The organism is Rickettsia koreansis (assembly GCF_046532895.1).
Classification (GTDB): Bacteria; Pseudomonadota; Alphaproteobacteria; order Rickettsiales; family Rickettsiaceae; genus Rickettsia; species Rickettsia rickettsii.
In genome coordinates this window covers 921,138-978,808 of record NZ_WHLZ01000001.1, presented here as the reverse complement: position 1 = coordinate 978,808, position 57,671 = coordinate 921,138, and the positions used below count along the sequence as shown (strand labels likewise).

Sequence of the window (57,671 nt, the reverse complement as noted above, 5' to 3'; positions counted from 1 at the left end):
AAATAATAGGGGGTTAATAGTTTTAGCATGTTTTCTTACTTCTTTATGTCATTCTTGCAATCCTCTATGTCATTCTGTGGCTAGAAATAACAGTTCTTATCCTCTTAAAAAACTCTTTCATTAATAGCCCCGAATCTTCGGCAAGAATTCCACTATATATTTCCGGTCTATGAAAACAAGCACTACTGTTAAAATATCGCAAATTACTTTCGACTGCTCCGTGCTTGGAATCAGAAGCCCCATAAAATAAACGTTTTAACCTGCTATGAGCTATAGCTGCCGCACACATAGCACAAGGTTCTAAAGTAACGTAAATATCATAATCATTTAAATTTTTAGAAGATATAAGATTACATGCTTCATTAATAGCAATAATTTCAGCATGATAAAGAGCATTATTTTTTTCTTCCGTATTGTTATGGGTACTAGCAATAATTTTCTGATTTAACCTATCTACAATTACCGCCCCGACCGGGACTTCCTTTTTATCAAAAGCAATCTTGGCGTGTTTTAAAGCTTGCTCCATGAAAAAATTATTAAAATTAGCTTCTTTATCTAACAATATATTCACGGTAATTTACGTGTTCTTCGATTCCAAAAGGATCTTGGTGGATAATTATTTCAGCCTCCGGAAATTCCTGCAATATTTCAAAAGCAATCTCATCGCTAATTTTATGAGCATTATAAAGCGACATATTGCCGTCCATTTCCAGATGGCACTGGATAAAAGCTTTTTGACCGGCATATCTAGTTTTCATTTCGTGCATACCTTTTGCCCCTAAATGGTTATTAACTATCGAGATAATTTTTTGTCTATCTTGTTCGGGTAATTCATGATCTACTAAATTTTTAAATGCCTTTTTAAATAAAGAATAAGAAGAGTGAAATATATATAACGAAATAACTACACCAAATAATGGGTCAACAAACCAAAAATAATCACTTAAATTTATAGAGATAATTACTATAACATTAGTTAGTAAGTCTGTGAAATAATGAAGCTTATCGGCTTTTACTATTTCCGATCCTGTTTTTTTAATTACATAAGTTTGGTAAAGCACTAAAATAATTGTTAAGAATATACATACATACATTACAGTAGTACCGTCGCTAATATTCTCCGGTTTTGTTTTTTCAAATAAAGATTTAACCGAAGAAAAGCCTACAAAAAAAGCTGAAGCAAAGAAAAATATCGATTGAGAAAAAATTGTTAAATCCTGCATTTTTTCATACCCGAATCGATGATGATGATCCGGCGGTTGCAGGGCAAATCTTAAAGCTATTAGATTAATAAAGGAAGAAGTTATATCAAGCATTGAATCAATTAAAGAAGCAAGGATTGATTGCGAATCGGTAACAACCCAAGCATATAATTTTATACTTAAAATAATTAATGCCGTAGTAACCGATAAATAAGATGCCGATTTTATTAACCGATTACGGCTATTAGTATCCATGACAAATCTTTCCAATTTATTTATTTGTAGTTTAACAAAGAAAATATAAAATTCAATTATAATGAGGTTCTGTGAACAAAATTAAAAATAATATTTTAAAATACAAATAATTTAAATTTTGTTTACAGAATCTAGTTTTAGCTTTACAAAATTCTAAAAACCATATACTTATTAATTATATATTAATTTAGAGAGAATTATATGAAACTATTATCTAAAGTTATGATTATAGCTCTTGCAACTTCTATGTTACAAGCCTGTAATGGTCCGGGCGGTATGAATAAACAAGGTACAGGAACACTTCTTGGCGGTGCTGGCGGCGCATTACTTGGTTCTCAATTCGGTAAGGGCACAGGACAACTTGTGGGAGTAGGTGTAGGTGCATTACTTGGAGCAGTTCTTGGTGGACAAATCGGTGCAGGTATGGATGAGCAGGATAGAAGACTTGCAGAGCTTACCTCACAGAGAGCTTTAGAAACAGCTCCTAGTGGTAGTAACGTAGAATGGCGTAATCCGGATAACGGCAATTACGGTTACGTAACACCTAATAAAACTTATAGAAATAGCACTGGTCAATATTGCCGTGAGTACACTCAAACAGTTGTAATAGGCGGAAAACAACAAAAAGCATACGGTAATGCATGCCGCCAACCTGACGGACAATGGCAAGTTGTGAATTGATAGACAAAAAGTCATTGCGAAGAAAATTACGAAGTAATTGCCGAAGCAATCCCAGGAATTTTATTATTTCATGAGATTGCCATGCAGCTTATAGTTGCTCGCAATGACGTTATAACAAAAGGAGCAACCTATGACTTTCATAATAGTACAGCATTTAAACATAATGATCGCATTCCTGATAAATTTACTTGTACAGGACAAAATGTTTCACCGCATCTAGAATGGAGTAATGCTCCTTCAAATACTAAATCTTTTGCACTTATAATGGATGATTCGGATGCACCGGTAGAAATAGCACCGCCACACGGTATATGAGATCATTGGGTAATATATAATATTTCTGCTTCTATTACTAAGCTTTCAGAAGGACAAATAGATAGTAGTATTAAAATTTTAAATAATAGCTGGCAAGAAAAAAAATACGGCGGTCCTTGTCCACTTGCCAGCAAACCTCATCGTTATTTTTTTAAACTATATGCTCTAAATGATTATCTTGAACTTGATGAGAATGCTAGCAAGCAAGATTTAGTATTAGCCCTGCAAAAACATTTACTTGCCGAGGCAGCACTAATCGACATTTATTCTATTTAATGAATGCTATTTATTGCCCACTGTGTCATCCCGTGGCTTAACCACGGGATCTAGAAAAATAACTTAAAACATTAATAACTTTAGTATTTATTACTGGATCCCGTGGTTAAGCCACGGGATGACAGAAGTGAACTGACACATGCAAAAACCTATAATCGAGTTTCGTAACGTATCTAAAAAATTCGGTAATAAATTTCCGATAAATAACGTTAGTTTCACTGTCAAAAAAAATAATATCACTACTTTAATCGGACCTAACGGTGCAGGTAAAACTACCATAGTACGATTAATGCTTGGACTTGAAAAACCTACAAGCGGCGAGATTATAATTGATCCCAAACTAAAAACTGGATATGTACCGCAGAAGTTCGGATTAACCCCTGATTTACCTATTACAGTAAAAAAATTTTTAGAGTTGTTAGCACCGAGTAATTTTAATAACAATATTAAAGAGCTTAACTCATTTATTGATTTGGAACATATAAAAGATCAAGAAATTTCTAAGCTCTCAGGAGGGCAGTTTCAAAAGGTAGTTCTTGCATGTTCAATAGTTAATAATCCCGACTTAATTATTTTAGATGAACCATTACAGTCTTTAGACGTAACAAGCCAACAAGAATTTTATCAGCTTATTAATTTGATTCGTAAAAAGCTCAATATTACGGTTTTTATGATTTCTCATGATTTATTTACCGTAATAAAAAACTCCGATCAAGTGATATGCTTAAACGGTCACATATGTTGCAGCGGAATACCAAATGAAATAACTCCTAACTCTGAATTCTCAAATGCACTTTCTGCTCTAGGCTTCTATACCCACCACCATGACCATAAGCATTAGAATTATTGTATAACTTATTTGTCTCCAAAAGGATCTCTCCTTATTAGCTATGTTATGCAATAATTCTATTATACTTGAATTGTATTCCACACTCACCTAAGCTTGTTCTGTAGCATCACCTATCACCTCTACTTTTAATGCATTGTGATCCGTATTATGAAACTGAGTTCAATCATTTTCATTTGTATTACCTGATTCTTGTTGGCTTGTTATCACATTAAACAATTCTTTCGTAGTGAGCCTGGCCTTAGATAAGCTTTTTACCTTATAACTATTTTCAATAAAGAGTTTCTGGTTCCATTGCAAGTAATTCTTTCACACTAACACCGGCATCAGTCAAACTTTTTATATTATCGTCATTTTCAACAAAGAATTCTTGTTTATCGTTTTCTATATTCGAAATTTGTGCAAAAGTAAAACCTATGTTAAGCAAAGATATTTCCTCTTCTGTTAAATCTCGGTTAATTTGCTTACTTATTATAATTTGTTGTAGTAATTTACTATCAGTTTTTAGCTCTTCAATAGTAGAATATTGATTAACCTGGTTATTAGCATTTTTTCCTAAGTTTAATTCTATTGTTGGTACTTCTCTTGTAATAGGATAAACATTTGTTGCATCGCCATATATAAAATCTTGCTCCATTGGTTTTGGATGTATAGTGTTTATATCAAGTTTAGGAGTTTGTCCGCCACATCCTACATATAAATTTAATGCTTGTTTTTGTAATGCTTCTCTCAATTTATTTATTATAGGTACAAATAATAATTTATCTTCTTTCCCTAAATGCTCAAATGAATCTAGTACCATAGAAGTGGCTTTTTCATTCTTTTTTCCCTCTCCAGCAAGCCAAGCATATGACTGAGCTCTTATATTTCCTTTATCATCCGTAATTATATAAAAACCGGCATTTGCTTTACTCATACCGTCTAAAACACATCTTTCGGAATCATGTCCTATAGATTGGCAAGAATTACTAAATTTACCAAGCATAAAACCTTTCATATCATCGGCAGGTAATTTAGAAAAATTATACTTTTTGCCTTTTACCTCTATATCAAAATTAATATCAGACATATAATATTCTTTTATAAAGTTCAATGCTTTTTGAAAACTATTATTATCTAGTTTTCCTTTTAAAGAAAAATTAGCTAAATTTTTTGCATGTAATTTATTTTCTTCTGATAATTCTTCTTCGTTGTACTTATAAGATTCTTTAATTACTATTTCAGTTACTTGATTTACTAATTATTTAAATCATTTTTAGTTATCTGCTGAAAATCATTTAATTTATTTTCTTTAAGAATTTTTTGAAATTTTTCAGTTTTTTCCAGTAAGTGTGCATTACTGAAAATATATAATGAGTCTCTTCCAGATTTATTTAAAATTTGAAAAAATTCTAATGTTTTGGAAGACAATGTTTGTGGTAAATTAAATTGAAAACTCAATTCTATTGTTGCTTTTGTATCATAATTAACAGTAGTAAGTAGATAATTTTTTAGCCATTTCTAAAGAATTGAAACCGCCATTCTCCGTATATAAGTCAGCGATTTTCGACAATATGGCAATACTTCCTTACATAGTTCTTTACTAATAAGATTTTTTTAAGGCGTGTATTTGTACTTAAATATTGCTTATGTATTTTTTCAAAAACATCATTAGTATTTAATTGATCAAAATTATTTTCTAATAATTCTTTTAATGTATAACTAGACTTTTTATTAAAGCCCTCTTTATATAATAAATGAATATTTGCCAATAATATTTCAGCATCGTCTTGGTTTATTCCAGCTTTTTTTAAAGTCATGGTATTACTTTTAGCATTTTCTTCTAAGGTTGTTATGGCCTTTTCTAAATTAATTTCTTCTTTTATTCTACAGAAAACCATAAAACATGGTAATAACCACAAAATATGATAATTTTTTAGAAAATAGCAAGGATTAGATTAATTTTTCTTAACGAAATCAAGGGATGAGTGTTAAGGATAATTTAGAAATACATCAAATAGCAAATTATATAGAGTAACTTGCTATTTATATTAGATCACACCAAATATTGCTTTAAATATCTACCGGTATGGCTTTCCTCACAGGCAGCGATGTCGGCAGGGGTGCCACATACAACTATCTTACCGCCTTTGTCGCCACCTTCAGGACCGACGTCAATAATATAATCTGCAGTTTTTATAACATCTAAATTATGCTCGATAACTAAAACAGTATTTCCCATATCAACAAGTTTATGTAACACTTTTAACAATTTATTAATATCGTCTATATGTAATCCCGTAGTCGGTTCATCAAGTATATAAAGCGTTTTACCGGTTGAACGTCTTGATAATTCTTTAGCAAGCTTAACGCGTTGTGCTTCACCACCTGAAAGAGTAGTAGCAGACTGACCGATTTTAATATAGCCTAGACCCACTTCATTTAAGGTAATTAATTTTTCATAGATTAACGGTATTTTTTCAAAAAACTGCATCGCATCTTCTACAGTCATCATCAAAATATCGGCAATAGATTTACCTTTATATTTTATTTCAAGCGTTTCTCTATTATATCTGTGACCGTTACAAATATCACACTTTACATATACGTCAGGTAGGAAATGCATCTCTATTTTTATTAGCCCGTCACCTTGGCATGCTTCACATCTACCGCCTTTAACGTTAAACGAAAATCTGCCTACTTTATACCCTCTAGCTTTTGATTCAGGTAATTCCACAAACCAATCCCTAATATGGGTAAAGGCACCTGTATAAGTCGCAGGGTTTGAACGAGGAGTTCTACCTATCGGAGATTGATTAATATCGATAATTTTATCAATATATTCAAGTCCTTTTAACTCTCTATATTTGCCGGGAAATACTTTGCTAGTTGGCTCTAAATGCTTTAGAGCCGCTTTATATAGAGTATGAATCATCAAACTTGATTTACCGCTTCCCGATACTCCCGTTATAGCGGTAAAAGTACCAAGCGGAATTTTGATATCAACATTATCTAAATTGTTGGAAACCGCCCCAAGTAATTCAATTGCCCTATTATCATGCCCTACTCTTGTTTCAGACGGCACTTTGATTGCTTGACGACCGCTTAGATACCTACCTGTGATACTTTCTTCAAAATTCTTTATTTCTTCAGCATTTCCTTCCGCAATAACACGACCGCCGTGAATACCGGCTCCCGGTCCTATATCAATAATATGGTCTGCTTCATATATTGTTTCTTCATCATGCTCGACTACCAAAACGGTATTACCCAAATCTCTAAGCCTTTTTAGTGTCTCAATTAATCTTGTATTATCTCGTTGATGAAGACCAATAGACGGCTCATCAAGTACATATAAAACACCACTCAGTCCTGAACCTATTTGAGATGCAAGACGAATACGCTGACTTTCCCCCCCCGATAAAGTACCTGCTTCTCGTGATAACGTTAGATAATCAAGCCCGACATTCATAAGAAATTTTAATCTCTCGGTAATTTCTTTGAGTATACGCTCAGCAATAAATAATTGCTTTTTATTTAATTTTTCTTCTAAGTGACTAAACCATTCTTGCAAGGCTGCAATACTCATACCTGCTACTTCGCCTATATGAAAATTTGCTATTTTAACGCATAATGCTTCGTCTTTTAATCTAAACCCTGAACAAGCAGTACATTTATGCTCTGACTTAAATTTAGCTAGTTCTTCTTTAATTAAAACCGATTCTATAGTACGGTCCTTTTCTTGCAAACTTGGTATTATACCGGCAAAAGGTTGTTTTATTATTTGCGTTTTAGAACCATCGTGAAATTCAAACTTTATTGCCTCTTCTCCTGAACCTTCAAATAAAATATCCTTAACATTTTGTGATAAACTTACAAAAGGTACTTCAATAGAAAATTTATAATGATCGGCAAGAGCCTTTAATGTCTCTAGGATAAATTTAGAAGCTGTACTACCCCAAGGCACTATTGCACCGTCTTTAATAGCAATTCTTTGATCCGGAACTATTAAATCTCTATCAAAGAAAAACTCCTTACCTATCCCTTCACATTTAGGACATGCTCCAAAAGGGCTATTAAAAGAAAAGATTCGAGGCTCTATTTCAGTAAGCTGAAAACCCGATACCGGACAAGAATATTGCTCGGAAAAAGTAATACGCTGATTTTTTTCAAACTCGCTCTTAACTGCCGGCGGTAATTCTACAATTTCCAAATAAGTAATACCCTCGGCAAGATTTAATGAACTCTCTAAGCTATCTGCAAGTCTATTACCTAAACTTTCGTCTAGAACTATTCTATCAACGATCACTTCTATATTATGCTTCTTATTTTTATCAAGTTTCGGTAAATCATCAATTTCGCAAACTTCCCCGTTAACTATTAATTTCTGAAAGCCTTGCTTTTTCAAACTCATAATTTCACGCTTGAACTCACCCTTATGTCCTCTAACAATAGGAGCGAGTAAATATATTTGCGTACCCTTAGGTAGTTCGTTAATTATATCTACCATCTCGGAAACTGTTTGGCTATGTATCGGAAGACCGGTTGCTGGAGAGTAAGGAATACCCACCCTTGCATATAATAACCTAAGATAATCGTAAATTTCCGTTATAGTTCCAACCGTAGAACGTGGATTTTTGGAAGTAGTTTTTTGGTCAATTGCAATAGCAGGCGATAATCCAGAAATAGATTCTACATTAGGTTTATTTTGTAAATGTAAGAATTGCCTTGCATATGAAGATAAACTTTCAACATATCGCCTTTGACCTTCTGCATAAATAGTATCAAACGCTAAAGAAGACTTGCCTGAACCGCTAAGACCGGTGATAACAACAAATTTATTCCTTGGAATATTAACATTTATATTTTTTAGATTATGCTCTTTAGCACCGCGTACCTTAATATATTCTTGGTTCATAATCACTTCACTACAAAATTTTTGAGATATTTTTTAAAAAACCTGTAGTATTATAGGCGCTTTTATTTTATTATTGCAATAATAATATTTTAAAGTAGGTAGTAATCTATGGCAGGTAGTTTAAATAAAGTAATATTAATAGGTAATGTAGGGCGTGATCCGGAAATGAGAACTACGGGCGAAGGGAAAAAAATCATTAATCTTTCCTTAGCAACAACCGAAACTTGGAAAGATCGCATTACCAGCGAACGAAAAGAACGAACTGAATGGCATAGAGTAGTGATATTTAGTGAAGGGTTAGTATCTGTTGTAGAACGCTATGTCACAAAAGGTAGCAAATTATATATTGAAGGTTCATTGCAAACCCGTAAGTGGAATGATAATTCAGGTCAAGAAAAATATACCACGGAAGTTGTGTTACAAAACTTTAATTCACAATTAATATTATTAGATAGTAAAAACTCTAATAATCATACTCAAGATTCAGGGCATAGCGAATATAAACATCCTGAAACTAAAAATCATTCCTTTGACCATAGCGACTTAGACGACGAAATACCGTTTTAATCAAAATTGTTATGAAAAATTTTATTTGGGCAATAATATTTTTAATACCAATATTTCTTTCAGGGTGTTCTACTACTCATGATGTAGCTAGCAGGGTAAAGCATTCGCAATATATAGCAACTCAAAATAACTTTCAGATGAGGCTAGTAAACGGTGGTGATTTTACTCTTACGACTTATCAGCGTATTACCGACCGTAACCTACCTTTTGTATTCTATATTGAGGGAGATGGACATCTTACGGATGGATCTGCTAATTCCGACAACCCTACTCCCGTTAATCCTATGCTCTTAAAGCTTGCTACAATGGATAAAAGACCGAATATTGTTTATATAGCAAGACCTTGCCAATATACTCCTTTAGAAATGAACTCAAAATGCATTAGCGATTATTGGTTAGATAAAAGAATGGGACAGGAAGTCGTAGATTCAATTAACAATGTCATAAATATTATCAATAACGGACAAAAATTTAGCTTAGTCGGCTTCTCCGGTGGCGGCGGGCTTACAATATTAATTGCCGCTCAAAATAGTAATGTTAAAGATATTATAACGATTGCCGGTAATTTAGATACTAAAAAGTTTGATAAATATCATAATTATCGTGGTTACTTAGTTAAATCCTTAAACCCGATAAATTATGCAAAACAGGTTAATAATATCCCTCAATTACATCTCTCCGGTATGGATGACAAAAGAGTCCCGCATTTCATAGCAGCACTTTACGTAAAAACAAGTAACTCACCGTGTGTAAAAAAGCAAACTTTTCCTAATATTTCTCATGCAAAAGGTTGGGATAAAGTTTGGTCTAATATATTAGATATTCCTCTGATTTGTAATTAGGCATTAGGAAATATTATTAATTTATATTCAAGCACTTATCATGGCTTTTGCCCTTAATGTTATGCCGGCTGTACCAAATTGTTTTAGACATTTTCCAATCTTTAAACGCTTTACTTCCGTAACATTTATATATGCTGTATCAGCTGCTTGTATGTATGTTATTAGCTCTTTTGGTTTTCCTCATTTAATAAAAACCTTTGGAAACTGGGGAGTATTAATTATTATGATTCCAACAAGTATTGGATTTGGTATATTTCATTTTGAAAAATTGGAGAAAGCAAATGGAAATTATCCGACAAAATCTTTTGCTCCTTCTACGGTGATGTCTGCTTAATTGATAAATATTTATAGCAGGTTTCCTGTAATATCTCTTAGTTTAAGACACTCAGCAAAAATTATAAAATTGCGTATTATTAGAGAATTACAGAAAATAATCAGAAGTTTAATAAATTTAGTAATAATTATAATCTATAATGTTGCCGACGTTTCACTAAGCCTTGCAGCTTAAGACCGCCTTTAGCACACATCCATCGCAGTAACTAGTTAGCAGCGTTTGCATATTCACCCCGGTTTAGCTTTTGCCGCAATGTTGATGCTTGAAATACCCCAGCCCCACAGTTGAAAATAAACGAGATTAAGGCGGCTTGTTGGTTTTCGGTTAATGGCATACCCTAGTGGACGATTATCGATACATTTACCAGCTTCGAGTAATTATTATTTATCTTTCTACAGATCCTCGCTTGCTTTTTTGCGATATATTCTTGGGAGTAGTAATAAGAAATGAAGAAGGGGAGATTTATGTTTGTTAATATGCATTCTAGTGTTTGTTTAGTATTTTTATTAGCATGTGTTATAGCATCCCTATAAATACCTACTTCTTTCTGTTCTTTTTTGAAAGCTTCTTTATTTCCTATGTTAGCCAAAGCTTTAAAACTATGTTTTATAACTTGTCCAATATTTTTAAAAACATGCAAATTATCTTTTTTAGCTGTTTCTGTGCACCATATATCTAGATTCTCTAATTCTTTTTTGATTTCAGGATTTGCCTTCCCTTTTTCATAAGTATTAATAATCTTTTCTAATTTTTCTTTAAACTCTTTTTCGTTATTACTCGGTTTTAAATTAAGCATTACACCAGAATGGTCTGATGATAGTTCTGTGAGGGTATTAATAATCATTTCTTCTTTTAATCCATTATTTAGCTCCATTAAGCAAATTTGCATATTTATGTCTACATATGGAGCGATACTTGTGATATCATGATTATTAAATATTAGTTAACACAAAAGAAATTAAAGCTTTAATTAATAAACTTGAGAAATATTTTTATATTTCGTTTTATAAGGTGATAAATTTACTATTTAGAAGAAAGAGAAAAGCTGCTTAGTTTAGAGATTTGGTGAAAGACAATTAATATTCAGTTAAACGGTCAAAAGCTTGATTTTATGCTGCATCTGCGGTTTGATACGTTTGTAGAAATACCGAGAAATGCAGAATGGCGCACCCTAAAGGATTCGAACCTCTGACCCACAGATTAGAAATCTGTTGCTCTATCCAGCTGAGCTAAGGGTGCTAAACATTTACGGTAAACATTATATCAGTTTAAGCAAAGTTTTTCAAGGATTCTTTTTTTATTAAAAATAATAAGCAAATATGATAAAAAATATTCATGGATAAATTCTACAATTACAATTCTTCTTCACATCAGGCTTTACTGAGTTTTAAAGTAAAGCCTAATTCTAAACAAAATCTAATTAGCAATTTTGTAATTATTAATAATATCCCATATCTAAAATTATCTATAAAAGCAATACCGGAACAAGGTAAAGCGAATGAAGAAATCATAAATTATTTAGCAAAAGAATGGAAATTATCACGTAGTAATATCGAAATTATTAAAGGTCATACTCATAGCTTAAAAACGATATTGATAAAAAATATTAATGAAGACTATTTAAATTTGATTATTAATTCCTATATTAAATAAGGTGCAGTTGTTGCTAGACTTCCAATGTCATTCCCGCATAGGCGGGAATCCAGTTTATATTTATTATTTTCTAGATTCCTGCTTCCGCAGGAATGACATAAGCAGTCATATGACGAAAAAATAATTTATTAACTAGAATAATTATGATACAAGAAAAAAAGAAATTTGATGCCGAGGTTGGCAAGATTTTAAATTTAATGATTCACTCTCTTTATAGTAATAAAGAGATTTTTATGAGGGAGTTAATTTCCAATGCTTCGGATGCTTGTGATAAATTACGTTATTTATCTCAAAGTAATAGTGCATTAGTAGCTGGCGATAGCAATTTTAAAATTACAGTTAAAATCGATAAAGATAACGGACAAATCATTATCCGTGATAACGGCATCGGCATGAATAAAGACGATTTAATTGAAAATCTCGGTACCATTGCAAGATCGGGTACGGCAAATTTTCTTAAAAGCCTATCCGGTGATTCTAAAAAAGATAATATGCTAATCGGTCAATTTGGTGTTGGATTTTATTCAAGCTTTATGGTAGCCGATAAAGTGACTGTAACCTCAAGAAAAGCTGGGGAAGATAAAGTCCATATTTGGGAATCAGACGGGCTTGGTGAATATACTGTCTCAAATTCAGATAAAGAGTTCACAAGAGGCACGGAAATCGTTTTACATATCAAAAAGGAAGAAGATACATTCCTTGATCATTTTAGATTAAAACACATCGTTAAAAGCTATTCCGATCACATAGCAGTACCGATATATTTCTTTGATGAAGCTGGTAATAATGAAATCCAGCTTAATTCAGCTTCTGCATTATGGACAAGACCGAAATCGGAAATTACGGAAGAACAATATAAAGAATTCTACAAAAGCCTATCTTATGCCATTGATGACCCTTGGATAACTATGCATAATAAAAACGAGGGAGCTATAGAATTTACTAACCTACTTTTCATTCCATCAAGCAAAACATTTGATTTATTCCACCCTGATCGCAAAAGGCGAGTAAAATTATATATAAAAAGAGTATTTATATCTGATGAGAATATAGATTTAATCCCATCATATTTAAGATTTTTACGAGGCGTGGTTGATTCAGAAGATTTACCACTAAATATTAGCCGTGAATCACTGCAGCATAATAGCGTGCTTGAGAAAATCAAAAATGCTATTACAAAAAGAGTGCTTGGCGAGCTTAGAAAAAAGAAAGAGGAATCACCTGAAGAATATAATAAGTTTTGGGCTAATTTCGGCGGTGCTTTAAAAGAGGGTTTATGTGAGGCTACTACCAACCATGAAAAATTATTAGAGGTATGCATATTCAGAAGTGCCTTGCATAATAAAATGGTCAGCCTTGACGAATATATAGCGAATTTTAAAGAAGGGCAGAGTACTATATATTATTTAAGCGGTGATAACCCCGATAAATTACTTTCAAGCCCACAAATCGAAGGGTTGTTAAGTAAAAAAATCGATGTATTACTTTTTACCGATACAGTGGATGATTTTTGGGTAAATGTTAATAGCAAATATAAAGAACATGCTATTAAATCAGCGACAAGAAGCGATATCGATGTAGAGCAAACTACTTCACAATCTGAGGAGAAAAACACAGATAGTAAAAAATCCGATGATGAATATAAATTGCTAACAGATTATTTTAAAGAGACACTAGGGGAGTTGGTAAAAGAAGTTAAGATCTCTAAAAAACTTACTTCAAGTCCTGCTTGTCTTGCCGTTAGCGACGCTGCTATGGATATTCGTATGGAGAGATTTTTGATTGAACAGAAACAAATAGCTAATGCCTCAGCTAAAAATCTAGAGTTAAACCCTAAAAATAAAATCATAGAGAAAATCTTTAACGACTTAAAAACAAATAATAAAAATAATGAAGAATTGGTTAATCTAATATTTGATCAAGCCTGTATTTTAGAGGGTGAACCGGTTGCTGATACAGGTGCATTTTCAAAGAGATTAAACGATATTGTACAAAAAGCCATATTATAACTTTAAACTTTTTTAATTTTAATATAGAATGGTTGCAAACGTGAGTTTAGAAGTATTGTTCTGTTCGATGTCATTCCCGCGTAGGCGGGAATCCAGAAAGAACATTCAAAATATCTGATTATAGAATTTTATAATTAATAAAATGGATTCCCGCCTACGCGGGAATGACATCGAGAAAATGTCTTATTACGATATTATATTTAGCAAACATATAGATAAGATCAAAAGCGAAGGAAGATATCGAGAATTTAAGGCCTTAAAAAGACAAGCCGATAATTTTCCTTTTGCAGAACACGCTAATAAACAAATAGTTATGTGGTGCATTAATGACTATTTGGGTATGAGTAAACATGCAAAAGTAATGCACGCTTCTATAGATGCCTTGCTAAAATACGGTGTTGGATCAGGTGGAACTCGTAATATCGGCGGTAATAATATAGCCATTCTTGAGCTTGAAAAAGAACTTGCAAATTTACACAAAAAGCAAGCAGCTTTAGTTTTTACATCCGGTTTTGTTGCAAATGATACAACGCTTGCAAGTCTTGCTAAAATCATGCCGGATATAGTATTTTTCTCCGATGAGCTAAATCACGCATCAATAATTGCAGGGATTACAAGTTCAAGAGCCGAGAAATATATATATAGACATTTAGACGTTAAGCATCTAGAAGAGCTTTTACAATCAGTCGATATTAATAGACCTAAAATTGTTGTTTTTGAATCGGCTTACTCTATGGACGGTTTTTTCTCACCTATCAAAGATATAATCAACTTAGCCAAAAAATATAATGCTTTAACCTTTATCGATGAAGTTCATACGGTCGGTTTATACGGTAAACAGGGTGGCGGTATTGCCGAGCTTCTTAATTGTAGTGATCAAATCGATATTATTCAAGGGACGCTTGCCAAAGCATATGGTACTATCGGCGGTTATATCACTAGCAACCATAATTTAGTCGACGCTATAAGACTAACCGCTCCAGGGTTTATTTTCACTACTTCATTGCCGCCGTTAATTTCTACCGCTGCAACACATAGTATTAGACATCTTAAAGAATCGAATGAAGAACGAATAAAACATCAAGAAGTAGTTACAAAACTTAAAAATTCTTTTGAACGTTTTAATATACCTTATTTGAAAAATGAAAGTCATATAGTGCCGATAATTATTGGTGATCCGATTAAAACGGCGAAAGCCTCAAATATGCTCCTTAATGAATACGGTATTTACGTTCAACATATCAATTTTCCAACCGTACCGAGAGGTACGGAACGCCTCCGAATCATCCCAACCCCTGCCCATACCGACAAAATGATCAATGATTTATCTGTAGCTTTAGTGCAGATATTTGCCGCACTTGATATAGAATTATCTTCTACTAAAGAACTGAACGAAGAAGTACGCTTAAATCTTATTGCTTAACGCCATTGTGAGGAAAATTACGCAGTAATTGACGAAGCAGTCTAATAAAAAATGCTCTTAATGTCATTCTGCTTGGCATTGTTGCGTGGATCGGTTTTCCATCATTGCGAGAAGAATTACATAGTAATTCGACGAAGCAATCCAGTAAAAAATTCTGTAAATCAGAATTTTTTACTGGATTGCCACGTCGCTTCGCGCCTCGCAATGACGATTTGGCCTCCACGCAACAACACTTTCAGTTATTTAACTCATTAGGAGCAAAAGAACGATATATATCTTTGGTTAACAACGCCACAAATCTTATACCCAATTTATTTACTTGCTTTTGCTCCTAAATCATCTAGTTTATTGCAATATACTCTAAAAAAAGTAAGATATAACCATTTAAATTCTTTTGAAAAAATAAAGGGTTACCCCATAAATACCTTATCTTTATATAATTTAAAAAATAGTTGTATTTTTATACCACTATAATATTAATTTTTTATTTCTATATAATTAATTTGTTTACTTTGAAGAATTTATAATTTATTTTTTCTGCAAAATTTCAATACAAAGCTGTAATTATTGAGCTTTTAAAGTTAACTCAGATAAAGAACAAACGAGCAATAACAAAAAAGAAAAAAGTACTTCTACAAAATCGACTAAGTCTAATCGCTTAGCTCATGACAATATCCATCTTTAATTTAGCAATGTCTAAAAAATATAAGTAATATGAATTTTAACTTAATATAATTACCGAATATGTCTTTTTTTGACCGCAAAACTGCAATTATTAAAATCTTAAAACTCATGCCGGCAAAGAGTTTACTGCTTCTAAAATAGCAACCTGGCTAGTTGATACCTATCCTGAAGAAGCAAAGAAAAAAGAGGAAGCAAGCAATGATAAACGATTACTTAAAAGCAAAGTAAGAAAAAGAAAAATTATTATCATGATTTATAGAAATGAATTGAATAAGCTATTGAACGCTATACAAAAAATAGAACCGAAAATTAAAATAACCAAGAGAGGACGCTGAATTAATAACATAATTAATCATGATAATAAATGCTATGAGATATTTGATCTTAAATCCGCAATTATTAAGTTTCTTAAGATTAATGCCGGAAATAGCCGTATGGATAGTTGAAACGTACTCTCAAGAGGCTGCTCGAAAATTGTAAACAAGTAACGATAAGGATAAGCTATTAATGAGCGTTAACAAGATGAGTAACACAAAAAAAATAGCGATAATTTTGTATAAAAATGAAGAAGCTATTACCTACAACCATACCAAAAATAGAACCGAACATTAAGATAATAAAAAAAGGGCTAGGTGAGTTCTGCGAAACTCACAGTTAGCAATGCCTAATCCTAATGGGATTTTACAAAAACTATTGCATATTGCAGCTCTTTAGTTTATTTTGATTAGCAAACTATATACAGAATTAATGGATTATTAAAATGGGAATTACCATATTAAAAAACGAAGGATTGGATTTTCATGCAAGAATTGCTACTCCTTTAAGTGAGATAGATGACGATATTCAAAAAGAATTACTTGATTTAACCAAGAAAGTTAAAATAGCAGGTTTTAGAGCCGGTAAAGTACCGGTTTCAATTGTTAAGAAAAAATACGGTACTTCCGTCAGGAATGATATAATAGAAAGAAGAATTAACCATTCAGTAAATCACGTTATTAAAGAGCATAATCTAAATATAATCGGTAGACCCAAAATTGAAGAATTACAAAACGAATCCGATAAAGCTTTAGAATTTACCGTAAAAATAGAGTTATTACCTAAAATTACTATTCCGGATTTAAAAAAAATCTCACTAGACCGTCCAAAATTAGAAGTAAACTCTAAAGATGTTGAAGAACAACTAGAAAAACTTGCCGCATTAACAAAAAATTATACTAAAGAAAGTAAAGCAAAAATAAAAGACGGAGATCAGGTTACTATTGATGCAATCGGGTACATCAAGGAGAAAGCTTTTGAGGACGGTAAATTAAATGATTTTAAAGTAATAATAGGTAGTAATGCACTTATTCCCGGTTTTGAGAAACAATTAATAGGTTCTAAAACAGGTAGTGAAGTAGATGTTAATGTGACTTTTCCTGAAAATTACCATGCTAAAGATTTAGCAGGTAAGGATGCTCGTTTTGTAGTACAAATTAAAGCAGTACATACTGCAGAACCTACCGTTATCGATGACGAATTTGCTAAAAAATTCCAAAGTAATAGCCTTGAAGAATTACGTACACATTTTACTAAACAAATAGAAAATGAGTCGGAAGAAGCTATTAATACTATAATGAAAATGAACTTATTTGATAAGTTAGAAAAATTGTTAGATTTTGATGTACCGGAATCTTTATTAGAGCAAGAAAAAAATATTCTAAAGTCCGAAACCGATAAAAATGAACAAGATGAATCATTATTGAAAGATAAATCCTCTCAAGAAATAACAGCATATTATAATAAATTAGCCCTACGCCGTGTGCGAATAGGCTTATTACTTGCTGAATATGCAAAATCTAAAAATTTGCAATTAGAGCCTGATGATTTAAGAAAAGTTATTATGCAACAAGCACGTAATTTTCCTGGGCAGGAAAATATGATATTTGATTTTTATAAAAATAATCCTAGAGCAATTGAAGGACTTAAAGGTCCTGCCTTAGAAGATAAAGCTGTACAATATATATTTAATCACGAAATAAAACTTAAAGAAAAGAAATATACTAAGGAAGAGCTAGAGAAATATCTAGAAGCAGAAGAGCAACGTATTACTTTAATTTAAAGCTTATTCATTGTCATTGCGAGCGAACGTTAGTGAGCGTTGCAATCTCAGGAATCCTCGCAATGACAATCCTCAGTATCCACGCAGGCAATACCTAGTAGTATTACTCCTGATTTTTTATAGTCTCTAAAGCAAGTTTAACTATTTTATTTACTCCAGCATTAGTGTAGGTAGAGATAGGAAAAACTTCTTTATTAGTAACTTTCTGCAACTTATTTATTTTTTCCTGTATTTCCTCATCTGTGAGAACATCGCATTTATTAAGACATATGATTTCGATTTTATTTTTTAGATAATCGGAATATGATTCAAGCTCAAGACGTACCGTATTATAATCTGCAACTACATCATTACTAGAGCCGTCTATTAAATGTATTAATACATTACATCTTTCTATATGCTTTAAGAATTTATCGCCAAGTCCGTGACCTTGATGAGCCCCCTCAATTAAGCCAGGAATATCGGCTATGACCAACTCTTCGTCATCAACATATACCACTCCAAGCTTCGGCACTAAAGTAGTAAAGGGATAATCGGCAATTTTAGGCTTGGCTGCCGTTACAACGGATAAAAAAGTAGATTTACCGGCATTTGGAAGCCCCACAAGCCCAACATCAGAGAGAAGTTTTAAACTTAAATGAATCCACATTTCTTCGGCAATTTCTCCTTCCGTACGCTTTCTTGGAGCTTGATTAACCGACGATTTGAAATGGCTGTTACCAAGACCGCCACTTCCTCCTTTAATTATTTCAAAGCTTTGATCATCCACAGTGAAATCATACAATAATATATTGCCGTCCTCGGAAAAGATTTGAGTACCGATCGGAACATCAAGAACTAATGATTTTCCTGATTTACCGCTTCTATTTGAATCTTTACCGTTTTCGCCGTTTTCTGCGGTAAAATGCTGTTTATATCGATAATTTACTAGCGTATTAAGATGGTGATTACTCCTGAAAATAACACTACCGCCACGTCCACCATCACCACCGTCCGGTCCGCCTCTGTCAATAAATTTCTCACGATGGAAACTAACACAACCATTGCCACCGTTCCCACCTTTTATATATATTTTAACTTCATCAATAAAATGCATATGATTTATATTTTCAACGTCATTGCGAGGCGCGAAGCGACGTGGCAATCTCATCAAATCTCTTGAGATTGCTACGCTCCTTGCAGTCGCTCGCAATGACTACAATGTTTACCTCTCCCGAATACCCTTATACTCTCTATGTACATAACCGGTGTAAAGCTGTCTAGGTCTGCTGATTTTTTGTTCAGGGTCTTCGTGCATTTCTTTCCATTGTGCCATCCAGCCTACGGTTCTTGCTATTGCAAAAAGTACCGTGAACATTTGCGACGGTATACCCATAGCCTTATAGATAATACCCGAATAAAAATCAACATTTGGATATAATTTTCTCTCAATAAAATATTCATCTTTAAGAGCGATAGCTTCAAGTTCTATTGCTATTTGTAAGAGCGGATTGTTGTCTAGCTGCCCGAGTTCCTTTAATACTTCTTTGCACGTTTCTTTAAGTACTGCGGCACGCGGGTCATAGTTTTTATATACACGATGACCAAAACCCATTAACCTAAATGGATCATTTTTATCCTTAGCTTTAGCTATATATCGAGGAATATACTCAGAACTACCGATTTCTTTAAGCATATTTATTACCGCTTCATTAGCCCCACCGTGAGCAGGTCCCCAAAGTGAGGCAATACCCGTGCTAATACAAGCAAAAGGGTTAGCTCCGGATGAGCCGGCAATTCGGACTGTTGAAGTAGAAGCATTCTGCTCATGATCGGCATGTAGGATAAATATCTTATTAAGAGCATTTTTTATTATTGGATTTACTGTATATTTCGTACAAGGCGTTGCAAACATCATATGCAGAAAATTTTCGGTAAAATCTAACGAATTATCAGGATAAATAAACGGTTGTCCTATAGAATATTTATAAGACATTGCAGCGATGGTAGGTATCTTAGCAATCATTCTAATAGCGGTAAGTTCGTAATCTGCTTCCTTAAAATTCAATAAATCAGGATAAAATGCCGAAAGAGAACCGACAGCCGCAAGCATAATAGCCATAGGATGAGAAGAGCTACAAAAGGTTTGAAATAAATAGTGTAATCTTTCATTCACTAATGAATGATGAGCAACCTGTTTAGTGAAATTATTATACTGCTCACCACTTGGTAGTTCCCCATAAATCAGTAAATATGCTACTTCTAAAAAATCACTTTTCTCAGCTAAGTCTTTAATATCATATCCTCGATGCCGCAAGATTCCTTTATCACCGTCTATATAGGTGATAGTAGACTGACAAGAAGCAGTAGACATAAAACCCGGGTCGTAAGTAAAGCAATCGGCTTCCGCAGATACCCTACTTATATCGATTACATCCTCACCAATACTTGCTTTAAGTATAGGTAATTTAAATATTTTTCCTCTGATTTTTAATTCAGCAAATTCTGAATCATTATTATTTTCATTGGTCATATGGATATACCTTATTTTTATACATCAGTAAGTATAACCCTAATTTAATGAAATTAGAAATGAATTATGATTTATTAGAATTTAAAAATTTTCTTTGATATCTTGCTCAACTTGCAAGGTTAATGAAAATTTAAAACACACATGCTTCTACTTTCAACTGCAAGCCTAAAGCGTTTAATAAAGATCCTATATTGTCGACACTTGGATTACCTTTGCTAGATAACATTATATATATATTGTCTATTTATATGAGCTTCTTTAGAGATTTTTGCTATACCTCCTCTTGCTCTAACACTTCATTAATATACCCTACTAATATTTCCTCATTTTGTAATTTTTCTTTTAAATAATCTGTAAACTTTCCATATAACACCCTCAATTTCGTTTATAAACTTCTTCTATTATTTCTAAGGCTTTTTTAATATCTTTGCCTTGAGTATCTTTATTACCTGCATTTAATAGCAGAATATCTGTTATAAAAATTGTATTTGTTTAGTGTTTTGCATATTAAGCTTAACTAGAGATGATTACACTGTCGCATATATACGACTAATTGTCCAGTAGAAAATTATTTTGAAAAGTACGTGAAGCTGTGAGTACTAGATTAATGTACAAGTTATGCAAGAAGTCTATTATTGACTAAATACTCCTTAATCTTGAGTAAATCATACCAAGAGGTGCGTTTTTGCATAGGTTGGCGGAGTAAATAGGCAGGGTGGAAGATTGCCGTAGTTTGAATAGGAGTGGATAAATATTTATTGGTATAAAAATAATATTCTTGTCTAATTTTAGTAATACCCGAATTTTTTCCAAGTAAGCTAGTTGCAGCCGTGCTACCGACTAGAATAATTAGCTGCGGGTTGATAAGAGCAATATGCTTCTCTACAAAAGGTCTACAAATATCGACTTCTTCGAACGTCGGCTGTCTATTAGCAGGAGGACGCCAAAATACCGTATTAGTAATATAAGCGTTATGTTTTCGTGAAACTCCGATAGCGTGTAGCATATTATCAAGTAAATTGCCACTTTCGCCGTAAAAAGGTATTCCTTTCAAATCTTCGGTACTTCCCGGGGCTTCGCCTATTAACATAATTTTAGCTTCTAAATTACCGTCACCGAAAACCGTATTAGTAGCAAATTTCTTAAGTTCACAACCATTAAAATTTAGTAGAGATTCTTTTAGTTCTTCGATATTATTAGCTTTATCGGCAAGAGATCTTGCTAGGGTTATATTATCATGAACTTTATCATTCATATTGAATGCAGTTTCTTTTGTAGACATAAGTTTTACTTGTGGCTTTTCAGTTAGTTCAGTATTATTACGTACCTTTAATTGCGGTGGATGTTCATGGCAATAATATTCAACACCGATTGCACTTAACCATTTAAGCGTATTATTCATTATCTTAAAATAAAATATGTTAAAATATTCCGTACCACACGAACTAAATGACATAAGGCTTGATAAAGCTCTATCATCGCTTCTTGAAAATGTTTCAAGGAATCAAATCCAAAAAGCTATTAAAGATTCGCAAATACTAGTTAATGATGTAATTATTTCTGATCCTGATGTTTTGGTCAAGGAGAATGATATTATATTATTTTCTTTTAAAGAACCTGAAGAACTAAAAATTGCAACAGCAAATGTAGCACTTGATATAATATATGAAGACGATGATTTGATAGTAATTAACAAAGCTGCAGGTATGACGGTACACCCGGGAGCAGGGCATCATGACGATACGCTTGTTAATGCTTTATTACATCATACAAAAAACTTATCGGATATCGGCTCATCAGAAAGACCCGGGATAGTACATCGTTTAGATAAAGACACTACGGGCTTGATGGTAGTTGCTAAAAATAATAAAGCACATATGCTACTTGCAAATCAGATAGAACAAAGGCAGGTAATACGGAAATATAAAGTGTTAGTGTGGGGAGTAATAAATCCGCTAGAAGGAGTCATTAAAAATAATATAGGTCGCAGCCGAAGCGATCGCCAAAAAATGACCATATTAAAATATGGCGGCAAAGAAGCCGTTACACATTATAAGACTCTAGAATTATTTTATAAAGGTAGTATTAGTATGGTGGAGTGCAAGCTTAGTACGGGTAGAACTCACCAAATTAGAGTACAGCTAAGCCATTTAAAGCATTCGGTAGTCGGCGACCAAACTTACGGCAATAACGACCGAAAAATTGCTCATTCTCCCCCTGAACTAAAAGCAAAATTAATTGATTTTAAACGTCAAGCCCTGCATTCTTGGTATTTAAGTTTTACTCATCCGACTAGTAATGCGATTATGGAATTTTCTTGTGAGTTGCCAAGGGATATGGAAGAGATAATTAGTTTATAATTGACAAAATATTAATTTTTTATATAATATTAAGGATTAATATTTATTTATAAAATGAAGCTAATTCTAAATTAGAAGAAGCCTTATATTCTATGGGATAGGGTATTTTAAACCTTAGAAAACAAAAAGCGAGATTAGAAAAGATTTTTACTTTTCTGCAAGATTTAAGTACCGCCACAAACAAAATTATTTCCTTAGATATATCAAATTATAGAGATTGGCCAGAAGTAAAAGATTTTATTTTAAAATTAGGTAATAATTTATCTTTTAAACCGCAATCTATAAAAATTGCTAGCTCTTCGCAATATAGTACAGAACATGAAATTAAAATTTCTGAATTCGTCAATGAAATTCTTTCTCTAAGATTAAAAACAGGCATAGATATTAATAATAGTACGTATATTGATGATGCAAATTATAGGAAAGAAATTTTATTAAAAAAATTTTTAGAAGAATTTAAAAAAATGATTTTAATGAGCAAGAAGAACAATTAAATAAATTTATAAAAGTTGCATGCAAAGAAGCAAAAGCACCTGATAATATAGACATGCAATATATGCAAGCTCTGCGGATTTTCTCTGAATTTGATTTCAGTAAAATAGATGAAAAATATTCTAATTTACAACATTTTTTTACAAAGCTATATAAAGCACAAGAAGTAAAATCAGAAATTTATCATTATGAAGTAGAAGATGATTTACATTTTTATATGGTAAAAGTTAATGGAGTAAATGTAACTACTTGGCAAAATTTCTCAAAGAAACAGGGGGAGTTTATAAACCAGTTCGGGAAAAAAGAATATAGAAAAGCTTTTATGGAACTAGATGCTTTTGACTCTAGCATAGAATATCATGACCAAGATTTAACAGATGTATATGTAGTTTTTACCTATAATAAAGCATGGGAACAGAAAAGTAGTATTGATATACCATCGGTAGAAATGATTATAACTATGGCAACTTCTAAAACGCAAATTTTATTTCACATATAGGAATAATAAAAGCTCCAATATATGACTATAATAATACTAAAAAACATTTAAGTCTTTCGCTTAAACTTCATAGTTTTATTGCTAAATGTGCAGAGATTATTTATCCTAACAAAAAAGAATATATGATTACTGTTCCAACAAAAAATATGACTCATATTATTATTAAAGAATATGAGAAAAAACAAATTTTAGATAAAATATATATAGGACATCAAGACACAAAAATACCGCAAGAATCTTTAGAGGAATTAAAATCTAAATATCAAAATACTAAGTGTACACGATATGAGGGACAAGAGTATAAGCATTATTTTAAAGTTTATTTAGAATATATTTTAAAAAATCAACAAGAAATTTTAGGTGAGAAGAAAGCTCCCATAAAATTTACCGAAGCAGGATATGGTGCTTTTTCTGACTTGATTTTGTATGGGAAAAATGGTGAAGTACTAAATAAACTAACTGCTGACCAGATAAAAGGAGAGTTCGCTTGGTTTTGTACTAGTCCTTATTTATTAAAAAATCAACACGAACAAGAACCTTTAATCACTTGTGATTTAGAAACATTAGCAAATCTTAGCTTTAAAAATAGCTATATAGAACATGAATATTATTCAGAAATAATTGGTGATATAATAACATAAAACGGTTTATGAAAATAATTAAAATACCTAAAACCAAAAATTATCTTAAAATAGATATTATAACTCTAGAACCCGAATATTATAAGAATAAATTTTATATTTCGTGAATTTACTGAACTTAAAAAACTAGCATCGCTAGATAGTGTAGATGAGATTTTATAAATGAAAAATTTTGGCAGAAAATAAAACTTTCCATGCAATGTTCTATAAAGCAAATTCTTAGTGACGCTACAGATAAATTAAATAAAATAGGTATTAGTTCGCCTCAATTAGAAGCACGAATTTTACTACAGCATGTTATAAATAAACCTACTGAGTATTTACTTATTAATCTTGATGAGCAGTTAAATGAAGCCAAGATAGAAGCTTTTGAAAAACTGTTAGCGAGAAGATTAAAGCATGAACCGATAGTATATATTACAGGTGTTAAAGAATTTTATTCACGTGAATTTATTGTTAATAAACATGTATTAATTCCAAGAAGCGATACTGAAGTTTTGGTGGATGTTGTATTTCAATGTCATTCCCGCGAAAGCGGGAATGACATAAGCGAAAACTGCAATGACAAATTCTTAAATATCCTAGAACTTGGCACAGGTAGCGGCTGCATTGCTATCAGTCTATTATGTGAGTTACCGAATGCTAATGTAATTGCAACCGATATAAGTCTTGATGCTATAGACATTATCAAAAGTAATGTAGCAAAATATGAGGTAACGGATCGCATTCAGATTATTCACAGTAATTGGTTTGAGAATATTGAAACTCAGAAATTTGATTTTATCGTTAGCAACCCGCCATATATAGCTCACAGCGAAAAATCAGAGATGGCAATTGAAACAATCAATTATGAACCGTCTATTGCTTTATTTGCTGAAAAAGACGGACTGCAAGCTTACTTTCTCATCGCCGAAAATGCCAAACAATTCTTAAAACCAAACGGTAAGATTATATTAGAAATAGGGTTTAAACAGGAAGAAGCGGTAACCCAAATTTTCTTAGATCATGGTTATAATATTGAAAGCGTTTATAAGGATCTACAAGGTCACAGTAGGGTAATGTTATTTTCTCCTATTAATCTCAATCGGTCATATGCAAGACGTATCGGTAAAAGCTTATCAGGAGTGCAACAGAATTTATTAGATAACAAACTACCAAAATATTTATTTTCTAAAGAAAAGCTTGTAAATGAAAAACGTAAAGTATTTCTTGAGATAGGCTTTGGTATGGGTGAGCATTTCATTAATCAAGCTAAAATGAATCCTAATGCACTTTTTATTGGGGTAGAGGTATATTTAAACGGAGTTGCAAATGTTTTAAAGCTTGCAGGAGAACAAAATATCACGAATTTTTTATTATTCCCTAATAATTTGGATTTAATATTAAATGAGATACCAAGCAATAACCTTGATGGAATTTATATTTTATTTCCCGATCCATGGATAAAAAATAAGCAAAAAAAGAAACGTATTTTCAATAAAGAACGACTTAAGATTTTACAAGATAAGCTAAAAGACAATGGTAATTTAGTATTTGCTTCCGATATCGAAAATTATTTTTATGAAGCAATAGAGTTAATACAGCAGAACGGTAATTTTGAAATTATAAATAAAAATGATTATTTAAAACCGCACGATAACTATGTAATTACCAAATATCATCAAAAAGCTATTAAGGCGAATAGAACGCCGAAATTTATGATTTTGCGGCACGTTTTAGGCGATCATTAATTGCAGCCCCTATATTCACTTGAGGTATAGGGCTAACTGCTATACCTCTTACATCATGAGATGCAGCATAATCGTCAAGTATTCTTAAATAAGCATAAAGATTTGCAGCGGCTTCTATAAAGTCACCTTTTACACTTAAGTTTAATGAAAATCTTCCTGTAAGATTGCTATTGCCAAAATTTAATCCGATTTCTTTATCCTCTAAATTTATAGCATTTAGCCTAACCGGTACTTTTGGTGAATAGTGTTTTGCAAGCATTCCCGAAGCTTTTATAGTACTTGTCTCTGATGCTTTTAAAACTTCTATTCCTAGTATTTCTCCTAAAATTTCAGCAGTTATAAACCCTTCTCTAAGAATAGTAGGAGTAACAGTTGTTGTATCGATTATCGTTGACTCTAGCCCATATTTAGATTGATAGATTTCAGGTGCTAAAATAAAAATTTCCTTATTATCCTTAAAATGTTTTGTGACATGCTCAGCGTTAGTCGGACTAATATAGTTTGAAGGGTTAGCACTTGGGGCAGCTATAGGTATGCCTGATTGTCTGATAAGCTCTAACGCTACAGGATAAGATGGTATCCGAAGTGCTATAGTATTTAGTCCTGCTGTTACGCTAGGGGCAATATTTGCATTCTCTTTTAAAGGGACAACTATAGATAATGGTCCAGACCAAAATTTTTCTGCTATTTTTGTAGCTAAATCGTCAAACTCCCCTATTTCCTTTGCTTGCTCTATGGAGGAGACATGCACGATAAGCGGATTGATAGCAGGGCGCTCTTTGAACTGAAAAATCTTTAAACACGCCTCATTATTTGTGGCATCCGCACCAATCCCATATACTGTTTCAGTCGGAAAAACAACCACTTTACCTGATTTTATAAATTGAACTGCTTTGTTTATCATAAGCGGTGAAACTTAGCTACTTTATCAAATAATTCACAAATATTCTGTAATAACGACAAACGATTTTGAGCGATCTTTGGATCAGAGTCATTAACGAGTACATTATCAAAAAAGCTAGTAATGGGAGTTAATAGAGACGATAATAAATTTAAGGCTTTCTTATAATCTTTATCAACTATACTATCTATAATTTGCGGAGAAATTTTTTGGATTACTTCAAATAATTCTTTTTCAGGTTGTGTACTAAAGAGACTCGCATCAACTAAGCCGGTAATTTTCTGATCACCAATTATATTGCTAGCTCGTTTGTAAGCATTTAATAATTGCTTGCCTGCGTCTTCTATTAAAAATTCTTTTAATGCATCAAGCTTAAAGTTTGTATCTACTAAATTTAAGTCAAGAACTGCATTAATTAACGCAATATCATAGTCATTTTTAAAGTAAAATTTTGCTCTTTCTTCAAAAAAAGATATTATTAAATTCTTATTTTCGTCAGATGAATCTTTATATAAGTTTATAGAAAAATTAATTAAATCATTAAAATTTAGCTCTAATTTATTTTCAAGTATTATTCTTATTATACCAAGAGCTTGACGTCTTAAGGCATATGGATCACCTGAGCCTGTTGGTGTTTCCCCTGCTATCATCAAACCTACTAAACTATCTAGCTTATCGGCTAAAGCAAGTAAAGCCGCATTTCCGCTTGGTACATTGTCGCTCAAACCTTGCGGTTTATAATGGTCTCTAATTGCAGCGGCTATTTCTGCATTTAGCCCTTCATGTTTTGCATAATAATAACCCATAATCCCCTGTAAATCAGGAAATTCCCCGACCATCTCAGAAACAAGATCACTTTTGCAAAGTCTAGCTGCTGTAATCAAATCCTTATTATTTGGAGCTATATAATTACAAATATCGGTTATGCGTTCAACTTTTTCTCTTAAATTACCAAGCTTTGCATGAAATGTTACAGCTTCTAATTGGACTAATCTTGATTCTAAAGTTTTAGCTATATCCTGCTTACAAAAATATAAAGCATCCGAAAGACGTGCCGATAGAACTTTCTCGTTACCTTGAATAACTAGTTCAGCATTTGTAAATCTGCCATTACTGACAAAGAGAAAATATGGTGTAAAATTTCCTGTTTTATCAAATAAACAAAAATATTTCTGATGCGTACGCATCGAAGAAATAAGTACTTCTTTAGGTAACTCTAAAAATTTTTGTGGTATTTTTCCAAGCAGTACAACAGGAAATTCGCTAAGCCCTATTACTTCTTCTACTAAACGATTATCTTCTTTTATAATTAAATCATGAGAATTTGCTAGTTCCAGTAAACCGGTTTTAATTATTGCCTCTCTCTTTGCTCTTTCTAAAATAACATGATTGTCTAAAAGCTTATTTCTATAATCTTCAAAATCTGTTACTTCTAATTTTTTATTATCAGTAAGACGATGCCCATATGTAATATTATTAGCGGTTAAATGCCCAAATTGCATTGGTAATATTTCGCCGTCAAATATGCATAAAATATTTCGCAGAGGTCTAATCCATTTTATTTTGTAATAACCCCAAAACATCGATTTTGCCCAGCTATATCTATTAATAGCCTCTATAATAATCTCCGGCAAAATCTCTTTTATTTCTCTTTCTTCTGTTTTTTTGACAAAGAAATAATATAGCTGATTACTAATTAATTTAGTAGAAAGCTCTAATTTACTAATATTATGAGCTTTACAAAAGCCGTTAATAGCGGCTTCCGGAGCTTCTATGCTTGGTCCTTTCATTTCTTCCTCTTTTGGCAAAGTTATCTTTGGCAAATGGGTAGCATGCAGCGTTATCCTGCGAGGTCCCGCGAATACTTGTACTTTTGCAAATATTTCGTTTTCTTCAAAAATTTTCGTGAATATATTTAAATAACCCTCTTCAGCATTTTTTTGCATAAAAGCCGGAATTTCTTCGCTAAATAGCTCTAATAATAACTCGCTCACTTGTTCATCTCCAACCATTTTGTACAACAAATTCTAGCTAAATGACGCACTCTTAAAACATAAGAAGCACGCTCAGTGACGCTAATTACTCCAAGTGCATTTAGTTGATTAAATGCATGACTTGCCTTAAGGCATTCATTATAAGCCGGCATAGGTAAATTAGCTTTGATTAATCTCTCACACTGGTCTTCGCTATCCTTGAAATGTCGCAGTAACATTTCACTATCGGCAAGCTCTAAATTATATTTTGAAAATTGCCGTTCAGCTTCGAAATCCACTTCACCGTATTTTAAAGCTTTTTCGCCTACTTGCCCATTCCAATCAAGCTCTCTTACTTCATCAACACCTTGAATATATAAAGCAAGCCTCTCGAGTCCATAAGTGATTTCACCGGCAACGGGACGGCATTCAATACCGCCGATTTGCTGCATATAAGTAAATTGCGATACTTCCATACCGTTACACCATACTTCCCAGCCAAGCCCGGCAGCACCTAAGGTTGGCGACTCCCAATCATCTTCAACAAATCTGATATCATGAATTTTTAAATCTATGCCTAAACATTCTAAGCTTTTAAGATATAACTCTTGAATATTATCCGGCGACGGCTTTAATATAACTTGAAACTGATAATAATGCTGCATTCTATTAGGATGCATGCCATACCTGCTATCCCCTGGTCTTCTTGATGGCTGAACATATGCAACAGACCAAGGTTTAGTACCAAGGCAGCGAAGTACAGTTGCAGGGTGAAACGTACCGGCTCCAACATGGGCATCGTAAGGCTGCAATATTGCACAGCCATAATCCTGCCAATAATTTTGTAATGTCAGAATAATTTGCTGAAATGATAGTTTTTTCATAGGGTATTATTATTGGGAAAGAAAATTTTGATTAGTTAAAAGGATCGAATATTTTTATATTAAACATATTATAATGTTTGATATTTCTAGTAACTAGTATCATATTGCTTTGTTTTGCCTGTGCAGCTATTAAAGCATCGATTGCATTCGTACTATCAATACTCATTAATTCACCCCACTCCTCACATATTTCTTTGTCAATATTAAGAATTCTTTCATTATAATCTATTATTATTCTTTCTAACCATTTTTCTAACTTCAAACTTGCTATTTTATCTTTCTTTGCTAATTTTGATATTCCCTTTCTTATTTCGCCGATAGTAATACAACTTAAGTATAACTGGCTAGAATGAACAATTGAAAACCATGCTGCTACTTGAGAATTGGATTTTTTCTTTTGAATTTCAGATACAACATTAGTATCTAATAAATATTTCATAATTCAAAATCTCTAGCATATCCTTTTGCTCTCTGAATATCCAAATTATCTGTCTTAGGTATGCTCAATAAATATTCTTTGAAATCAGGTTTTTGTTTAGTAAGTTGTTTATAGTCTTTTATACTAATAATTACAACTGCTTCTTCACCCCTTTTTGTAATACATTGAGGGGTACCATGCATTGCAATATCAATAATATTACTTAACTTATTCTTTGCTTCGTGTAACTGCCATTTATTCATATAAAATCCTCATATAGCTAGATTATCTAGATTATTATAATATAAAGATTCAAAAAAATAAAATATTTTTTTATTAATTTGAGGTCTTAATAATACTCCTTGCCGATCTCGATTTTAGGACGATTGTTTGCTACTCGCCAATCGTTAGTATCACGGAAAGAATAAACACAGCCACAAAATTCTTGTTTATAAAAGTTCTCTTCTTTGGCAATTTCGTACATTCTGCTAGCACCGCCATCTTTACGCCAATTATAAGTCCAATAGGTCACCCCTTCATAATGAGATGCCGCCCTAGTTCCTGATTCATTAATTTGGTTCATATCTTTCCATCTAGAAATACCAAGCGAGCTAGTTATAACTTTAAAGCCGTTCTCATAAGCATATAAAGCTGTACGCTCGAAACGCATATCAAAACACATTGTACAGCGTATACCTCTCTCAGGCTCAAGCTCCATCCCTTTAGCACGCCTAAACCAATTTTGCGGATCATAATCTGCATCGATAAATTCTATATTATGTTTCTCGGCAAATTTAATATTTTCATTTTTACGAAGCTCATATTCTTTTTTAGGATGAATATTAGGATTATAGAAAAAAAGCATAAACTTAATGCCGGTATCGATCATTTTTTCCATTAAAGGGCCAACACAAGGAGCACAACAACAATGGAGTAAAACCTTGCTTTCACCGTTTGGTATTTCAAAAACTTCGCTCATATTAATTTATTAGATTCTTTTTATAGGTTTCTTTATAGAATTTTAGAATTATAGAAGATAACAAGGCAAGTGCAATTAAATAATACGCAATAGCATAATTGTTTCCGGTAACTTTCGTTAATATCATTGCTAACATTGGAGCAGTACCGCCAAATATAGCAGCTGCAAGGTTGTATGAAAGTGCAACACCGGTAAATCTTATGCTAGTCGGAAATATCTCTACTAAAACCGTTGGAATAGGCCCCATATAGATGCTAATAACTCCAGCAAATATTACTTGAGATATTATAGCTAAAGTAAAATTCATCGACCCTAAGGCTACAAAAATAGGATAGACTGATAAAATTAACAAGATAATCCCCCATATTAGTACAGGACGTCGCCCCACCTTATCCGAAACATACGCAGATATAGGAAATACTATCATCATTACGATTAATATTATACTACTAACAATTGTGCTTTGCTGATTAGTATAACCGAGTGTTTGCATAAAATTACCAATAAAAACCGTAGAAGTATAAAAAGGAGCAGTTACGGTAATATACAGACCAAGTGCGATAATTAGTTCTTTTGGGCATTTTGTTAATGTTTCTCGTAAAGGAAAACGTGCTAAACGCCTTGTTCCCTTAGCTTTTTTATAAATAGGACTTTCTGCTAGGTTTTTTCTAATATATAAACCTACGGAGCTAATAAATAAACCGGCAATAAAAGGTATCCTCCAACCCCATTCAAATAGCATATCGGCAGGCATAAAATAAGAAAAACCGGCTGCTGTACCAAGTCCAAGCAGCATACCACCGCACATACTAACAAATGAGCTACTCCCCGCAAGTCCTCGCTGCTCGAACGAAGCATGTTCTACAATATACGAAATACAACCGCTAAATTCCCCTCCTAAAGAAAAACCTTGTATGAGTCTGATAATAGTTAAAATAATAGGAGCGGCAATTCCAATAGTTTTATAACTTGGTAAGAGCCCTATCCCGGCAGTCGGTATTGCCATAGCTATAATACCCATCACCAAAGCAGTACGTCTACCGAATCTATCACCTATATTACCGAAAATAATACCGCCGAGCGGTCGTACTACAAAGCCTGCAGCAAATACCGCAAAAGTTAACGTCTCTCGCATTTCTGGATCCGGAAAAAAATGCTGCCCTATAATATAAGCAAATTGCGCATATAATGCATAATCATACCATTCTAAAGCGTTGCCGATCATGCCGGATATTACTACTTTTCTCATTAAGTTATTTTATTGATTTAAAAAAAGATAATAAGAGTAATATTTTATATTCTCAAGTAAAAATAGCTTTATTTCATGCGAATAGCTTTGCTTGCGTTGATACCGTAGTCGCCATTGCGAGGAACGTAGCGATGTGGCAATCTAGAAAAATAATTAAAAAAATTCTGATTTACAGAATTTTTACTGGATTGCTTCGTCGAATTACTGCGTAATTCTTCTCGCAATGACTATACCCATCTATGTTTTTCATTAACCACTTTCTTAGTTAATTTAGCATTGATTTGAGAAGGAGAAACTTTAATATTTTGTTTGATGTTTTTTGTTTTTTCTTGAGATAGAAGACTTTCTTTATCATTTTGTAATGTTTTCATAAACTTATCTATATTGCTTTGTTCTAGTTTTATTGCATTATCATTATTCAAAATTAATCCTCCAATTTTTTCACCAAGTTCAGGTGCATATCTGACGGCAAAAATTGATGCTGGTACAACTATGATAGAAAAAGCCGCTCCTGCAGTCGCAACACTTATTGCTCCGACTAATAAAGCACAAACAGCACCGGCGATTTTTCCAGTTGCTTGTTTAAATATATTACTTTTTTGTGTCAATACTAAAGACATCTCTAATATTTTATTAAATTCTTTCTTTATATAGATGGTTGCTTCATCAATATTATTATATTTCTTCATGGCATACATTACAGAAACCTTAAATAATTTTTTGTGAGACTCCGCATAATTTATTATTTTATCAAAATTCTTCTCTTTTAAAAGAGTTTTAAATATATTTTTAATTTTTTTTTTTCGGTACTATTTATTTCATCTCCAAAATAAACTTCTACAAGATTTTCTGCTATTATATCTTGTGATTGCTCCAAAATATTATTCTTATTTTGCTCATTTTCGTCTTCAGAAGTAATCATTATTGCAAATAACTCTAATGCTACAGAAAAATTATCATCGTTAATAACCCGCATACCTAAATAATTTTTGAGTCTAGAAATACATTTATCAATATATTTTTCAGCCTCTGGTTTAGAATTAAGCCTTAGCGTATAATCTATAGCAAGCATATTTGCAATAGTAGAGCAAGTAGATTTCATAAGATTATTGACAAAATTATTAACAATATCTTTTTTAAATAAATTAGTATTTACGTTATTAAGTACTATTGCATTATTCATTTTGGTAATTTATTTTGAGGCTAATTCTCTGATATATAATATCAATTTAGCATAAATAAGATTAGGAGCATGATTTACTGAAAGTTTATATATATTCTTAGGTGTTAACACTTCTTCATTACGTACTCGTACAAAAGATATAAGAGTATTAGGAGGCATATAAGAATAAATTTCAGAAAATATTTTTAGAAAAGTCAAAAAATCTGCACATGCATATTTTATATTTATGCTATAATTATTTACATGAATCGATTCACCTTCTCCTTCAATTGCCTGAATATTATTTTTAAAAAATACTGAATTTATAAATACATCTATAGGTTCTACTAAATCATATTTATTGCTTAAGCTTTTTATTTTAGGAATTAGTTCTTGATAATTTAAGCAACTCACACTACTTGGCACACTTAAATCTACATATTTTTTGTACGATTCTAATATTTCTTCTTTAGAGTTAATGACAGAATAAAGCTTTAAAACTTCCTCTGTTAGATTTTCTTGTAAAACTTGTTTATCAAGAATAGATTTACTGTATTCTTGCTGGGAAATTTTTATTATCCAAATAGTTAAGGAAATAAAGAAGAAATATATAATAAATTGAAAAAATATAAGATTCTTTAAATACATAATATATTTTTCAAACATTATTTTTACCTTGGGTTATTAGTGCCGTTGCATGGTTTATGTCATTCCCGCGTAGGCTGGAATCCAGAGTAAAGCGAGATAAATCGAGCTTTTAAAAAGCTTTAAAGTACTGGATTCCCGCCTACGCGAGAATGACATGGAATATTACGTTTTATTATCAACTATATTAACCGATAAAGGAATTACTACCTTACCGAATATATCAAGTATTTTATCCTTATATATAACATAATCTATCTGCAAATTAGATAATTTATTTTTTACGTTTGTCATATGATAATCTAGCATCTTTAGAGATTCATCTACCGATATATTATTAGTATGATATTTAAGTATTAACTTGATTATTAATTGTCTCTTAGAAACTAACAAAATATTATCTATATTTGTTAATTCCCATTTAATTTCTTCTAATTTAAAAGCCGGATTTAAAGTAATTATTAGCCTTTTAAGTAAATCAAACGGCAGTGGTACCGGTGTTTCTAGTAATTTTTCTATTACATATAAATCAGCTAGGCTAGTAGTATTTTTAATATAAGGATATTTATATTTGATATCATCATATTCTTGATTTGTTGCATAATATTTTTCATTAATAGAGTTTATGTCTTTGTAATTTTGTTTTGTATTATATTTGATAATACCGACCACTAATATTAATATTATAAGTAATGCACTATATAATTTAAATGTCAGATCCTTTATAGTAACTAGTTTTTTTATTGATTTTAAATTATTATTATAAGCGGGAAAACTCTTATATTCTAGAAACAGTCTACTAATATTCGTATCTATAAATCTTTCTTTTTCTAGAGTTTGCTTATTTAGTATATTATCAACCGGTATAAAGATTACAGGGCATTCTTCAAAATTTGTTGATTCTAATAAAGATTTTAACTCTTCATCTACTATAAGAATTATACAGGCTCTTTGGTCAAGATTACTTATATAGTTTTTAAATAATATCAAACAATCATTAATTTCTTGTTCTATAATACCTTGAACATAGCCGGTTGTTTTATCCAATGGATACTCAAGATTTCTAATTGTTATTATATTATTTTTATGTTTGATAATAAATTTTATACCGCTAGCTTGTGATGCATATACACAAATTTGAAAATAATCGTTATATTTATCATTTTCTATATTCTGCACTATTTTATTTATAATAACTTTTAGCTCTAACGTTAAAAAGTAAATTCCTTTTAAATCAAGAGATCTTTTATCTATAATGCATGAAATGATATCACTTAAAGGTGTTTCAAATGGACACGACATAATTAAAATCGACCAAATTTCACTTGGGGTAGTAGTAATTTCGTAAACACAATGTGCTATAATGTCTTCTTTATTAAAATAACCTTCAATAAATTGTTCAATAGGATCAAGTTTAACTATTGACTGTAATATAGGTATTTGATCGTGCCGTGTTTTACATTCACTGCCGTCAAGTAAAAAATAAATATCACTTTTTGGAAATTTACTAAAAAAGTTTTTATAAGGATTTAAGTCTATCTGGTCCCGAGTAGGGATAAATAATTTATCTAATAATTTATTATCAAGAAAAGTACTAAGAAATACACCTTTATTACCTAGTAACACCACAATCTTTTTTCTTTTGAAAGAAAATATTTTTAATTTTGTAGCAAATTGAACAAAATGTAATTTGATCGAATCAAAAATATTTTTCATAAATAAATTTATTTTAATCATAATTCAGTGTATTTTACTATACTGGACGTCATTTCTGCGTGGATACCCGAACCGTCATTTAAGGAGCGTGACAATCTCAGGACTTTGGCACGAGATTGCGTACGTACAATTACTAAGTAATTTTCCTCGCCATGACGAAAAATGATCCTCTCCGGAATGACATAACATTAAATAATATATCTTACCATGACTAAATTTACCACCGAAGAAGTTAGAAGTAAATTTATAACTTACTTTAAAGCAAATAATCATACACATGTACCGGCCAGTTCGTTAATTCCACACAATGACCCTAGCTTAATGTTTGTTAATTCCGGAATGGTACAATTTAAAAATGTTTTTACCGGACAAGAAAAAAGACCTTATAACAAAGCGGTAACTAGTCAAAAGTCTCTTCGAGCCGGCGGCAAGCATAACGACCTTGAGAATGTCGGTTATACGGCAAGACATCACACCTTTTTTGAAATGCTAGGTAATTTTTCATTCGGTGACTATTTTAAAGAACAAGCCATATATTACGCTTGGAATTTATTGACTAAAGAATTTGAACTCCCAAAAGACAAGCTTTATGCAACAATTTATCATACTGATGACGAAGCAGCTGCTTATTGGAAAAAAATAGCAGGTTTTGGGGATGATCGCATCATAAAGATCAAAACAAACGATAATTTTTGGTCAATGGGTGATACTGGCCCTTGCGGTCCTTGTTCCGAAATTTTTTACGACCACGGTGAACAAATATATGGCGGACTTCCTGGTACTAAAGATGAAGACGGTGATAGATTTATCGAGATTTGGAATATGGTATTTATGCAATATGAACAAATCGATAAAGATACTAGTATAGAATTATCGCAAAAATCTATCGATACCGGTATGGGTCTTGAGCGTATGACGGCAGTATTACAGCATGTTAACAACAATTATGATATAGATTTATTTCAGGAAATAATTAATTTTATAGAAAATATAGTAAAAGTGAAAGTAGAGGGAGAAGCTAAATTTTCTTACCGAGTTATTGCCGACCACTTACGAGCAAGTAGCTTTTTAATAGCTGACGGCGTTATTCCTTCAAATGAGGGGCGTGGTTACGTACTTCGCCGCATTATGCGAAGATCCATGAGGCATGCTCATATGCTTGGGTCAAAAGAGCCGTTAATGTATAAATTACTGCCAAAACTTGTTGATTTAATGGGGAATGTTTATCCTGAACTTAAAAGAGCAGAAAGCTTTATAAACAGTATCTTAGAACAAGAAGAAATTAGATTTAAAGCCACATTAGAACGTGGTCTCAAACTTCTTACCGAAGAAACAGAAACGCTAACAAAAGGTAATGAATTATCAGGAGAAGTAGCATTTAAACTATACGATACTTACGGATTTCCGCTTGATCTAACCGAAGATATTCTAAAAAATCGTGATATTTTCGTTGATCACAAAGGGTTTGAAGAGCAAATGCTTATGCAAAAAGAACGTGCTAGAAAATCTTGGCTTGGCTCCGGTGAATCAAAAACCAATCAGTTGTGGTTTGATATCAAAGAGCAACATGGTAGCACAGAGTTTTTAGGATATACACTTAACGAAGCAAAATGTAAAATAATTGCATTAATCAAAAATAATAATTTAGTTAATGATATAAAAGAGATAGATACACAATTCCTGCTAATCAGCAACCAAACTCCTTTCTACGGTGAATCAGGCGGTCAAATAGGTGACATTGGAACGATATTTGCAAAAGATTCTGAAGTAGAAGTAATAGATACTTTAAAATATTTAGGCTCTATTATAGTCCACAAATGTATTTTGAAAAAGGGGCAGATTAACGTAGGCGAGAATGCTAATTTTAGTATAGACATAAGATATAGGCAAAATTTAAGAATTCATCACTCGGCAACGCATATATTACATGCAGTACTGCATGAGGTACTTGGGAAACATGTTACTCAAAAAGGTTCGTTAGTCGCTCCGACTTATTTACGCTTTGATATTAGCCATTCTAAGGCTATGACTAATGAAGAAATCACTTTAATCGAAGATAAGGTAAATGAGATTATTAGAGATAATCATGAAGTAACTACTACATTAATGGCAACTGAAGATGCAGTTAAACAAGGAGCTATGGCACTGTTTGGCGAGAAATACGACTCTGAAGTAAGAGTAGTTAAGATGGGTGAGACTTCTTTAGAATTATGCGGCGGTACGCATGTCAGACGTACCGGTGACATCGGTTGCTTTAAAATCACAAGCGAAAGTGCTATAGCAGCAGGTGTTCGTAGAATTGAAGCAGTTTGCGGTGAATTCGTAATTAAATTAATGAGAGAAAAGGATAGTTTACTTAAATCGATAGAAAGCAGTTTCAAAACTAATAAAAATGAACTTATTACTAAGGTTAATAATATCTTAGAGCGTAACAAGGAAGTTGAAAAAGAGTTAGCAAAAACTCATTTAGCTAGTTTAGACTTAAGTATAGAGCAAATTGAAAAGCAAGCTGCACAAATAACAGGAATAAAACTATTATACAAAAAAGTAGGAAATATAGACAATAAAATATTACGTCAAGCTGCCGAAAATTTAACAAAAAAAGTAGAAGATTTGATAATGGTATATATTGCCGAGGGAATTGGTAAATTATCTATTACAGTTGCGGTGAGTAAAGCTATAACAGACAAATACAATGCAGATATAATTGCCAAAAAACTTTCTTTATTCTTAGGTGGCAGCGGCGGAGGTGGACAAGCAAGCCTTGCTCAAGCCGGTGGAAATGATATAGGTAAGCTAACTAACATCCATGAAAAATTATACAGTTTATTGACAGTGTCGTAGTGTACTAATTTAGGACGTCATTACGAGTGTGCTTTGTAGATGGATACCCGGTTGTCATTGTGAGCAATCGTAGTACTTGCGTGGCAATCTCGTCAAATATCCTGAGATTGCTTCGTCAATTACTTCGTAATTTCCTCGCAATGACAAGGTGGTATCCACGTAACAATGCCTATGCAGGGAGGCATTGTAATGACAAAATTTATGGTTGTTAATACGCTGCTTTCACAAAATAAAGACCGGAGGCGGGAGCAGTAGGACCGGCGGCTTTTCTATCTTTGGCTTCTAAAACATCTTTAATTTGTTCTGCCTGCCAAATATTTTTACCAACAAGTACTAAACTGCCGACAATATTACGCACCATATGATGCAAAAATGACGGGGCTGAAAGATATAATTTTATTTCTTCGTCTTCTTTAATAATATTAAGTTTAGTTAAAGTTTTAATCGGTGATTTTGATTGACATGAGCTAGCCCTAAATGAAGTAAAATCATGTTTGCCTAATAGATAGGCGGCAGCTTGTTGCATAGCCGGAACATCTAAAGGTGAACTAATCCACCATGCTCTATTTAAATCAATTACCGATGGATAAGGTCTATTAATAATTCTATATATATAATAACGAGAGGTAGCTGAAAACCTAGCATGAAAATTATTGGGGGCTAATTCACAATTCCATACTACTACGGCATACGGTCTTGCAAAATAGTTGATAGCTGTAATAATTTTGTGAGGTTCTAAATATTTTGAAAGATCAAAATGTGCTACTTGACCTATAGCATGAACACCGGCATCTGTCCTTCCTGACCCAAACAATATCACCTGTTCACCGGAAAATTTATAAATCGCTTCTTCTAATATCTGCTGTACCGACATTACTCCTGCTTGTCTTTGCCAACCTGCAAGATCCGTGCCTAAATATTCAATGGTAATTTTATATCGATACATAATAGCCCACTGTCATCCCGTGGCTTGACCACGGGATCTTGTATCATAGCCTGTGTCCTGAGATCCCAAATCACGGAATGACAGTATAAGTATTATCATGCTTCTAGTAAATCCGATGGATTACCGTCACCACGCTTTCCTCCGCTTCTAAAGCTATTAAGTTTTTTGGATCTAATAGGATGTTGTAACTTTCTTAAAGCTTTTGACTCGATTTGTCTTATACGTTCTCTAGTTACTTTAAATTGCTGCCCTACTTCTTCTAATGTATGGTCAGTATTCATACCTATACCGAAACGCATTCTAAGCACTCTTTCTTCACGAGGCGTAAGGGTTGCAAGTACTCTAGTGGTAACTTCTCGTAAATTTGACTGAATTGCCGCATCAATCGGTGCTACTGCATTCTTATCTTCGATAAAATCGCCTAATTGACCGCCGTCACTATCATCACCTACGGGATTCTCAAGACTTATAGGTTCTTTAGCTATTTTCATGACTTTACGCACTTTATCAAGCGGCATTGAAAGACGGTTAGCGATTTCCGTTGCTGTTGGTTCGTATCCGAGTTCATTAAGCATTTGTCTTGAAGTACGTAGTATCTTATTAATTGTTTCAATCATATGTACAGGAATACGTATAGTCCTTGCTTGATCGGCAATAGCTCTTGTTATAGCTTGTCTAATCCACCACGTAGCATAGGTAGAGAATTTATAACCACGACGATATTCAAATTTATCCACCGCTTTCATAAGTCCTATATTACCTTCTTGAATTAAATCTAAAAACTGCAATCCTCTATTAGCGTATTTTTTAGCGATAGATATAACTAAACGTAAATTCGCTTCTATCATATCTTTTTTTGCTTGTAGTGTTTGTCTCTCGCTTTTTTGTATAGTATTCACTAGTTTTTTAAAATCATTAACTAAAAGACCGGTTTTAGATTCTATAACCGATAATTCAGCAATCATTTGATCTATATAATCCGATTCTTTAGTCATTAACTCTTTCCAAGCGACTTTTTTATTTTTCAGCATTTTTTCTTTCCATGCTGCATTGATAACCGATCCTATATATTCATCAAGGAAATTTTGGCGAGTTACTCCATATTTTTCAGCAAGTTTTAAAAAAGCTGTTTCTTTATTAATTAAATCACGATTTATTCCATACATCTTACCTAAAATTTCTTCTGTTCTTTTAGAATTAAAATGTATTTCCGAAACTTCATTTATTAATAATTCCAAATTATTATATTTTTTGCTATTTTGTAAAACCTTCGGCTCAAAAGATTTCTCATAACATTTTTTAGCTTCAATGAGTAGCTCTTCACAGATAAAAGAAATCTTTTTCATACGCTCTATAATATTAGGTAATATCTGCGTTTCTACTCTAGACATAGATAAGTGATTATCCTCATGCTCTTCTCCTTCGGTCTCACTACTATGTTCTTCATCATTTTCGTGTGTTTCGTCATGTAACATGTTAGCTTCTAAATCTATCAGATCACGTAGTAACATTTTTTCATTAACTAAATCTTCATACCATACTATAAAACAACGCATAGCAATAGGACTTCTGCATAAGGAAGCAGTCATTGTTTTATGTCCTTCCTCAATCCTTTTTGCTATTTCTACTTCATTTTCACGAGTTAAAAGATCGACTCCCCCCATATCCTTAAGATATAATCTTACAGGATCATCAGTAGTACCTATATTTTCTTCTTCTACCTCATCCTCAGGTTCATTATCAACATTGGTAGATAGCTTAAATTCTTCATCCATTCCGATATCAAGCTTAATTTCATCATCTTCATTAGATTCTAAAATATCTACTCCTGCATCAGAAAATTTTAATATAGCTTCCTCTAATTGTCTTATTGAAGGATTTTTATTAAGAGGAAGAGCGTTGTTTATATCATCATAAGTGACCGGTATCTTTTTAGATTTAGCTTTTTTAAGTAAACTATCTATTTTATCTAGATCATTGTCTATATTGCTATTGCTCATTAAATACCTATATGCTTTTTTCTTTTAAAAGAAGTTTGAAATAATTAAGTTATCGTGTGATTAATAAAAGATTCGTTTAAAACTTGCAGTTCATTTGCAATCTTCAGAATTTCTTTTTTATATAGTAAAACTTTTTCAAAGTCGTGATTGTCAGTACTGTTTATGGTAATAGCGTATTCTTGTTGTAAATTTATTAGATAATATTTCTTATGTAGCCACTGCCATAATAAATCCAGTCTGATATTATTTTTATTAAATGAGATATCTAAAAACAAATTATCCGTTTTTGATAATAATAAAAAAATATCAAAAAAGCTAGTTTTTTCCACAATTGCAGTAATTTCACTTGCTTCTATGTTATTATCTATAATCTCGTTTAAATACCAATTACGGAATTCTTCAAGCGATTTATTATTAAAATTTAAATTTAAGATGAAATCTCTAATATCTTTTTCTTCAAGTATTATAGGAAATTTAACCAACAAAGCACAAAAAGCGTGTTCTAGTATTTCAAGCTCCGAATAGCTGTGACTTGAAATTATAGGAGCCAAATTTGAGTTTTTAGTTGTAGCTTTCTTCTGCGTTGTAACTAAATTTTGCCATATTTGATCTTTAAAAAACCTATAATAACTTGCTTTTAAATAACTATCCGATATTTTGCTGCAATAATTTGTTAAATTTTTTTCTAAATTAGCTTTTTCTTCCGCAGTTTTAAAACTCTTGCCGCTATACTCAATATGCCAAATCATTTCTGATAAGCTTATTCTTTTATCTATAAGCTTTGCAAAAAAATCAGCACCGTTTTTATTTACTGCATCGTCGGGATCAAGTCCGCTTGGTAACCTAATAAAAGAAATTTTCTTTTCACTATTAATCAGCGGTAATGCTAAGTTAATAGTTCTTATGCTAGCTTTTATGCCTGCATTATCTCCGTCAAGACATAATATAATTTCATCGCCAGCACGCCATAATTTATGTAAGTGATTCTCGGTAACGCTAGTACCGAGACTCGCAACTGTTTCACTAAAACCTGCTTGATGTAGTGCTATAACATCAAAATAACCTTCTACTAAAATCGAATGATTTTTTTTATAGCTACTGCTTATCGCTTTATGCTCACCGTATAGAGTTTCACTTTTTTGAAATACTGTAGTTTCAGGTGAATTTAAGTATTTAGGCAGCCCCTCTCCTAGTACTCTACCGCCAAAGCCTACAATTTTATTGTAAATATTTCTAATTGGAATAGTAATACGGTTAGAAAATAAATTATATATTTCACCGTTTTCTCGCTTGCCGATTAGCCCTGCTTTACCAAGCTTTATAATATCTATATTTTTATCGTGAAAAAATTTTTCAAATTTATTATTCTTCGGGGCAAAGCCTATTGAAAACTCTTTTACTGTTTCTTCGGTAATACCCCTTTCGTGTAGATAATGTAATATTTCAGGTGTTAATTGTGTCCTGAAAAACTTATTGGCGAGTTCTAAAATATTTAGAATTTCATCGGATTCTTCATAAAATTCTTTCTGTTTTGCAGTTAATTTCGGTATCTCTATACCGTAATCGATTGCAAGCTTTATAGCAGACTCATTATAAGATAAACCGCTAATATTAGAAGTAAATTTTATAACATCACCGGCTGCTTTACAACCAAAACAATAGAAAAATCTCTTACTATTACTAACCGTAAAAGATGGGGTCTTTTCTTGATGGAAGGGACATAAACCTACATAGTTACCGGATTTTCTAGTTAAAGCTACTTTTTGCCGCACTACATCCGATATGTTAATACGGTTTCTTAAGAACTCATAAAATTCCGGTGCAACTCTCATTATATTACAATATGTAGGAAAGAATAGCTGTAGAAAGACAATAAGAAAGCGGTATAGACAAATTATCGTTAATTCTTAAATCTTTTGAATAAAATTCAGCTACTGTAGCCCCTATGCAGCTTATAATAATAATAATAAAACTTGTATTATATCCTAAATAGAAATACACTAATATACTTATAAAAATTGCAGAAGCTGAAAAGGTAATAGAACCGGCTATAGATTTACCGTTACCTAAGCTATTTCCTATTTTAACGCCGACAAGAGCCGCTAAACAATCTGAAATAATTAAAATCAACCACGAACAAATCACTAAATTTTTAGGGAAAAGAAGAGCAGTTAAGAAAAAACCGAACATCATAAAGCTAACGCCGCTTAAAGCAAAAGAACCGTTATTTTCTTCAAGCCTTATAACTTTTGAAAAAAATCTAGTTACAAATTCGCTAATTTTTGCATTATTATGACGTGATACATCTAAATATAATGTAATAGCCGTTATTATAAATAATAATAACGTAATAGCGGTTCTTGGAATAAATAAATAAAGCAGCGGAAATATTATAGCCGATAGGTGGAAAATTTTACGCTTTTTCTCAAAGTCCAAATCTTTAATTTCCATAAGATTACTAATTTGTTGCTATTGTTATATGAGAAATAATGCCAACATCATTGTGAGCAGTATTCGATGTTATTCCTGCGAAAGCAGGAATAACATAACAGAATCCGCTTAGACAAGGACCACTTGCAATGACGATATTTAGGCAATGCCAAATAATTAAAAAGGCTTATTTGACAAATTTCACTATTACAAATATACTTGCTGAAATCTATATTATTGAAAATAGTATACTAAAATTACTAAATCTATACAATATAATTATGAATACAAAATTTCCTATCACCGCTAAAGGTTTTGAAAAATTAGAACACGAGCTTAAACATTTAAAACATGTAGAACGTAAAAAAATTAGTGCAGATATAGCCGAAGCACGAGAACACGGCGATTTATCCGAGAATGCGGAATATGAAGCGGCACGTGAGAAACAAGCATTTATAGAAGGGCGTATTAAAGAGCTTGAAGATATGACAGCAAGAGCGGAAATTATTGATATTGGTAAATTATCGGGAGATAACATAAAATTCGGGGCTACGGTTACTTTGATCGACGACGATACTGAAGAAGAAGTAACATATATCATTGTAGGAGAATATGAAGCCGATATAGCTAGAAAAAGAGTTTCAATCGCTTCTCCTATAGCAAAAGCTTTGATTGGAAAATCGGTAGGTGATTTTGTAGAAGTTACAACACCGAAAGGATCTAAATCATACGAAGTAGTTACCGTTGAATATAAAGAACTAGAACTTTAATTTGATTTTTTTGTCACTATAAACTTTAACCGTATGGCTTGTTATGTCATTCCCGCCTACGCGGGAACGACATCGAGTAGGTTTTTCGATCCATGCAAAAACCCCTGCTCCTTGCAATGACAATTTGGGTATCAACAATGCAGGTATGACATTATTAATTACTTCTTCTTAAACATCTCGAGCATTCTTTTTGTTACTATAAATCCGCCGAAGATATTTATAGAAGCAAGCAGCGTTGCAAAATACCCTAGTAGACCGGGAAACCCAAAAGCAGAGCTACTTGCAGCAATCATAGAACTAAGAACTATAATACCTGAAATAGCGTTAGTAATAGACATAAGCGGAGTATGGAGTGCAGGCGTTACTTTCCACACAACATAATAGCCCACAAAAGAAGCTAATACAAAAATAGTTATAGCAAATACTAGCGGATCTATAGTACTTGTGTTTGTTTGCCAACTAGTATCTATTACCAAATCTTTTAATTTATCTGATAATTCTTGGGTATTATAGGCAATTTCAGCAGCCTGTTTAGCCATCGTCGGTAATTGATTCATATATTTAATTTCTCACTCACAATTTTTCCGTCTTTAGTAATCAACATCTCACGTACTAACGCATCATCCATATTAAACTTACCGTCTTGCAATGCATAGGTTAGAAAATTATACAAATTCTTAGCATATAATTTTGAGCTGTCGGTAGCAATTTTAGTAGCAAGGTTTGATAAACCTATTATTGTAACTCCGTGCTTAGTAACGATCTTATCCGGTTCTGAACCTTCCACGTTCCCGCCTGTACTAGTCGCTATATCAACAATCACTGAGCCGCGCTGCATAGATTCTAGCATTTTTTCCGTAACAAGCAGAGGTGCTTTTTTTCCCGGAATTTGTGCAGTAGTAATAACTATATCATATCCTTTAATAATTTTTGCTAAAAACTCTTCTTGTTTAACTTTATAATCTTCCGAACTCTCGTGAGCATAACCTGATTTATCTTGTAAATCCTCCTGTAATTCCGGTGAAACAAACTTAGCTCCTAAGCTTTCTACCTGCTCTTTGGTAGCAGCTCTTACATCATATCCCGCAACAATGCTACCAAGCCTTTTTGCCGTTGCAATAGCTTGAAGACCGGCAACACCGATACCAAGCACTAAAGTTTTACATGGTGAAATCGTCCCTGCTGCCGTTATCATCATAGGAAAAGCCCTTGTGTAATGATAGCTTGCTTCAATTACCGCTCTATAGCCTACTAAGTTACTTTGAGAAGATAAAGCGTCCATATTTTGAGCTTTAGTAATTCTCGGCACAAACTCCATAGCAAAAGTCGTAAGGTTTTTTTTAGCTGCCGCTTTTATATATTCATGATTTAAATAAGGCGATAATAATCCTACAATAATTGCTCCTTTTTTTGCAAATTCAAGCTCACTATATTTATCCGTAACGGATGAAGGTTGCACCTTTAATATAATATCAGCATCAGAAATAATTTCGAGTGGTACTGAAGATATTTTAGCACCTAGAGCAACATATTCTTCATCAAGAAAACCGGCATGAAGCCCTATATCTTTTTCTACCATAACCGTATAGCCTTTTTTAACTAGCAATCCTGCTACTTCAGGCGTTATAACGGCTCGTGTTTCATGCTTGGCTTTTTCTTTTAAAGCAACGATTTTCATAAATACTAATTATATTTTGCATTAACTGAATACATAAGGTATTTTAAACATAATTTAAAATATAAAACAACGAAAATGAAAAAAATATTTTTTCTAATCATTATTTATCTTTTTGTGAATTCAAGCTTAGCATTTGGGGCAGATGATAAAACAGCTATTTCGGAGCTAAAAACTTATCTACGTACGATAAAATCGGTTGCGATAGATTTTACTCAAGAAGATTCGTACGGTAAAATAGTTAAAGGAAAATTACTGATCCATAAACCTTATAATTTTAGATGTAATTATTATCCTCCTTTCCCTTTAGTTATAATAGGTACTAAAAATTTCGTATCGATGTATGATTATGATATGGAGCAAGTAAGCCGTATTAATAGAAGCGAAAATACATTTAATTTTTTATTAGAAGATAATGAGCATTTTGACAAGGATTTTGTTTTTGAATCAGTAATTAACGAAAGAAATATTTCTAAAATTACTATCTATCATACTCTAACGGAAAAACGTAGCGAAATTACTTTTAATAAAGCTACTCAACAAATTGAAGCATTAAAAATATTTGAAGATAATAATATAGTCACTATTACTTTTGATAAAATAGCTAAAGTACAAAAATTTTCCGATGATTTGTTTAAAGTAAAAAACCCTGAAATATTCGGTCCTCCTAAAAGATTAACAAAATCGGAAATAGAAAAAAAATATATTGTTTCTTGAAAATAAACAGGTTATGTTAATTATGCTAGTAGTGGGCATTGTACCTGTTTAGTCGGTCAGGTCTGAAAGGAAGCAGCCAGAGTGGGATTTGATGGGTCATTACTAGCATTATTCTAATTTTTGTCATTTCTACAGCAAGGCGGTTCGTTTTATGTCATTCCCGCGAAAGCAGGAATTCAGTAAAACATATACAAAATAAATTTTTTATATGTTTATTTTACAAAATACGTATTTTGTAGCAATATCAAGATTATTTTCTCTAGATTCCCGCTTTCGCAGGAATGACATAGAGAACCATGCAATAAAGCCAGTTTTCTGCTAAAATGATATAAAAAGTCTTATAACTATCGTGCTAGATATAAATTCATCAAATCAATATATTCCTTTTGCAAGGAAATATCGCCCTAGTAACTTTGCCGAACTTCAGGGGCAAGAGGTATTAGTCAAAGTTTTAAGCTATACTATTTTAAACGATAGGCTCGCCGGAGGCTATCTTTTAACAGGTATTAGAGGAGTCGGTAAAACTACTTCCGCCCGAATTATTGCTAAATCCGTCAACTGTTCTGCTTTAATTACCGAAAATACGACTATTAAAACATGCGAGGAATGTACGAATTGCATCAGCTTTAATAATCATAATCACCCTGATATAATCGAAATTGATGCGGCAAGTAAAACTAGCGTAGATGACATACGTAGAATTATAGAATCCGCCGAGTATAAGCCCCTACAAGGTAAGCATAAAATCTTCATTATTGATGAGGTGCATATGCTCTCTAAAGGGGCATTTAATGCACTTCTCAAGACACTGGAAGAACCACCACCTCATATAATATTTATCTTTGCAACGACGGAAGTACAAAAGATACCTGCAACTATTATCTCAAGATGTCAACGTTATGATTTAAGGCGGTTGAGTTTTGAAGAGATTTTTAAGCTACTTGAATATATAACTAAGCAAGAAAATTTAAAAACCGATATAGAAGCACTAAGAATTATAGCTTACAAATCGGAAGGGTCGGCACGTGATGCAGTCTCTATTTTAGATCAAGCAGCTAGTATGACGGCGAAATCTGACAATATAATTAGCCCTCAAGTAATTAATCAAATGCTTGGACTTGTCGATAGTTCGGTTATAATAGCATTTGTCGAATTTATTATCCACAGAGAGACGGAAAAAGCTATAAATTTAATAAATAAACTTTACGGTTCTTCGGTTAATCTTGAGATTTTTATAGAATCGGTATCAGATTTTATTGCTTATCTTAATAAAGTAAAAATGTTACCTAATTATAGTTTGCCTATATATGAATCATTTAATGATAGAACTAAAAACATATTAGATAACACCAGCTTGCCGCACTTATCAATCTTATGGCAAATATATAATAAGGGAGTAGGGGAAATAAAAATTTCCTATAACCAACTAACAGAAACGGAAATGTTAGTTATAAAATCTATATATTCGACGTCGCTACCCTTGCTTACAGATTTTGACTGTAATAATCAAAATTTAAATCAATCAATTAATCCAGAAATAAAAAAAAAATTTGAAATTGTAGATTTTCTTGAATATTTATATAAAAATAATGAGATAGATATATATTATTTCCTGCTCAATCATACGGAACTTAAAAATCTCAGTAATAATAGATTAGAGTTCGTAAGTCTTGAAGTTACAAGCAAAATAAAAAGACAAATAGAAGATTTGTTAGCTGCTTTTACTAATGAAAAGTTTGAGATAGTAATAATAAAAGAGCAGAACAAGCAAACCTTAAAGAATCAGTTAATTGGTAAGATTGAAGCAAGTAACGATTTTGGTTTAATTAAAAAACATTTCCCAAATATAACAATTTCAGATATTTTACTTAAAAGCTAAAAATATATAGGATAGAATTATGGTAAATTTTAATCAGTTTTTAAAGCAAGCCCAATCAATGCAAAAGAAAATGCAAGAAGCTCAAGAGCAAATGGCAAATGCAAGATATACCGGTAAAGCCGGCGGCGGACTTGTTGAGGTTATTGCAACCGGTAAAGGCAACGTTGAAAAGATTTCAATTGATGAATCTTTATTAAAAGCAGAAGAAAAAGAAATGCTTGAGGATTTAATTAAAGTTGCCTTTAATGATGCTCAACAAAAATGTGATGAAGATTCTCAAAATTCTTTATCAGGAGCTTTAAACGGTATGAGCTTACCACCAGGCTTTAAAATGCCGTTTTAACACGGCTCTTTTATGTCATTCTTGCAAAGATCGTGTTAAGTGGACACAAGTCGTCATTGCATGCGAACGTTAGTAGCGTGGCAATCTCAGGAATTCTTCCCAAGATTGCTTCGTCAATTTACTATTGTAAATTTCTTCGCAATGACGGAAAAACTGCTCCACGCAACAACGTCTTTAGTCGCTTAGCTCATGACGATTTGGTATCCATATTTATTCACAAAATATTATCATAATAAGATGTATTATCCCCAACATCTCGTTAAGCTCTGTTTGCGCTATCTCAGGCAAAACTTTAAGTTTCTCTTTTAATATTTGATATTCTTCATTATATATTTCTTTATATTTCAATAGCGTTTTATCCCTATTTTATACCTAAGAGACGGGATAATCATATCGTTTAGTTTATATAATTTTTGCTCTAATTTTTCTTTTGCTCTTCTGTTAGCTCTTTTTTACCGGTTTCTAAAAAACTTTTCAAATTACGAGCATCTTGTAGATAAAGTTTAACAACATCAATATTATAATTTAGTATCCAAAAGTTTTATTGATGCTTTCCAAGCTATAAATTCTATTAATTTTTCCGTTTCTACATTCTTCTGCCAATTTATGAAAATCATCTTCACAATTTACGTCATCAGGATTAGCCTCTGTCTTAAGTAGTATTTTAACTATATTTTCTTTACTTAGAATAAAAGCTATATGCAGAGGTGTATCATCGTGTTCATTTAGTGGTATTGCTGCAAACTCATTAGAAACAGCTATCTTATTATTGACAAGTTCTTTGATCTTCTTAATGTCTTGATTGTAAATAGTATTAAACAAATTGATTTCGTCATATTTATATTGATACACAAAACCCCTTTTATTTAAAAAAGGCATGTTGGCACTTTTTGATATAAAGGCCAAGAAATAATTAATAATTTAACTATTTCTTAATAACAAGAAAATTTGTAAAAAATAGACATCTTTCCAAAGCAGTTTATAGAGAGGAATTTAAAGGATACACGGAAGCACTTGCCGCTGCAGCATATATACACATACGTGAAGATTAGGGATTAGGATCGACGTACAAATTGCCTTTAGAAGCAAGTTATGCAAGAAGTCTAATAATTCAAGATCAATAAATCCTTATCAATCCTGAAACCTTTGAAACGCTCAAGTAGCGACATACCAAGAAGCGAAATATCAAGGTCACCAAGACCTACATGTCCTTTGATGTTCTTAAATTCCGTACCGATTACTACACTATTTAAGGTTATAGGGGCGGCTTTATTTTCGCCATTAGCTGTTAGATAAGTTCTAGTATATTTTAATTTAGTTAAGTCAAAGCCTAATTTTTGAGCATCTTCTTTAGTTAAAGCTATATCACTTGCCCCTGTATCTACCATAAATTTTATTTTAACGTTATTTACAAAAGCATTGATATAAAAATGCCCGTCTCTGCTACGGGCTATAATAATTTCTCCGACTTCAGTAGACCATTTATATGATGGAATTAAAGCAGACATTACTCTATGATAAGCGTAGTTCAGCTTAAACCTAAAAGCATAACCAGTTATTATAACTAAGAAAATTACTGCCCACATTGCTAATTGCAAACAAAATCTGCGTATTTCATTTTGGCTAATAGTACTGTAAATTATACTAAATAATATTAATAATGACGCACAAAAACTTCCTATATTTTGTGGTACTTTAAAAAATTTTGGATAATGTTGATTGATATATTTGTATAATAAACCGGTTACAATTACGGTGCTGCAAATGATAAAAATAAGTTTTATGAGTTTTTTATTCATATAATATACTACAAGTAAATAAAGAATAGGTATACGAAGTTCTATCTGAGTAGATAAATTTTAATCTATATAATCAAACCAAAGTCCCAGCCCATTTTTAAGTGGAAAACTACCTTCTTGGTTCACTAGAATAATAATTCCAAGTTCTTCTGACGGTATAAAGCCAATAAAAGAATTAATACCGTTAATTATATAGCCTGAGTGAAAAATTAAATCCTTATTTGAGCATCCTTTTACTTTAAGAATACGCCATCCAAGAGCATAATATGACTCAATCATTTTTTGATCAATAGGCCAAATCGGTTGCCATTTAAACCCAAAAACATCTTTGTTTGATTCTACTATTTTATACATACGATCTTAAAGTACTTTTAGCAATAAGATTCGGTTTATAACCAAAACTAAGTGTGAATATTTCAATCATTCCATCTATCGATGCAAAAATACCAACAGATGCAGGTACCGTCTTTGGGTAATAAGGCGGAAACGGCAGCAATGTTATTACCTCCTGTCCGTCTATTATTGCTTTAGAATGCGGATAAGCAAGTTGTACATTCGGCCCTAGCGGTAATATTTGTATATCTTGCGTTCTAAGCGTTGTACGCAAATTATCTATTGCAGCATTTAAACTTGATTTTTTACAATTTAAAGCTTCTTCAAGTAAACTAAAATATGTTACTATACTTATAGCATTGCCCGGGTTTACAACGAGCGTGTTGTTTTTTTAGCAACGTTAAAAACTTTGAGCGATTCATTCCTTGCTCAATTTCAATATTTCCTGAGAATTGATAACCTGTTGTATGGCTTAAAATATTATTAAGACTAATAGCATTTTTAGGTATGGTAATTTGAATTTTTCGTCAAAATCTCAACTTATCTTGATCTATCATTAATGCAATTGCCGTTGTTGAAACAGCTTTTAAAACCGATGCTAAAGGAAATAAAGTTTTATCCATAAATAACTCCACTATTACCTTTCTGATTTCCAAACGTTGTTTTATAAATAACTTCACCTTTGTATAAAATTGCAATTGCTCCTCCTTGTAATTCGTCTTTTTGCAATTCAAGCTTTTTAGTTTTTGCGGTAATTCTACTCATGTCTGTGCCAAAACTGTACGATGGTGATAATAGTAACATTATACTAAAAAATAGGATAAGCTTTTTATTCATTTTTATTCATATGGCGATATTATTTATTGATTCTATGTCATTCCTGCAAAAGCAGGAATCCAGCTTTCTAAACAAATTATATACTAAATTTTTATATGATTTTTTTATTTTTACCATTTTTTATTGGATTCCTGCTTTCGCGGGAATGACAAAAGCTACTTTTAACCGCTATTGCCTTTTCTTTATCTTTTAATCTAATAAGTAGCAAGCTCTAATAAATATTTGTCATCTAAAGCTTCAATAATTTGCTCATATAATTTAGCTGGAATTAGATAAGCAATCGGTTTATTATGATTTAATAAGGCAATAGGCTCACCACTTGCCTTATCCAATAATGTAGTAGGGCTTTTTTAAATTCTGATATACTAACTGCTAGATTTGCATAAATATGTTCCATTATTGACTCCAAGTAAACGAAGAAAGTTATACGAAGATCAACTTGGAAAAGAGCAAGGAGTCTGCAAGACTAGGAGCGGAGCGTATCCTTAATACGTGGGGCTACCTGCGAACTTATTTAGACGACGTAGCCAGTTTTTTAAGTTCATTGAGGATACCTATAATTAATACTAAATCTAAATACTAATTTATAGGCTATAATTTTATCTTTATCAAGAAAATCACCTTAAATCGCCGATATTCTCTAAAAACAACCTAGCTCGATGCGATGCCGGTTTATTAAAAAAATCCTCGGCAGGCTGATTTGCTAAAATCTGTCCTTGATCCATAAAAATAACACGATCCGCTATTAATTTTGCAAACTTCAAATGGTGCGTGACTACTACCATGCTCATTTGATCTTTTAATAAATTTATATTCTCTATAACATCTTTAATATTTTCAGGATCGAGTGCCGAAGTCGGTTCGTCGAATAACAAAATTTTCGGCTTCATCATTAAAGCCCTTGCTATTGCGGTACGTTGCTTTTGCCCTCCTGATAGGCTTGCCGGATATGAGTCAAATTTTTGCGTTAGCTTAAATTTTGCAAGCAATTCCTTTGCCATAGAAATTGCTTGTTCTTTTGGCAAATTTAAAACATTTACCGGCGTATAGATTAGGTTTTCTCCTACCGTTAAATGCGGGAATAGATTAAAATTTTGAAAAACCATACCAACTTTTAAAAGAAGCTTTCTTCTATCTTTAAGCAGTAGCTTCTTCCCGTCTACCAAAAAAGTACCGCTACTTGGTTCTTCTAAATTATTTAAAATTCTAAGCAGAGTAGTTTTACCGCTTCCCGAAGGACCGATTATTACAGTAGTTTCCTTAGTAGTAAAACTTAAATCAATATTCTTAATTGCGTAATTCTTGCCATAACGCTTACAAACTTTTTCTAAAATAATCATAAACTAGACCATAAATTTATAACCGTCATAAAGCGGCTTAACGTTATTTGGAAGCATTTTCGTAATCTCATGATAATCTATCGTGTGTCTCATATTGGTTAATAATATCTGCTCAGGTTTATATTTTTCACGCCATTCTAAAACTTTATCAAGCCCTGCATGATTCGGATTTGATTTATAATCCATACAATCTAATATCCATATTTTTATATCTTTTAAAAATTTATCTGTTTCAGGAGGAAAATCGATTAAATCGGGCGAATAAACGAAATCACCTATACGCAAGCCTAAGCTATCTATAGGACCATGATGCTGTCTAAAAAATTGTATTTCGATAGTATTAATCTTAATTTTATCAAAAAAACTAACAGATTGAGTTGTGAACAGTCGCCCAAGCTTAAATAACTTATTGTTAAATAGATAATCAAATTTTGTATGGAGCTTTGCCGTACTATCGTGATCTGTATAGATTTCAAATGGCTTGCCTTGCATAAAAGTAAATACTCGTAAATCATCGATGCCGTTAACGTGATCGGAATGATAATGTGTTAATATAGCACAATCGAGCTTATTTATCTTTTCTCGTAATAGTTGATTTCTAATATCAAAACCGAAATCAACTAATATTTGACTATTTTCATCGTTAATATATATTGCTGATCTAGTCCTTTTATTGTACTTTGAAGGAGATGTGCAAGTACTACAATCGCACCCGATCACCGGTACGCCTATAGATGCTCCACACCCAAGTATTGTTACTTGTAACATAAATATTTAAAATAATGTTTGAAGTTTTTTATAATTTTTGCGGCTTAAATCAAGAAATATTCTTATTTTTGAATAAACTTACTAATATCGGCTTTATACCTTATTTTTTTAAAATAATTTCGTTTTGTTTTAATATCGCTAATTTCGCCTTAATATATATTTTATACTGTATATATTTTTATATTCAATTAAAGAAAACCAAAAATGATAAGAAGCGGCAAAATAAATTCTGGCACAATTATAATAAGTTAGTTGAAATCGGTATAATATACGGGGTATTCGGTTTAATTTTTACCGCTCTTAAATTTTCAGTTAATTTCCCTCGCCCTTATTGCAGTCTTCCTGTAGATAGTTTCATGACCATAATAAATACTGCAAACGAAAGATGCTTTTCAAGCTTTCCAAGCAGCCACGCAGCTCTTAGCGTGTTAGTAACGTATTTTGCTTGGAATTATATAAAATTACCATTAAAAATCTTAATGATTTGTGTTATTATGCTCGTGTCTTTATCTCGCATAAGCCTTGCTATGCATTACCCAAGTGATATAATCTACGGCATTATTATTGCATTTATAACAATACTGATAGGTAAGTTAATTTATCGCATCTTTGCAAATCATATAATAAGAAAGATCGCGGATTTTCTATTAATGAGGCAGTAATTAAGAAAAAACATATAAAAAACTTGTTTTTTAATCTTGAAAGTTTTTAATATGCGCGCTACAATGTAGCTACATTATTGAAAGAAGATTTTTATGTCTGCTGATTCTATTGTGCGAGCCCGTATTAATGAAGACGTGAAAGAAGAAGCAGCTTTAGTGCTTGCTGCTATGGGGCTTACTTTATCTGATGCTGTTCGTATGCTGTTATTTCGTGTTGCTCGTGAAAAAGCATTGCCGTTTGATCCACTTATCCCAAATGATGAAACAATTAAAGCTATGAAAGCTGCAAGAAGCGGCAAATTAGTTCATGTTTGTAATATCAATAATTTGTTATCTGATTTAAATGAGAACGATTAAACGTACTGCACAGTTTAAACGTGGAATAAATTTGGATGATATTTTACTGAAAGCAGTTAGATACTTGGTTGCTGATATAACATGACCTATACATATGAGAGATCATACCCTTATAGAGGTAATTGGAAAGATTTTAGAGATTGTCATATTAAACCGGATTTAGTATTAATTTATAGAAAACCCGATGCTGACACATTGGAGTTAATACGATTAGGTTCACACAGTACACTTGGTTTTTAATTATTTTGAAATGAACCGAGAACGAGTTCCCCCAAAAACCATCTAACTATCCATAGTACTGGACAGTCTTTGAAAAGCGTTTTATGTCGCTCCTAGCTAAAAACGAGAATGACATCAAAAAACCAAACAAACATTATGCTACTATACCGAAAATACTTTATAAAAAATATCTTACCGCTGCTTATAGTCGTTACTTTTTCAGTGACTAGTATAGTATGGATAACGCAAATATTAAAACTTTTATATTTATTTGATAAAGGTATAAAAGTTATAGACTTTTTCAGTTTAATAGTTTTAGTACTTCCTACTTTATTATTTATTCTGTTACCGGTAATAACGGTTATTACCGTGATCTATATCTATAATAATTTAAAAGTCGAGCGACAATTAATTATATTACAAGCTTCAGGAGTTAATAATGTACAGCTAGCACTACCTGCTTTATATGTCGCATTAATAGTTATGCTACTTGCTTATTATATATCTTCTACCATCCTGCCGTTATCTCATATAAACTTAAAATCACGTTTAAACTTTATAAAGAATAATTATATCTCAAGTATGATTGAAGAGAAAACTTTTAATAAAGTAACGAAAGATATCACTGTTTTTATAGATAAAAAATCAGCAGGAAATATTATGAACGGCGTAATAATATTTGATAACCGTAACGCTGATAACCCATCAGTAATATTTGCGGGTTCAGGTACTCTTAATATATATGATAATAGCCCGATTTTTGAACTTAATAAAGGCATAAGACAAGAATATGACATAAACGGTAATTTAACTCAGTTAACTTTCGATTCTTTAATGATAAAACTGCAAAATGATAATCCTTTAGTATCACAAAGAACTAAACATAATAAAGAAGTAAACGAATATTATATAAGCGAATTACTTGCCCCTCCTCATGATTTAGCTATTACTAAAAAAATTAAATTAATTGCTGAAGCACATCAAAGAATAATGTGGCCTTTATACAATTTTGTATTACCTTTTGTAGCACTTGCAGTTTTTTTGAGATATCCTTATAGCAAAAAAACAACTTTTATGCCGGTATTATTTTCTGCCTTAACAGTATTGCTAGTTACTTCAAGTCATTTTATATTACAAAATTTTGCTTCAAAAAATCTAGATTTTATTTTTGCTTGTTATTTCAATTTGGTTATTGCTTTAACGATCGGATTATATTTATTTGTACGTAAAAGAATATAAATTTATTAGACTACTTTATTCCAAGCTCCACGAGGATTTTGAGTAAAACAATCTATTTTGTTTTCCTGTCCGGTAAATTTATTTATTTTAACTGTTAATTCTTTTAAATCTTCCGGTAAATCGGTTATTATAATTATCCTTTTGAAAACTCTTATATACTCTTTTGCTTGTAAAATTTTTCCTATATCTGTAGGCGAAATAATAACAAGCACACTAGCATTATTAGGATTTTGTAACTCATCGGTAATATAAATCGGTTGTTTTTCAGG

55 protein-coding genes, 1 tRNA gene, 1 other RNA gene and 7 pseudogenes (2 of these 64 cut by a window edge) are annotated in these 57,671 nt (G+C 32.2%); 25 read left to right on the top strand and 39 right to left on the bottom strand.

The features are described from left to right. The 3 genes in view from GCO76_RS05510 to GCO76_RS05500 are tightly spaced (at most 35 nt apart) and all read right to left on the bottom strand, a layout consistent with a single transcriptional unit that may run on beyond the window. Nucleotides 1-29 carry the start of a heme ABC transporter permease gene (locus GCO76_RS05510; protein WP_410956425.1) on the bottom strand. Its footprint begins 664 nt before the window's first position, so only the first 29 of its 693 coding nucleotides appear in the window; it begins with the start codon at nt 27-29; the stop codon falls past the left edge of the window. Nucleotides 30-64: 35 nt separating this feature from the next. Further along, nucleotides 65-571, bottom strand: a complete 507-nt coding sequence (locus GCO76_RS05505; protein ID WP_410956424.1) for a nucleoside deaminase — start codon at nt 569-571, stop codon at nt 65-67. After that, entirely contained in the window at nt 552-1,457 is a 906-nt protein-coding gene (locus tag GCO76_RS05500) for a cation diffusion facilitator family transporter (RefSeq protein ID WP_014014861.1), read from the bottom strand. Before GCO76_RS05500 ends, GCO76_RS05505 begins: the two co-directional genes overlap by 20 nt. A 201-nt stretch (nt 1,458-1,658) precedes the next feature. Between GCO76_RS05500 and GCO76_RS05495 the strand changes: the two genes are divergently transcribed. The 3 genes and pseudogenes from GCO76_RS05495 (at nt 1,659) to GCO76_RS05485 (ending at nt 3,570) form a co-directional block, all read left to right on the top strand. Continuing rightward, nucleotides 1,659-2,138 (top strand): RT0821/Lpp0805 family surface protein, encoded by a 480-nt coding sequence (locus GCO76_RS05495; RefSeq protein ID WP_410956423.1) that lies wholly within the window; start codon nt 1,659-1,661, stop codon nt 2,136-2,138. Nucleotides 2,139-2,249: 111 nt separating this feature from the next. After that, nucleotides 2,250-2,729: pseudogene (locus tag GCO76_RS05490) on the top strand (YbhB/YbcL family Raf kinase inhibitor-like protein). A 139-nt stretch (nt 2,730-2,868) separates the two neighbouring features. Then, complete coding sequence (locus GCO76_RS05485; protein ID WP_410956422.1) at nt 2,869-3,570, top strand: ATP-binding cassette domain-containing protein; 702 nt, start codon at nt 2,869-2,871, stop codon at nt 3,568-3,570. Nucleotides 3,571-4,375: 805 nt separating this feature from the next. On the opposite strand, the pseudogene GCO76_RS05480 reads toward GCO76_RS05485, so the two are convergent. From GCO76_RS05480 to uvrA, 4 genes and pseudogenes are all read right to left on the bottom strand, one after another. Beyond that, nucleotides 4,376-4,645 (bottom strand): annotated as a pseudogene (locus tag GCO76_RS05480) (hypothetical protein); the annotation flags it as partial. A 167-nt stretch (nt 4,646-4,812) separates the two neighbouring features. Continuing rightward, nucleotides 4,813-5,128, bottom strand: a pseudogene (locus tag GCO76_RS05475) (hypothetical protein). Beyond that, nucleotides 5,112-5,456: a hypothetical protein gene (locus tag GCO76_RS05470; RefSeq protein WP_410956421.1), complete on the bottom strand. Its 345-nt coding sequence runs from the start codon at nt 5,454-5,456 to the stop codon at nt 5,112-5,114. The pseudogene GCO76_RS05475 and the gene GCO76_RS05470 overlap by 17 nt, the downstream one beginning before the upstream one ends. Nucleotides 5,457-5,611: 155 nt before the next feature. Next, nucleotides 5,612-8,473 carry an excinuclease ABC subunit UvrA gene (uvrA, locus tag GCO76_RS05465; protein ID WP_410956420.1) on the bottom strand — a complete coding sequence of 954 codons (2,862 nt, stop codon included), beginning with the start codon at nt 8,471-8,473 and terminating at the stop codon, nt 5,612-5,614. 108 nt (nt 8,474-8,581) lie between these two features. Between uvrA and GCO76_RS05460 the strand changes: the two genes are divergently transcribed. From GCO76_RS05460 to GCO76_RS05450, 3 genes are read left to right on the top strand one after another with little or no spacing between them, the layout of a single operon-like run. Continuing rightward, the gene (locus GCO76_RS05460) at nt 8,582-9,040 is read left to right on the top strand and encodes a single-stranded DNA-binding protein (RefSeq protein ID WP_014014871.1); all 459 of its coding nucleotides are present in this window, start codon (nt 8,582-8,584) and stop codon (nt 9,038-9,040) included. A gap of 11 nt (nt 9,041-9,051) precedes the next feature. Then, nucleotides 9,052-9,882 (top strand): alpha/beta hydrolase family protein, encoded by an 831-nt coding sequence (locus GCO76_RS05455; protein WP_103897476.1) that lies wholly within the window; start codon nt 9,052-9,054, stop codon nt 9,880-9,882. Nucleotides 9,883-9,922: 40 nt separating this feature from the next. Next, complete coding sequence (locus tag GCO76_RS05450) at nt 9,923-10,216, top strand: hypothetical protein (protein WP_410956419.1); 294 nt, start codon at nt 9,923-9,925, stop codon at nt 10,214-10,216. 127 nt (nt 10,217-10,343) lie between these two features. Here the strand turns inward: GCO76_RS05450 and GCO76_RS05445 are convergent. From GCO76_RS05445 to GCO76_RS05435, 3 genes and pseudogenes are all read right to left on the bottom strand, one after another. Further along, nucleotides 10,344-10,550 (bottom strand): annotated as a pseudogene (locus tag GCO76_RS05445) (lysozyme). 3 nt (nt 10,551-10,553) lie between these two features. Further along, on the bottom strand, nt 10,554-11,090 hold the full coding sequence (locus GCO76_RS05440) for a hypothetical protein (protein WP_410956418.1): 537 nt from the start codon (nt 11,088-11,090) through the stop codon (nt 10,554-10,556). 288 nt (nt 11,091-11,378) lie between these two features. After that, nucleotides 11,379-11,455, bottom strand: a tRNA-Arg gene (locus GCO76_RS05435). A 96-nt stretch (nt 11,456-11,551) separates the two neighbouring features. On the opposite strand from GCO76_RS05435, the gene GCO76_RS05430 reads away from it, so the two are divergent. The 4 genes from GCO76_RS05430 (at nt 11,552) to tig (ending at nt 18,083) form a co-directional block, all read left to right on the top strand. Continuing rightward, entirely contained in the window at nt 11,552-11,869 is a 318-nt protein-coding gene (locus GCO76_RS05430; protein ID WP_004997180.1) for an A1G_07140 family DUF167 domain protein, read from the top strand. A 143-nt stretch (nt 11,870-12,012) separates the two neighbouring features. Further along, the gene (gene htpG, locus GCO76_RS05425) at nt 12,013-13,878 is read left to right on the top strand and encodes a molecular chaperone HtpG (RefSeq protein ID WP_410956417.1); all 1,866 of its coding nucleotides are present in this window, start codon (nt 12,013-12,015) and stop codon (nt 13,876-13,878) included. Between the two features lie 178 nt (nt 13,879-14,056). Further along, entirely contained in the window at nt 14,057-15,301 is a 1,245-nt protein-coding gene (hemA, locus tag GCO76_RS05420; protein ID WP_410956416.1) for a 5-aminolevulinate synthase, read from the top strand. 1,444 nt (nt 15,302-16,745) lie between these two features. Beyond that, nucleotides 16,746-18,083: a trigger factor gene (gene tig, locus GCO76_RS05415; protein WP_410956415.1), complete on the top strand. Its 1,338-nt coding sequence runs from the start codon at nt 16,746-16,748 to the stop codon at nt 18,081-18,083. A gap of 103 nt (nt 18,084-18,186) precedes the next feature. On the opposite strand, the gene obgE is transcribed toward tig, so the two are convergent. From obgE to GCO76_RS05400, 3 genes are all read right to left on the bottom strand, one after another. Continuing rightward, nucleotides 18,187-19,179, bottom strand: a complete 993-nt coding sequence (gene obgE / locus GCO76_RS05410) for a GTPase ObgE (RefSeq protein ID WP_410956480.1) — start codon at nt 19,177-19,179, stop codon at nt 18,187-18,189. 108 nt (nt 19,180-19,287) lie between these two features. Further along, a complete protein-coding gene (locus tag GCO76_RS05405) occupies nt 19,288-20,595 on the bottom strand; it encodes a citrate synthase (protein WP_410956414.1) in 1,308 nt (435 codons plus the stop codon). 616 nt (nt 20,596-21,211) lie between these two features. Further along, complete coding sequence (locus GCO76_RS05400; protein ID WP_410956413.1) at nt 21,212-21,997, bottom strand: uracil-DNA glycosylase family protein; 786 nt, start codon at nt 21,995-21,997, stop codon at nt 21,212-21,214. A 16-nt stretch (nt 21,998-22,013) separates the two neighbouring features. On the opposite strand from GCO76_RS05400, the gene GCO76_RS05395 reads away from it, so the two are divergent. From GCO76_RS05395 to trmB, 4 genes are all read left to right on the top strand, one after another. Next, nucleotides 22,014-22,955 (top strand): RluA family pseudouridine synthase, encoded by a 942-nt coding sequence (locus GCO76_RS05395; RefSeq protein ID WP_410956412.1) that lies wholly within the window; start codon nt 22,014-22,016, stop codon nt 22,953-22,955. Nucleotides 22,956-23,502: 547 nt separating this feature from the next. Next, nucleotides 23,503-23,946, top strand: coding sequence for a hypothetical protein (locus tag GCO76_RS05390; protein ID WP_410956411.1), 444 nt, complete (start codon nt 23,503-23,505; stop codon nt 23,944-23,946). A gap of 122 nt (nt 23,947-24,068) precedes the next feature. Continuing rightward, complete coding sequence (locus GCO76_RS05385; protein WP_410956410.1) at nt 24,069-24,587, top strand: hypothetical protein; 519 nt, start codon at nt 24,069-24,071, stop codon at nt 24,585-24,587. 194 nt (nt 24,588-24,781) lie between these two features. Further along, on the top strand, nt 24,782-26,317 hold the full coding sequence (gene trmB / locus GCO76_RS05380; RefSeq protein WP_410956409.1) for a bifunctional peptide chain release factor N(5)-glutamine methyltransferase PrmC/tRNA (guanosine(46)-N7)-methyltransferase TrmB: 1,536 nt from the start codon (nt 24,782-24,784) through the stop codon (nt 26,315-26,317). Here trmB and GCO76_RS05375 read toward each other — a convergent pair. From GCO76_RS05375 to GCO76_RS05330, 10 genes and pseudogenes are all read right to left on the bottom strand, one after another. Next, nucleotides 26,283-27,221, bottom strand: coding sequence for an L-threonylcarbamoyladenylate synthase (locus GCO76_RS05375; RefSeq protein ID WP_410956408.1), 939 nt, complete (start codon nt 27,219-27,221; stop codon nt 26,283-26,285). The genes trmB and GCO76_RS05375 overlap by 35 nt on opposite strands. Continuing rightward, entirely contained in the window at nt 27,218-29,212 is a 1,995-nt protein-coding gene (gene glyS / locus GCO76_RS05370) for a glycine--tRNA ligase subunit beta (RefSeq protein WP_410956407.1), read from the bottom strand. Before glyS ends, GCO76_RS05375 begins: the two co-directional genes overlap by 4 nt. Continuing rightward, nucleotides 29,209-30,075, bottom strand: a complete 867-nt coding sequence (locus tag GCO76_RS05365; protein ID WP_014121153.1) for a glycine--tRNA ligase subunit alpha — start codon at nt 30,073-30,075, stop codon at nt 29,209-29,211. The genes glyS and GCO76_RS05365 overlap by 4 nt, the downstream gene beginning before the upstream one ends. Before the next feature lie 31 nt (nt 30,076-30,106). Then, entirely contained in the window at nt 30,107-30,514 is a 408-nt protein-coding gene (locus GCO76_RS05360; RefSeq protein ID WP_014014890.1) for a type II toxin-antitoxin system VapC family toxin, read from the bottom strand. Next, nucleotides 30,511-30,756, bottom strand: coding sequence for a type II toxin-antitoxin system Phd/YefM family antitoxin (locus GCO76_RS05355; RefSeq protein WP_004997145.1), 246 nt, complete (start codon nt 30,754-30,756; stop codon nt 30,511-30,513). Before GCO76_RS05355 ends, GCO76_RS05360 begins: the two co-directional genes overlap by 4 nt. 86 nt (nt 30,757-30,842) lie before the next feature. After that, nucleotides 30,843-31,472: an epoxyqueuosine reductase QueH gene (locus GCO76_RS05350; protein ID WP_012151426.1), complete on the bottom strand. Its 630-nt coding sequence runs from the start codon at nt 31,470-31,472 to the stop codon at nt 30,843-30,845. A 1-nt stretch (nt 31,473) separates the two neighbouring features. Next, a complete protein-coding gene (locus tag GCO76_RS05345; RefSeq protein WP_410956406.1) occupies nt 31,474-32,721 on the bottom strand; it encodes a metabolite/H+ symporter in 1,248 nt (415 codons plus the stop codon). Between the two features lie 227 nt (nt 32,722-32,948). Beyond that, a pseudogene (locus GCO76_RS05340) lies at nt 32,949-33,904 on the bottom strand (RP853 family protein). Nucleotides 33,905-33,913: 9 nt separating this feature from the next. Continuing rightward, the gene (locus GCO76_RS05335; protein WP_410956405.1) at nt 33,914-34,549 is read right to left on the bottom strand and encodes a hypothetical protein; all 636 of its coding nucleotides are present in this window, start codon (nt 34,547-34,549) and stop codon (nt 33,914-33,916) included. A 144-nt stretch (nt 34,550-34,693) separates the two neighbouring features. Further along, complete coding sequence (locus tag GCO76_RS05330; RefSeq protein WP_410956404.1) at nt 34,694-36,265, bottom strand: hypothetical protein; 1,572 nt, start codon at nt 36,263-36,265, stop codon at nt 34,694-34,696. Nucleotides 36,266-36,451: 186 nt separating this feature from the next. Here GCO76_RS05330 and alaS point away from each other — a divergent pair, with 186 nt between their 5' ends. Further along, the gene (gene alaS / locus GCO76_RS05325; RefSeq protein WP_410956403.1) at nt 36,452-39,088 is read left to right on the top strand and encodes an alanine--tRNA ligase; all 2,637 of its coding nucleotides are present in this window, start codon (nt 36,452-36,454) and stop codon (nt 39,086-39,088) included. 208 nt (nt 39,089-39,296) lie between these two features. Here the strand turns inward: alaS and truA are convergent, their stop codons facing one another. The 4 genes from truA to GCO76_RS05305 form a co-directional block, all read right to left on the bottom strand. Continuing rightward, nucleotides 39,297-40,034: a tRNA pseudouridine(38-40) synthase TruA gene (gene truA, locus GCO76_RS05320; protein ID WP_410956402.1), complete on the bottom strand. Its 738-nt coding sequence runs from the start codon at nt 40,032-40,034 to the stop codon at nt 39,297-39,299. Between the two features lie 95 nt (nt 40,035-40,129). Beyond that, complete coding sequence (rpoD, locus tag GCO76_RS05315; protein WP_410956401.1) at nt 40,130-42,034, bottom strand: RNA polymerase sigma factor RpoD; 1,905 nt, start codon at nt 42,032-42,034, stop codon at nt 40,130-40,132. 44 nt (nt 42,035-42,078) lie between these two features. After that, the gene (dnaG, locus tag GCO76_RS05310; protein WP_410956400.1) at nt 42,079-43,866 is read right to left on the bottom strand and encodes a DNA primase; all 1,788 of its coding nucleotides are present in this window, start codon (nt 43,864-43,866) and stop codon (nt 42,079-42,081) included. A 4-nt stretch (nt 43,867-43,870) separates the two neighbouring features. Then, nucleotides 43,871-44,485, bottom strand: a complete 615-nt coding sequence (locus GCO76_RS05305) for a diacylglycerol/polyprenol kinase family protein (RefSeq protein ID WP_410956399.1) — start codon at nt 44,483-44,485, stop codon at nt 43,871-43,873. A 260-nt stretch (nt 44,486-44,745) separates the two neighbouring features. Here GCO76_RS05305 and greA point away from each other — a divergent pair, with 260 nt between their 5' ends. Continuing rightward, nucleotides 44,746-45,234, top strand: coding sequence for a transcription elongation factor GreA (greA, locus tag GCO76_RS05300; protein ID WP_410956398.1), 489 nt, complete (start codon nt 44,746-44,748; stop codon nt 45,232-45,234). Between the two features lie 158 nt (nt 45,235-45,392). On the opposite strand, the gene GCO76_RS05295 is transcribed toward greA, so the two are convergent. Together GCO76_RS05295 and GCO76_RS05290 are read right to left on the bottom strand one after the other, a co-directional pair. Then, nucleotides 45,393-45,791 carry an NAD(P) transhydrogenase subunit alpha part 2 gene (locus GCO76_RS05295; protein ID WP_016926652.1) on the bottom strand — a complete coding sequence of 133 codons (399 nt, stop codon included), beginning with the start codon at nt 45,789-45,791 and terminating at the stop codon, nt 45,393-45,395. Continuing rightward, nucleotides 45,788-46,912, bottom strand: a complete 1,125-nt coding sequence (locus GCO76_RS05290) for an NAD(P) transhydrogenase subunit alpha (protein WP_410956397.1) — start codon at nt 46,910-46,912, stop codon at nt 45,788-45,790. The genes GCO76_RS05295 and GCO76_RS05290 overlap by 4 nt, the downstream gene beginning before the upstream one ends. Nucleotides 46,913-46,987: 75 nt before the next feature. On the opposite strand from GCO76_RS05290, the gene GCO76_RS05285 reads away from it, so the two are divergent. From GCO76_RS05285 to GCO76_RS05270, 4 genes are all read left to right on the top strand, one after another. Beyond that, nucleotides 46,988-47,626: an outer-membrane lipoprotein carrier protein LolA gene (locus tag GCO76_RS05285; protein ID WP_103897450.1), complete on the top strand. Its 639-nt coding sequence runs from the start codon at nt 46,988-46,990 to the stop codon at nt 47,624-47,626. 20 nt (nt 47,627-47,646) lie between these two features. After that, nucleotides 47,647-47,740: signal recognition particle sRNA small type (gene ffs, locus GCO76_RS05280), an RNA gene on the top strand. A gap of 235 nt (nt 47,741-47,975) precedes the next feature. Beyond that, nucleotides 47,976-49,505, top strand: a complete 1,530-nt coding sequence (gene dnaX / locus GCO76_RS05275) for a DNA polymerase III subunit gamma/tau (protein ID WP_410956396.1) — start codon at nt 47,976-47,978, stop codon at nt 49,503-49,505. A 19-nt stretch (nt 49,506-49,524) separates the two neighbouring features. Continuing rightward, entirely contained in the window at nt 49,525-49,848 is a 324-nt protein-coding gene (locus tag GCO76_RS05270) for a YbaB/EbfC family nucleoid-associated protein (protein ID WP_014121165.1), read from the top strand. Between the two features lie 210 nt (nt 49,849-50,058). Here the strand turns inward: GCO76_RS05270 and GCO76_RS05265 are convergent, their stop codons facing one another. Together GCO76_RS05265 and GCO76_RS05260 are read right to left on the bottom strand one after the other, a co-directional pair. Further along, complete coding sequence (locus GCO76_RS05265) at nt 50,059-50,196, bottom strand: hypothetical protein (protein ID WP_410956395.1); 138 nt, start codon at nt 50,194-50,196, stop codon at nt 50,059-50,061. Nucleotides 50,197-50,373: 177 nt separating this feature from the next. Then, nucleotides 50,374-50,727 (bottom strand): hypothetical protein, encoded by a 354-nt coding sequence (locus GCO76_RS05260; protein WP_410956394.1) that lies wholly within the window; start codon nt 50,725-50,727, stop codon nt 50,374-50,376. A gap of 56 nt (nt 50,728-50,783) precedes the next feature. On the opposite strand from GCO76_RS05260, the pseudogene GCO76_RS05255 reads away from it, so the two are divergent. Then, a pseudogene (locus GCO76_RS05255) lies at nt 50,784-50,897 on the top strand (palindromic element RPE1 domain-containing protein); the annotation flags it as partial. A gap of 54 nt (nt 50,898-50,951) precedes the next feature. Here the strand turns inward: GCO76_RS05255 and GCO76_RS05250 are convergent. The 7 genes and pseudogenes from GCO76_RS05250 to GCO76_RS05220 form a co-directional block, all read right to left on the bottom strand. Next, nucleotides 50,952-51,647, bottom strand: coding sequence for an aspartic protease APRc (locus tag GCO76_RS05250; RefSeq protein WP_410956393.1), 696 nt, complete (start codon nt 51,645-51,647; stop codon nt 50,952-50,954). Nucleotides 51,648-51,707: 60 nt separating this feature from the next. Further along, entirely contained in the window at nt 51,708-51,926 is a 219-nt protein-coding gene (locus GCO76_RS05245) for a serine hydrolase (protein ID WP_012151443.1), read from the bottom strand. 67 nt (nt 51,927-51,993) lie between these two features. Next, the gene (locus GCO76_RS05240) at nt 51,994-52,254 is read right to left on the bottom strand and encodes a hypothetical protein (RefSeq protein ID WP_103897446.1); all 261 of its coding nucleotides are present in this window, start codon (nt 52,252-52,254) and stop codon (nt 51,994-51,996) included. A gap of 341 nt (nt 52,255-52,595) precedes the next feature. Then, nucleotides 52,596-52,784 (bottom strand): hypothetical protein, encoded by a 189-nt coding sequence (locus tag GCO76_RS05235; RefSeq protein ID WP_410956392.1) that lies wholly within the window; start codon nt 52,782-52,784, stop codon nt 52,596-52,598. Nucleotides 52,785-52,908: 124 nt separating this feature from the next. Further along, a pseudogene (locus tag GCO76_RS05230) lies at nt 52,909-53,214 on the bottom strand (type II toxin-antitoxin system Phd/YefM family antitoxin). 220 nt (nt 53,215-53,434) lie between these two features. Further along, nucleotides 53,435-54,157 (bottom strand): amino acid ABC transporter ATP-binding protein, encoded by a 723-nt coding sequence (locus GCO76_RS05225; protein WP_014014917.1) that lies wholly within the window; start codon nt 54,155-54,157, stop codon nt 53,435-53,437. A 3-nt stretch (nt 54,158-54,160) separates the two neighbouring features. After that, complete coding sequence (locus tag GCO76_RS05220) at nt 54,161-54,925, bottom strand: MBL fold metallo-hydrolase (protein ID WP_410956391.1); 765 nt, start codon at nt 54,923-54,925, stop codon at nt 54,161-54,163. Between the two features lie 14 nt (nt 54,926-54,939). Here GCO76_RS05220 and GCO76_RS05215 point away from each other — a divergent pair, with 14 nt between their 5' ends. The 4 genes from GCO76_RS05215 to GCO76_RS05200 all read left to right on the top strand — a co-directional run bounded on the left by GCO76_RS05215 (nt 54,940) and on the right by GCO76_RS05200 (nt 57,402). Next, the gene (locus tag GCO76_RS05215) at nt 54,940-55,587 is read left to right on the top strand and encodes a phosphatase PAP2 family protein (protein ID WP_410956390.1); all 648 of its coding nucleotides are present in this window, start codon (nt 54,940-54,942) and stop codon (nt 55,585-55,587) included. A 93-nt stretch (nt 55,588-55,680) separates the two neighbouring features. Next, nucleotides 55,681-55,944, top strand: coding sequence for a type II toxin-antitoxin system RelB/DinJ family antitoxin (locus GCO76_RS05210; RefSeq protein WP_410956389.1), 264 nt, complete (start codon nt 55,681-55,683; stop codon nt 55,942-55,944). Between the two features lie 81 nt (nt 55,945-56,025). Beyond that, the gene (locus GCO76_RS07935; RefSeq protein WP_479725309.1) at nt 56,026-56,184 is read left to right on the top strand and encodes a type II toxin-antitoxin system mRNA interferase toxin, RelE/StbE family; all 159 of its coding nucleotides are present in this window, start codon (nt 56,026-56,028) and stop codon (nt 56,182-56,184) included. A gap of 135 nt (nt 56,185-56,319) precedes the next feature. After that, complete coding sequence (locus GCO76_RS05200; RefSeq protein WP_410956388.1) at nt 56,320-57,402, top strand: LptF/LptG family permease; 1,083 nt, start codon at nt 56,320-56,322, stop codon at nt 57,400-57,402. A gap of 5 nt (nt 57,403-57,407) precedes the next feature. Here the strand turns inward: GCO76_RS05200 and GCO76_RS05195 are convergent, their stop codons facing one another. Then, a protein-coding gene (locus GCO76_RS05195) for a DNA polymerase III subunit chi (protein ID WP_410956387.1) crosses the window boundary here: on the bottom strand, nt 57,408-57,671 show its 3' portion. It continues 201 nt past the right edge of the window; 264 of the gene's 465 nt are visible here — the last part of the coding sequence; its start codon lies beyond the right edge, outside the window — the gene reads right to left on this strand; it ends in the stop codon at nt 57,408-57,410.

What these genes read in the sequence shown, in the direction of transcription:
- GCO76_RS05500 (WP_014014861.1), bottom strand. Translation starts at nt 1,457, where the DNA reads ATGGATACTAATAGCCGTAATCGGTTAATAAAATCGGCATCTTATTTA.
- GCO76_RS05495 (WP_410956423.1), top strand. Translation starts at nt 1,659, where the DNA reads ATGAAACTATTATCTAAAGTTATGATTATAGCTCTTGCAACTTCTATG.
- GCO76_RS05485 (WP_410956422.1), top strand. Translation starts at nt 2,869, where the DNA reads ATGCAAAAACCTATAATCGAGTTTCGTAACGTATCTAAAAAATTCGGT.
- GCO76_RS05470 (WP_410956421.1), bottom strand. Translation starts at nt 5,456, where the DNA reads ATGGTTTTCTGTAGAATAAAAGAAGAAATTAATTTAGAAAAGGCCATA.
- uvrA (WP_410956420.1), bottom strand. Translation starts at nt 8,473, where the DNA reads ATGAACCAAGAATATATTAAGGTACGCGGTGCTAAAGAGCATAATCTA.
- GCO76_RS05460 (WP_014014871.1), top strand. Translation starts at nt 8,582, where the DNA reads ATGGCAGGTAGTTTAAATAAAGTAATATTAATAGGTAATGTAGGGCGT.
- GCO76_RS05455 (WP_103897476.1), top strand. Translation starts at nt 9,052, where the DNA reads ATGAAAAATTTTATTTGGGCAATAATATTTTTAATACCAATATTTCTT.
- GCO76_RS05450 (WP_410956419.1), top strand. Translation starts at nt 9,923, where the DNA reads ATGGCTTTTGCCCTTAATGTTATGCCGGCTGTACCAAATTGTTTTAGA.
- GCO76_RS05440 (WP_410956418.1), bottom strand. Translation starts at nt 11,090, where the DNA reads ATGGAGCTAAATAATGGATTAAAAGAAGAAATGATTATTAATACCCTC.
- GCO76_RS05430 (WP_004997180.1), top strand. Translation starts at nt 11,552, where the DNA reads ATGGATAAATTCTACAATTACAATTCTTCTTCACATCAGGCTTTACTG.
- htpG (WP_410956417.1), top strand. Translation starts at nt 12,013, where the DNA reads ATGATACAAGAAAAAAAGAAATTTGATGCCGAGGTTGGCAAGATTTTA.
- hemA (WP_410956416.1), top strand. Translation starts at nt 14,057, where the DNA reads ATGTCTTATTACGATATTATATTTAGCAAACATATAGATAAGATCAAA.
- tig (WP_410956415.1), top strand. Translation starts at nt 16,746, where the DNA reads ATGGGAATTACCATATTAAAAAACGAAGGATTGGATTTTCATGCAAGA.
- obgE (WP_410956480.1), bottom strand. Translation starts at nt 19,179, where the DNA reads ATGCATTTTATTGATGAAGTTAAAATATATATAAAAGGTGGGAACGGT.
- GCO76_RS05405 (WP_410956414.1), bottom strand. Translation starts at nt 20,595, where the DNA reads ATGACCAATGAAAATAATAATGATTCAGAATTTGCTGAATTAAAAATC.
- GCO76_RS05400 (WP_410956413.1), bottom strand. Translation starts at nt 21,997, where the DNA reads ATGAATAATACGCTTAAATGGTTAAGTGCAATCGGTGTTGAATATTAT.
- GCO76_RS05395 (WP_410956412.1), top strand. Translation starts at nt 22,014, where the DNA reads ATGTTAAAATATTCCGTACCACACGAACTAAATGACATAAGGCTTGAT.
- GCO76_RS05390 (WP_410956411.1), top strand. Translation starts at nt 23,503, where the DNA reads ATGCAATATATGCAAGCTCTGCGGATTTTCTCTGAATTTGATTTCAGT.
- GCO76_RS05385 (WP_410956410.1), top strand. Translation starts at nt 24,069, where the DNA reads ATGATTACTGTTCCAACAAAAAATATGACTCATATTATTATTAAAGAA.
- trmB (WP_410956409.1), top strand. Translation starts at nt 24,782, where the DNA reads ATGCAATGTTCTATAAAGCAAATTCTTAGTGACGCTACAGATAAATTA.
- GCO76_RS05375 (WP_410956408.1), bottom strand. Translation starts at nt 27,221, where the DNA reads ATGATAAACAAAGCAGTTCAATTTATAAAATCAGGTAAAGTGGTTGTT.
- GCO76_RS05365 (WP_014121153.1), bottom strand. Translation starts at nt 30,075, where the DNA reads ATGAAAAAACTATCATTTCAGCAAATTATTCTGACATTACAAAATTAT.
- GCO76_RS05360 (WP_014014890.1), bottom strand. Translation starts at nt 30,514, where the DNA reads ATGAAATATTTATTAGATACTAATGTTGTATCTGAAATTCAAAAGAAA.
- GCO76_RS05355 (WP_004997145.1), bottom strand. Translation starts at nt 30,756, where the DNA reads ATGAATAAATGGCAGTTACACGAAGCAAAGAATAAGTTAAGTAATATT.
- GCO76_RS05350 (WP_012151426.1), bottom strand. Translation starts at nt 31,472, where the DNA reads ATGAGCGAAGTTTTTGAAATACCAAACGGTGAAAGCAAGGTTTTACTC.
- GCO76_RS05345 (WP_410956406.1), bottom strand. Translation starts at nt 32,721, where the DNA reads ATGAGAAAAGTAGTAATATCCGGCATGATCGGCAACGCTTTAGAATGG.
- GCO76_RS05335 (WP_410956405.1), bottom strand. Translation starts at nt 34,549, where the DNA reads ATGTTTGAAAAATATATTATGTATTTAAAGAATCTTATATTTTTTCAA.
- GCO76_RS05330 (WP_410956404.1), bottom strand. Translation starts at nt 36,265, where the DNA reads ATGATTAAAATAAATTTATTTATGAAAAATATTTTTGATTCGATCAAA.
- alaS (WP_410956403.1), top strand. Translation starts at nt 36,452, where the DNA reads ATGACTAAATTTACCACCGAAGAAGTTAGAAGTAAATTTATAACTTAC.
- truA (WP_410956402.1), bottom strand. Translation starts at nt 40,034, where the DNA reads ATGTATCGATATAAAATTACCATTGAATATTTAGGCACGGATCTTGCA.
- rpoD (WP_410956401.1), bottom strand. Translation starts at nt 42,034, where the DNA reads ATGAGCAATAGCAATATAGACAATGATCTAGATAAAATAGATAGTTTA.
- dnaG (WP_410956400.1), bottom strand. Translation starts at nt 43,866, where the DNA reads ATGAGAGTTGCACCGGAATTTTATGAGTTCTTAAGAAACCGTATTAAC.
- GCO76_RS05305 (WP_410956399.1), bottom strand. Translation starts at nt 44,485, where the DNA reads ATGGAAATTAAAGATTTGGACTTTGAGAAAAAGCGTAAAATTTTCCAC.
- greA (WP_410956398.1), top strand. Translation starts at nt 44,746, where the DNA reads ATGAATACAAAATTTCCTATCACCGCTAAAGGTTTTGAAAAATTAGAA.
- GCO76_RS05295 (WP_016926652.1), bottom strand. Translation starts at nt 45,791, where the DNA reads ATGAATCAATTACCGACGATGGCTAAACAGGCTGCTGAAATTGCCTAT.
- GCO76_RS05290 (WP_410956397.1), bottom strand. Translation starts at nt 46,912, where the DNA reads ATGAAAATCGTTGCTTTAAAAGAAAAAGCCAAGCATGAAACACGAGCC.
- GCO76_RS05285 (WP_103897450.1), top strand. Translation starts at nt 46,988, where the DNA reads ATGAAAAAAATATTTTTTCTAATCATTATTTATCTTTTTGTGAATTCA.
- GCO76_RS05270 (WP_014121165.1), top strand. Translation starts at nt 49,525, where the DNA reads ATGGTAAATTTTAATCAGTTTTTAAAGCAAGCCCAATCAATGCAAAAG.
- GCO76_RS05260 (WP_410956394.1), bottom strand. Translation starts at nt 50,727, where the DNA reads ATGCCTTTTTTAAATAAAAGGGGTTTTGTGTATCAATATAAATATGAC.
- GCO76_RS05250 (WP_410956393.1), bottom strand. Translation starts at nt 51,647, where the DNA reads ATGAATAAAAAACTCATAAAACTTATTTTTATCATTTGCAGCACCGTA.
- GCO76_RS05245 (WP_012151443.1), bottom strand. Translation starts at nt 51,926, where the DNA reads ATGATTGAGTCATATTATGCTCTTGGATGGCGTATTCTTAAAGTAAAA.
- GCO76_RS05235 (WP_410956392.1), bottom strand. Translation starts at nt 52,784, where the DNA reads ATGTTACTATTATCACCATCGTACAGTTTTGGCACAGACATGAGTAGA.
- GCO76_RS05225 (WP_014014917.1), bottom strand. Translation starts at nt 54,157, where the DNA reads ATGATTATTTTAGAAAAAGTTTGTAAGCGTTATGGCAAGAATTACGCA.
- GCO76_RS05220 (WP_410956391.1), bottom strand. Translation starts at nt 54,925, where the DNA reads ATGTTACAAGTAACAATACTTGGGTGTGGAGCATCTATAGGCGTACCG.
- GCO76_RS05215 (WP_410956390.1), top strand. Translation starts at nt 54,940, where the DNA reads ATGTTTGAAGTTTTTTATAATTTTTGCGGCTTAAATCAAGAAATATTC.
- GCO76_RS05210 (WP_410956389.1), top strand. Translation starts at nt 55,681, where the DNA reads ATGTCTGCTGATTCTATTGTGCGAGCCCGTATTAATGAAGACGTGAAA.
- GCO76_RS07935 (WP_479725309.1), top strand. Translation starts at nt 56,026, where the DNA reads ATGACCTATACATATGAGAGATCATACCCTTATAGAGGTAATTGGAAA.
- GCO76_RS05200 (WP_410956388.1), top strand. Translation starts at nt 56,320, where the DNA reads ATGCTACTATACCGAAAATACTTTATAAAAAATATCTTACCGCTGCTT.